The sequence below is a fragment of the Kitasatospora sp. MAP12-44 genome (genome assembly GCF_029892095.1).
In the GTDB taxonomy this organism is placed as follows: Bacteria; Actinomycetota; Actinomycetes; order Streptomycetales; family Streptomycetaceae; genus Kitasatospora.
Genome location: NZ_JARZAE010000004.1, coordinates 7479662 through 7537332, shown reverse-complemented (window position 1 = coordinate 7537332; position 57671 = coordinate 7479662). Strand labels below are relative to the sequence as shown.

Here is a 57671-nt window from a genome sequence, read left to right as displayed (position 1 = left end):
TCGGCCAGCTGCTCGGCCATCAGCTCGGCCAGCTGCTCGCCAGGCCGCACCGAGAGCACGATCACGCAGGCCGCTCCCCCACGTAGAGGCCGCGCGGCCGGTGCCGGACCACCGGGGCCTGGTACTCCTCCAGGGCGTGCGCGATCCAGCCCGCGCTGCGGGCCACCGCGACCACGGTCTCGGTCGCGTCCGCCGCCATCCGGCTCTGGTACGCCAGCGCCGCCAGCGCGAAGTCCGAGTTGGGGAAGGTGCCCAGCCGCTCCCGCGCCGCGTCGACCAGCGCCCGGACCACCGTCCACCCGCCTCCCGGGTCGGGCAGCGGCTCGACCAGCCGCAGCAGGGCCTCGGCGCGCGGGTCGGCCGTCCGGTAGAGCGAGTGCCCGAAGCCCGGTACTCCGCCCTCGCCGCGCAGCCGTTCGGCCAGCACGCCCAGCGGGTCGCCGCCGGCCACCGCGTCGGCGATCAGCCGGTGGGCCAGCGCCCCAGCGCCGCCGTGCATCGGCCCGTCCAGCACCGCGAGCCCGGCGGTGACCACGGCGTAGGGGTGCGCGCGAGTCGAGGCGGCGATCCGGGCGGCGTACGTCGAGGGCGCCACGTCGTGGTCGGCCAGCAGGATCAGCGCGCCGTCCAGTGCCCGCAGGCCGTCCGCGCCGGGCGCCTGGCGGGTCAGCCGGGGCCAGAGCAGCTCGGCGATCGGTGCGTCCTGGCGGTCCTCGCCCTCCGCGAGCCGGGGCAGCGCGGCGACCATGGTCGCGATCAGGGTCCGGGTGGTGGCGATGACGCCGGCGGGCTGGATGTCGAAGCGCAGCGGGTCGGTGACGGCCGCCGCGATCACCCCGGCCTGCAGCCGGTCGACCGCCCGCGCCCGGGCGGGCAGCACCTCGGCGGCGGCCCGGGCCGCGGCGAGGGCGGTCGCCGCGGCGGTGAAGCGGGCGGCCGGCACGTGCCGGCCGCTCCACAGCCACTCGGCCACCGTCTCGAAGGAGCCGGCGGCGAGGAAGTCGGTGACATCGCGGCCGCGGTAGCAGAGCCGGTCGCCCTCGATCAGTGTCAGGCCGGTCCGGATCGGCTCCGCGGCGACGCCGGTCCCGCGCCCGCCCGCGCCCCGCCCGCCCCGGGCCGCCAACGCCTCCACGCCGGCGGCGGGATACCGGCTGCCCTTGCCGTCGGGCGCCCGTACCCGGTCCAGCAGGCCGCGGCTGACGTAGGCGTACAGCGTCTCCGGCTTGACGCCCAGCCGTGCGGCGGCCTGCTGGGTCGTCAGCATCGGCTCGCCGTCGTCGCCGTCATCGCTCTCGGATCGCCGTCCTGCTCCTGCCATGCTCGCCGCTCGCTCTCCACATTGATTCAATCAACATTGACAAGGATCGACCATATGGACGAGATTCGCAACTACCGCGACGTACCCGACCCACCCGATCCACCCCGAGGAGCCAGCCATGAGCAACCCCACCCTCACCCCCGGCAGCCGTGAGATCACCACCGTCGACGTCCCGCGCGGACTCAGCGGCGTCGTCGTCACCGAGACCCGGATCGGCGACGTCCGCGGCCGCGAAGGCTTCTACCACTACCGCCAGTACTCGGCGATCGACCTCGCCGAACAGCGCGGCTTCGAGGACGCCTGGCGGCTGCTGCTGGACGGCGCGCTGCCGGTCACCGCCGCCGAGCGTGCGGCCTTCACCGCCGAGACCGTCCCACCGCGCCGGCTGCCGGACGCGCTGCGCCCGCTGCTCGCTCCGGTCGCGCACAGCGTCGCGGCGGACGGGCCGCTGGCCGGCCTGCGGGCGCTGCTGCCGGTCGCGGCCGCGCTACGCGGCAGCCGTCCGCTCTACGACACCGACCCGGCCGGCCGCCGGGCCGACGCGCTGTACGTCAGCGCCCTCGCACCGACCCTGATCACCGCGCTCTACCGGGTCGGCCAGGGTCTGGAGCCGGTCGACCCGCGCGAGGACCTCGGCTTCGCGGCCAACTACCTCTACATGCTGACCGGGCAGGAGCCGCGCCCTGAGCACGCCCGGGCGATCGAGCAGTACCTGACCTCCACCATCGACCACGGCTTCAACGCCTCCACCTTCACCGCCCGGGTGATCGCCTCCACCGGCGCCGACCTGGCCGCCTGCGTGGTCGGCGCGCTGGGGGCGCTCTCCGGCCCGCTGCACGGCGGCGCCCCCAGTCGGGCGCTGGACACCCTGGACGCGATCGGCACCCCGGACCGCGCGGAGCGGTGGGTCCGCGACCGGGTGCTGAGCGGGGAGCGGATCATGGGCTTCGGCCACCCCGTCTACCGCACCGAGGACCCGCGCTCGCGGATGCTGTGCGCGGTGGCGCAGCGGCTCGGCGGCGGCTTCGCCGACCTCGCCGTCCAGGTCGAGCGGCACGTCCTGGACGCGCTGGAGGAGCTCAAGCCCGGCCGCGAGCTGTTCACCAACGTCGAGTACTACGCCGGTGTCGTCATGGACCAGTGCGGCGTCCCGCGCGAGATGTTCACCCCGACCTTCGGGGCCGCCCGGATCGTCGGCTGGTGCGCCAACATCCTGGAGCAGGCCGAGGACAGCAAGATCATCCGCCCCGCCGCCCGCTACACCGGCCCGACCCCGCCGCAGCCCCTCCCGCCCCTGGCATCAGCCTGATATGACGTCAACCGCGGGGCCCGCCACCGCCGCACGGACCGCCGCGGTCCCGGGTACTCACGGGTACTTACGGGTACTCACGGGCACTCACGGGCACTCACGGGAGGAACGTCACCGCCGGGAAGGCCGGGGAAGGCCCGTCGAGCAGGTGCCCCCGACGGTGGCCGCGCAGGTGCTCGTCGAAGAACGCGAGCGGGTATGCCTGCTGGATCTTCACCCCCTCGTCGGGATCGAGGGTGCCGATCGTGCCCTGGAGCTGCTGCCCGCTCCACCCGAGCAGCTTCGCCACCTGTGGGAACAGCGCCTCGTTGTCGCCGTACGACACGTGGACGGCACCCTGGGCCTGGATGTTCAGCCGCCAGCCCCGCAGGAACGACCAGAACTGGGCGGCGGCCGGATCCTGGGCCCGGGTGAACACAGCGGTCATCATCATGAACGGCCGATCTAGCTCCCCGGAGAGCGGCGGATTCATCTCCATCGGGCCGTCCAGGCTCAGTCCGGCCCGGATGCGCTCGTCCTCAAGCGTCGCGCAGGCGGCGGCGGACCCGCCCTTCGACCAGCCGAACGCGCCCATGCGGTGGGGGTCGAGGCCGCCGAGCAGCCCGGCCGGCAGCTCCCGCCGATCGACGTCCGGATTGCACCCGGCGGCGAGCTGCTCGACGCAGTCGAGGAGGAAGCGGAGGTCTGCGGCGAAGTCCCTCGGTGCGGTGGGGGCCTTCGGATCGCCACTCGGAACGGCAATCCGGCCGTCGGGGAACTCCGCGTAGGTGTCGTAGGTGTGAGCCACCGTCACGACCGCGTATCCGTGGCTGGCAAGCTCTTGGACCATGGTCGTGTGGTCGCCCTGGTGGCTGTGCGCGCCGTGCGCATACACCAGGACGGGCAGCCGCCGGCCCGACCGCAGCACCGGGGCACCCACGTGGCCGGAGGTGAACGGCGCCAGGTCGGCCAGGGCGCTGAACCCCACGTCGGCGAGGAACGCCGTCAGCGCGCCGGCCGGCATCCAGGGTGCCACCGGGTACCGCTCGACGTCCCGGGCGGGGTACCAGACGGTGGCCATCAGCTCGCGGAAGTGCCCGGGGCCCGCGATGTCGTCCGGGCGCGACCGGTCGACGAGGTGCAGCTGGACCGTGCCCACCGGGTACGGCCCGGTGGGCACGGGCAGCGTAAGCCGCGCGGGGATGGGGGCGGGGGTGGGCGCGGGGGTGGGGGTGGGCGCGGGGGCGGGCGAGCCCGGAGCGGCCGGGGCGCCCGGGTCCGCCCACGCGGGGCCGGCGACGGTGGCAAGCGGCACGGCAGCCCCGGCGGCCAGCGCGGCTCCCAGCATGTGGCGGCGCGTCATGGCCTTCCGACCGGTGAACGGCATGGTGGTCACGGCCCCTCCTTTATGACGGATCGTCAATCGTGCCGCTACGGCCAGTCCGTGGGCACAGGGCAACGCTGTCACGTATCCCTCCGTCCAACATCAGCCCACAGAACGATCACTCGCGCGGCATCCGCCCACAGGTTTACATCCCGGGGCTGATGCGGTCGGCGCTCCACAGCAAGCGGCGGGTCGCTGACGCACAACAAAAGGCCGCCCCCGCATCTCTGCGGGAACGGCCTACGACCAGCGTAAGCGCCGATCGGAACGCCAGGGTGCGGACCTGCGACCCCTGACCCCGTAGCGAATTTACTTTCTTCCCGCTGAAGGGCCGGGCAAGAATTTCGCGATCACGAGTCGCAGAAGAGCACTCCCACCTTACTGATCTGCATATTTACTCCTCGCAGTAGTCCTGCCGGCCAGTTCTTCCGGCACACTCCAGGATACTCCGCAGAATTCACATTCGGGCCCACTGGGAAAAGTCACCACGGAACGATTAATGATATTCGCGCTGCTAGGCGGTGGTCCCGGTGGCGAAGACAGGCCAGCCGATCTCGGTCCGCCAGGCTCCCTCGTCGACGGTGTCGCCAGGGCCGACCAGGTAGTACTCGCGCAGTGGCCCGTCGACAGCCACTTCGTGCTCGGCGACGTGGGCGGCGAGGGTCCCGTACGCGCGGTCGATCTCGTCGTGCGGACCGCAGTGGACGATGGTGGCCAGCTCGGCGGCGGGCACGGTCGTCGGCGTGACGCGACCCATGGGCCGGACCCGCCCGTGGCATGGAAGGAAGACGGTCGCCCGACCGTGCTCGTCCGCGAACAGCTCGTCCGCGAATATTCCACCCGCGGGACCTTCCGCTCGGACGCCCTGGGCGGCCAGCGTGGCGTGCAGTTCTCCCAGCGCCCCCTGGTACCACAGCAGGGCGTCGGTGACGCCGATGTCCTCGCTGATCGCCGCGGCGGGCGTCGCAGGCACGCTGCGGTGCCCGATCACCGCCGGTGCGGCCCCGTGCTCGAGCAGGTCGCGCAGTGACGCCACGGCCTGCTGCGTTCGGGCCAGGCCGGCCTCCATTCGGGCGAGGTGGGCCGCGATGAGGTGGTCGCGGGTCCGCAGGTCGGGCGCGGACAGCACGGCCTGGATGTCGTCCAGCGGCATGTCCAGAGCCCGGAACCGGCGGATCACCTGAGCTGCCGGGATCTGCTCGGTCGCGTAACGGCGGTAGCCGGTGTCCGGGTCGACGTCGGTCGGCTCCAGCAGGCCGATCTGATGGTAATGCCGCAGCGTTCGAATGCTCAGGTGCGTCGCCTTGGAGAAGTCACCGATCATCAGCGCGTTGCTCATCTCCTCATTCTCAACCCTCCAGTGATGTGAGGGTCAACGCGACCTCGCGGCCTTGACCCTCCCATGGCGGGAGCGGTGAGCCTGGGCCATGGCAGACCGGAGCCGATAGAGAGGATCCCCGCCATGTCCAGCGTGACAACCGACCTCCCCGCCGTCGTGGCCGAGCACATCGCCGCGGTCAACGCCTTCGACACCGAACGTATTGTGGCGACTTTCGCCCCCGACGCCTACGTCAACGACAACCGGCGCGAGATCTGGGGCACCGACTCGATCCGCAGGTTCATCGACAAGGAGTTCGTCGGTGACCACGTCACCATGGAGGTCCGCGAGGTCATCGACCACCACGGCGACATCATCGTGCGCGCCAAGTACGACGGCGACTACGACAAGACCAACCTGCCCGAGGTGCTGGTCATGACCAGCTACTTCGCCATCCGCGACGGCAGGATCACCAGCCTGACCGTCATCTTCAACCAGCCCTCCCCGTACTGAGCGTCCCAGGGAAAGACGACGTGATTCACGTCCCGATTCACGGCGTGGATCGAGCTGACGGACCGGCTCGGCCATCAGCGCTGGGTAGCACAGGGCGGCGACTGGGGGGCGCTTGTCAGTTCGGCGATCGGGCGGAGGTGCGCGCTCTGCTGCCGGGGTCGATTCGGGTATGACGTTTCCGGGCACGGCGTGTCTCAGCAACGATTCGCATTCGCGAGCAGGGCGGCCGCGTCGCCCGTGGTCATCCACGGTTGGCAGCAAGCGCGTTGGTGTCACGCGAGTGGGATCGGCCAGGGCCGTGGGGGCTTCGCCGAGGGGCAGCGTGGCCGCGGATGGCGGCGGTGATGTCAGCGGCCCAGTCCGCGGGGTGGTGGTGTCCGAGGAGGTCGGCGAGGCGTTCCAGGCGGGTCCGGCGTTCTTCGGGGCCGAGGGTCAGGGCTTGGTGCAGGGTGTCGACGAGGTCGGCGGGTGAGTGGGGATCGGTGAGGAGTGCCGCGCTGCCGAGCTGGGAGGCAGCACCGGTGTGGCGGGAGAGCACCAGCACGCCCGAGCGGTCGACAGCGCGCTGGGCGGCGACGAACTCCTTGGCCGTCAGGTTCATCCCGTCCTGCAGGGAGGTCACCCAGAACACGTCGGCCGCCAGGTAGTGGTCGATCACCTCGGTGAACGGCAGACTGCGGGGCAGGTACTCGATGGGTCGCCAACCGGCGCCGCCCCAGGCGCGGTTCACCTCGCTGATGCGGCGCTCCAGCAGCAGCCGGGTCGCGTCGTAGGAGGTGATGCCGGGCTCGGGAGGTGGGCACACCAGGCGGAACCGCAGCCGTCCGCGCAGCTCCGGGCGGCGGGCGAGCAGCGCGGCGATGGCCTCGACCTTCTGCACGGGGGCCTTGGCGTAGTCCAGGCGCTCGACGGAGAGCACCAGTGCCCCGTCCGCCGGGCCGTCCTGGGGCCGGCGGGCACGGGCCAGCGCCGCGATGACGTCGCGGTCGATGCCCAGCGGATGGACGCCCACCCGGGGCGGACCGGGCACGTCGGCAAGGGCTCGGCGGAAGTGCTCGGCGAAGGCCTCGGTGTGGAATCCGGCCCAGTCCAGGCAGGCCAGCGAGGCCAGGATCTCCTGGGCGGTGGGGAGCGCGGCGAAGACGTCCGGCGGCGGAAAGGGGGTGTGGTGGAACAGGCCGACCCGTAGGTCGGGGCGGGCCGGGCGGAGCAGGCCGGGGACGAGCCACAGGTTGTAGTCGTGCAGCCAGACGGTGGCGCCCGGTGCGGCGCGGGCGCTGATGTGCTCGGCGAAGCGGGCGTTCACCTCGCGGTAGCGGGTCCAGGCCTCGGGGTCGAAGCGCAGCTGCTGGGGCTGGGACATCAGCACCGGCCAGAGCGTCTCCTTGCAGGCCCGATGGAAGTACCCGGCCCACTCGGCGGGGCTCAACTGCACGAAGGACAGCGGCAGTCCGGTGTCGTGCCGTTCCAGGGGAGCCGGGTGCGCGTCAGGCTCAAGGACTGCTGCGGTGCTCCAGACGGCCTGCGGGTTCGCGGTGAACAGGCTGCGCAGCGTGGGCAGGATGCCGTTGGGGCTGGCGGGTGGCCGCCAGCCGTCGGGGGTCCAGTGCACCGGTGGCCGGTGGTAGCCGACGACGAGCGGGTACTCGCGTTCCACCCAGCCGAGCTTCTGCAGGGCCGACAGGATGCCGGCGGCGCCCGGCTGGTCGGGCCTGTGGACCCTCTCGTGCTCGGGCACAGCCTTGAGCAGGGCGGGCTCCGCGTTGCCGACGATCACGCCGTGTGCGCCGTGTGCGGCGAGGTCGAACAGCGACAGGTCGTTGAGCGAGTCGCCGGCGACCAGGATCGACGACATCGGCCAGTGCTGCTCCGCGGCCAGCGCCGCCAGCGCAACGCCCTTGCTCGCGCCCGGCGGTAGGACGTCGAAGTAGCGGTCCGCGGAGTACAGCCAGGTGCAGCCCAGGGCTCGCACGGAGTCGGTGAGCTCCTCGGTGAGTCGTTCGGGGCGCAGGTGGAACGAGCAGCGGCCGTCCTGCGCCACACCGTGCTGGTATGCCAGGCCTGGGAGGTGCCCTAACGCGGCGCGGACCCGCCCTGCTCCGGGCCAGCCCCTGCGCAGCCTGCGCTGCAGGGCTTCGGCCGGGGTCAGGTCCGCGCCGTCGATGATGCTCGCCCCCACGTCCGCGATGATCCATCGCGGCCTCGGCACCAGCGGATCCCGCAGCACCTCGCGTACCGAGGGCAACCCGCGGCCGGTCGCGAACACCACGGCCACCTCCGGGTGGCGGGCCAGCGCGGCGTGCAGGCGGCGACGGTCGGCCCGGTCGCCACCCAGCAGTGTGCCGTCCAGATCGGTGACCAGGATCCTCATCCGTTGCCCCCTTCGGCGAGGCGGGGCTGAAGCCCGGGGCTGAAGCCGCACCCGCGCCCCCTCGCGTATCTCCACGTGGAGATACGCCCCGGCGACTGGGCCGGAGCGCATCTCAGGTCAGGATCATCGGACGTTAACACGAACCGATCACCGAGTGAATGGTCAGCGCCACTGTGGGCAACGACAGGGGCGCTACTCGGCCGGTCAGCGGCGAGGGACGCGGGCCAGCCACTGCCGCAGCTCAGCGGAGTAGAGCGCGTGACTGGAGCCCGGGCCGGCGGTGGCCGCCGCGCCGCAGGCGACAGCGGTGGCGAGGCAGTCGGGAAGCTCCTTGCCCGCGAGGAGGGCGTGCACGAAGCCGGCGTTGAAGCAGTCACCGGCCCCGGTGGTGTCCACGACGTCGACCGGGACTGCGGGGACGTCGTACCGCTTCCCGCCCTGCACGGCGCTGGCCCCCTCCCCGCCGCGCTTGACGACCACGGTGCGCACGAGTCCGGCGAGGACGTCCAGAGCGTCGTCCACCGTGGTGGTGCCGGTCAGTCGCAGAGCCTCGTCGGCGTTGGGGGCGAAGACGTCCACCTCCGCGAGGACCTCGCGCACCGTCGGGGTGTCGAGGGTGGCCGGCATGTCCTGGCAGTCCATGAACACCTGAGTGCCGAGCCGACGGGCAACCAGCAGAGAAGCCTGCACGGCTTCTCCGTACTGGAGTTGAGGAAACATCAGCACCTCGGGGCGGTGCTCGCGCAGCAGCTCGGCGAGCGGCGGCGCCGACGCCACGCATGGGTCCTGATAGCTGACCATGGCCCGGTCGCCGGGATACGACAGCGCCACCGTGACACTGCGCAGCGGGACCGGGTGGTGGCGGAAGCCCGCCTCGTCCAGGCCCTGCGCGCGGGCTGCGGACAGGACCAGCGAGCTGAACAGGTCGGTGCCGAAGTCGGTGGCCCACACCACGTCGTGGCCGAGCCGATGCATGGCCATCGCCGGCGTGAAGGCCCCACCGGGCAGCAGGTCGAGCGCCCCGGCGAAGACCTCGGTGCCCGGCCGGACGGGCCGCGCGAGTTCCTGGAAGATCAGATCGGCGAAGTAGGCGCCTACGACCAGCACTTCGCGACCTCGCTGCTCACGTGCGTCGACGTCCGCTGTCATGTGTCCGCTCTCCTGGAGTACTACTACGACAACTACGCTGGGCGGCCGCCCACCGTGGTGACGGCTGTTGCGCCTGCTCGGCAGCCGGCGGTGGTGGCTTCGGTGAGGTCGGCGCCGCCCAGGCGGGCCGCCAGGAAGGCGCCGCTGAAGGCGTCGCCGGCGCCCGTACTGTCGACCGCCGAGGCGGGGACGCCCGGGATCCGGGCCACCACCGCGCCGTCGCGGGCGGCGAGGGCGCCTTGCGGGCCGAGCTTGACCACGGCCTCGCCGTAGGTGGCGCTCAGTTGTTCGGCGGCCGTGGCCGGGTCGGCTGTTCCGGTCAGCAGTCGGGCCTCGGCGAGGTTCGGCAGGAGCAGCTCGGCTCCGGCGATGGCCGCCAGGAAGGCGGCGGGGCCCAGGCGTTGGAGGAAAGCCGTGGAGGCCGGGTCGACGCTGATCGGCAGGCCCCGGGCGTGGGCGGCCGCGAGGGCGAGGGCGGCGAGGCGGCGGCCTGGTTCCGCGAAGAGGAGGTAGCCCGAGAGGTGCAGGCGGCCGGCGTCCTCCAGGAGCGCCGGGTCCCAGTCCTCGGGGCCGAGCCGGGCGGCCGCGCCGCTGTCGGTGACGAAGGTGCGTTCGGCTGCGGCGTCCACCAGGGAGATCACCACGGCCGTCGGCAGCTCCGGATCGAGCACCAGCTGCGGCTGGACGCCCGTGGCGATCAGTTCGGCCCGGTGCCAGGCCGCGGAGTCCGCGCCGACCCGGGACAGCAGGCGCACCTCGGCTCCCGAACGCGCGGCCCACGCGGCCGTGTTGGCGGCCGAGCCGCCAGGCCGTACCGTCGTGCGGGCGGCGTTGTCGGTGTGCGGGGTGAGCGCCGCGCCGTGCAGGGCGACGACATCGGTGACGACGTCACCGATGACCACAAGAGCGCCGCCGGCCGTCACCCCTGCGTCCCGGCCCGGTCCGCGGCGATCTCGGCCCAGTGCGCGGCGATCTCGGCGCCGAGTCGCACATTGCCGCGCACGGCCGCCAGGTTGGCCTCCAGCGAGGCGCCAGCGGTGTGCTCGGTGAGATAGGAGAGCAGGAACGGTGTGGCCGCCTGCCCCGTGGCGCCCGCGCGCTCGGCGGCCGCGAGCGCCTCGGCGAGCACCTGGTCGTGCAGCTGCGGGTCGAGCTGCTCGTCCTGGGGGACGGGGTTGGCGACGATCAACGCCGAGTCCAGGCCGCCGAGTTCGTCCTGTGCACGCATCACGGCCGCCACCTGCCCGGCGCTCTGCACCGTCCAGTCCACCGGCCGGCCCGAGCTCGACAGATAGAAGCCAGGGAAGTCGGCGGTCCGGAAGCCCAGCGTGCTGACGCCCAGCGTCTCCAGGCGCTCCAGCGTGGCCGGGACGTCCAGGATCGACTTCACCCCCGCGCACACCACCGTGATCCGGGTGCGGGAGAGCAGGCCGAGGTCGGCGGACTCGTCCTGGCTGGTCACCCAGTCGCGGTGCACCCCGCCCAGCCCGCCGGTGGCGAAGACCCGGATCCCGGCGCGGGCAGCCAGAAACGCCGTGCCGGACACCGTCGTCGCCCCGCTCGCGCCGGTCGCGACGGCCGGCGCGAGATCACGGAAGCCCAGCTTGCGCAGCGAGGGGTCGTTGGCGACCCGCTCCCGCTCCGCCTTGCCGAGCCCGACGTGCGGGACGCCGTCCAGCACCGCGACGGTCGCCGGGACGGCGCCGGCCGCCCGGACGATCTCCTCCAACTCCGCCGCCACACCCAGGTTGCGGGGCCGGGGCAGGCCGTGCGCGATGATCGTCGACTCAAGGGCGACCACCGGTCGGCGGCTCACCAGGGCGTCGCGCACCTCCTCGGACAGGCGCAGCAGGCGGGACGACGGCGGGGGCGGGACGAGTTCGGTCATCCCCTATTCCTGGCGAGCGGATGGGCATGCCAAACCTCACCCGGTTCGTCCAGCAGACCCCGCGTGGCGCAGGCTCTGACCTCTGCCCCGCAGTCGGGCGGCGATCTCAGAACAGGGGCTCGGGACTGGAGCGATCGAACTGCCGTGCGCTGCTACTGTGTTGCCCCGATCAGTGGACGTGGCCAAGGGGACTCAGTGGCAGAGCAGGCGTGGACCGGTCTGGCCGAGGCGATCAGCGCTATCCGCGCGGAGCTGACGGCGGCGATCGAGCCGGACGCGGGGCTGCGGTTCCGGGCGGGCACGGTGGAGTTGGAGCTCAGCGTCGACGTACGCACCGAGGCGGACGGCAAGGTGAAGGTGCGGGTGTTCCCGGGGCTGGGCGCGGACGGCGGAGTGACGCAATCGGCGGGCACCACGCAGCGTTTGAAGCTGGTGTTGCAGCCGGTCGAAGCGGATGGAACGGACCAGCTGATCGGGGCGTCGGCGAGCAGTCGGCCGCTGTAACCCACCAATGGACTCTTCGCGGCTGGTCGAGGTCTTCTGCGAGGCCGGCGGCACCGTGGGCACGGGGTATCTGACCACCGGCGACACGGTGTTGACCGCCTGGCATGTGGTGCGCGCCGCCGGGCCGTCCGGGGCGGTCGAGGTCAGGGTGCTGGCCAGGCCCGGCGAGCGGGCCGAGTGGCGCCGGGCGATCGTGGCGTGGCCCGCGTCGGCGGCATCGGGCGGAGCGGTGGACGCCGCACTGCTGGTTCTTGAGGACGCCGGCGCAGCCGGGGACCTCGCGCCGGTGCGCTGGGGCCGGATCAGCGGCGACCAGCCAGTGGCGGTCACCGGGCTGGGCTTCGCCGAAGTCGCGAGCGAACAAGTACCGGGGGCCGGCGCACGGCGGCGCGACACGCTGCCACTGCGCGGCCAGCTCGATCCGCTGGCCCACGCCAAGTCGGGAGACCGCCAGGTGCTGCTCGGACTGACCGGCCCGCTGGTGCCGGCCCGCCGAGCGGACGGGGCGTCACCCTGGTCCGGAGCGTCCGGCGCCGCGCTGTTCGCCGACGGCACCGACGTGCTGCTCGCAGTGGTCGCCGCGGATCACGAACTGACGGCCGACGCACGGAGTCTGCTGGCCGTCCCGGTGACGGCACTGGCCGAGGCCGAGGGTTTCAGCGCCGTGGCCGGCTCGCACGGCATCGAGCTCGAACTCCTGCGGGTGGACGCGGCGAGCGTGCGGGCGGCGGGGCTGGCGCACTCGGCCCTCGCGGCGGCCGACGGGCTGGAGGCGGCCGTGGTCTCGGCCGGCGCGCAGCGCCGTTGGGCCGCGCTGGACAAGCTCTGCACCGACCTGGAGCTGATCCACCAGGACTACCTCCTGATGTTCGAGTCCATTCTCGAACAGGCCCCTGACGCCTGGGAGTCGGGCACGCCCGGGTTCGCCGAGCGGGTCCGGGAGACCGCCACCCGGCTGCGCCGGCTGCGGCTGACCTACGAGGCGGTCCGGGTGCGGGTCCGGGTCACGGCGCAGAGCTTCCGGCAGGTGGTGCTGCCGCAGTGCGAGGGGGACTTCGTCGAGGCCGTGGTCGCGTACTTTCCGACCGGCGAGCTGCGCAGTGACGAGCTGACCGGCGAACTGGTGACCTCGGGCACGGCCGTGCTCGACCATCTCTACCGCTCGCTCGACGGCGAGCTCGGCCAGGAGCTCGGCACGCTGCTCCGAGACACGCTGCGGTTCCACCGGCAACGCTGGGCAGAGCTCTGCGCGGCCCACGCGGCCATGCAGATATCCAGGGGAACAGAGGGATTGATATGACTGTCTTCGTCGACCCGTTCGCCGGTGACTACTTCGCGGCAGCGCTCCACACGGCGCGGTCGCTCGGGCGGGCTCGAGCGAGCGAGCGGATCGGCCAGTACGAGATCATCGGGGAGCTCGCCGGGCCGCATGCGACGATCAAGGTGGGGCGTAGGGGTGACGGCAGGCTGACGGCCCTCAAGGGCTTCCGGTCCGAGGCCGCGGTGACCGCACTGCGGCTGGCGACCCGTCAGAACGAGGCCCTGCGAATGATCCAGTACGGCTACGGCGGCCTGCTGCCGATCGAGGAGAGCGTGAGCCGGTTCACCGGCGGTTCGATCACCTATCTCTGCATGCCGTACTGCCAGGGTGGCAGCCTGCGCGACCGCATGGCCGCCGGTGGTGTATCCGGTGGTATATCCGGCGGTATCCCCGTGGCCGAACTGGCCTACCACGCACTGGCGGTCGCCTGCGCGATGGCGCGGCTGCACGGACACGGCATGGTGCACGGCGACATCAAGCCCGAGAACATCCTGTTCGGCCACCATGGCGACGAAATCCTTGGGCGGCCCGCCAGTTGGCAGACCTGGCTCTGCGACCTGGAGACCATGGCGGCGACCGGTCGGCCCACCAGCTCGCGCATGACGCCCGCGTACGCGGCGCCGGAGCAGGGCGCCGGCGCCCTCGCGGCCCCGGCGATGGACGTCTGGGCCTGGGGAGCGAGCATCCGGGACGGCCTCGCGGCCGCCGGGCCGGCCCGGGCCGAGTGGCAGTGGCTGCGCGACCTGGTGGAGCGTGCGCTGGCGGCCGTGCCGGCGGACCGGCCCGGCGCGCAGGAGATCATCGACACCTTCGCCCGCCACCTGGCCTTCGGGGACCAGCGCGGCGCGGCCATCGGGGCCGGCGCCGGTGCCGTGGCACGCTACCCCCTGGACTCGATGCCCGCGCTGCTCGACTCCTTCGCCCGCCGTGCGGACGTCCACCTCGTCACCGCGAGTCTCGGCTGGGCGGCCTGGCTGCCCGAGTGCGGCCGCCTGTACCAACTGCAGACCGTGCCGGCACTGCTGCGCATCGAGGAGCTCTCCGGGCGGGTCCTCGGAGACCCGGCGGATCCCTCCTCGGCCTGGGCCGCGCTGCGCCGGCGACCCAAGTCGGCCACCGTCCCCGCAGGAGCCGGCGCCGGCGTGACCATCGGTCAGCTGTCGTCGGCGATAGGGCACTCCACCGAAACGAGCTCGATGCCCCGCGGCGTCGCCCTGACCTTCGTGCGGCACCTGACCACCGCCCTGGTGGAACTGGTCGAGAAGACCGGCGGGCGGGCCGAGTTGGAGCGGCTCGATGCGGTGACGCGGGCCTGGGAGTCACTCGGGGAGTTCGCCGCCGACGCGGACCAGGCGATCCTCGCCCAGGCCTGGCTGAGCCTGGACGACCTCGAACGCGCGCTGCCCCACATCCGGCGCTCCTACACTGCGGCCCCGACCAACCCCTCGGCCAGGGCCGCGATGCGCCTCTACTACCTGCTGACCGGCGACAGCGCCACGGCAGCGAAGGTCGCCCTGCAGCCCGATCCCAGCCAGGATGGCGCACTGGTCGTGCGCTGGCTGACGCTCGCCCTGCGGGACCTGCTGGAGGCGGGGGATCTCAAGGAGCTCGGAGCACTGCTCGACCTGCTGCCGGACTCCCGGATCGACACCGTCGAACTCATCCGCTGCGTATGGGCCGGACGGCTCGGGAGGCTCAGGTCCGATCCCGAGTGGCCCGGCCTGCGGGAGCACTTCTCGACCGTGGCCGGCACGATCTCGGTCCAGACGCTCCGCTATCTGGTGGAAGCCGCGTACCAACGCGGCGAGCTCGACTACGCCCGCCGCCGAGCCGCCGTCGGGCGGACCCTGCCGGCCATACGGCTGCCGGTCAACCACCAGGACCGGGCCGCGATCGAAGCGGTGGCCCTGGGTCGGGATCCGGCGGAGCGCGGGCTGACGGCGCGACTGGAGAACCGTGCGGAGCTGTGGGCGGCCGACGGCCGGCCCGAGGACGACCCGCTCACCGGGATGAGCCTGGAGGCCGCGCAACGCTGGGTGGACGGCGCGGGACGCACCGCCGTCCGGGCGGAGGCTCGGGAGCTGGTGCGGCGCAGCGGGCTGCTCCTGGCGGACCGTGCCGAGCTGCGGCGCAGCGAGCGGCACTGCGCCGCCTGCCGCACCGGGCGACCGGTCAGCGAGCTGGCGGTCTGCGGGGCCTGCCACCAGGTGTTCTGCTCGCGCTGCGCCAACCCCGCCAAGCCCGGCCGGCGCTGCAGCTGCGGCGGCGACCTCGCGCATCCGTGATCGTCAGTCGGTGGATCGCACCTGGCGGAACGCGGTGCGGATCGTCTCCAGCTGCACATGGGCGGCTCACGGGAACGTCTCGAAGGCGGCCACCGAGCCCCCGATGTTTGCCAGCAGGTCGGACACCTGCTGCGCGTTCCCGGGGGCGGTGGGGGATGCCAGCGCGGCGGCGGGGAAGACCGCCAGCCACGCACTGGCGGCGAGCAGGGCCCCGCCGTCGTACTCCTCGGCGTGCGGGCGGGTGTCGTCCAGCGCCTGCCGGCTCTGGGCGAGACGACGCAGCACCCCTTCGAGGTCCAGATCGGGGAAGAACAGCACCGAGACGCGCAGCGGGTAGGTACGCCCGGGTACGGTCGGGTCGAACGGGGGTGGCTGCGCGTAGACCAGCTTGTACAGCCGAGGCCACTCCGCTTGGAGTTCCTCGTAGTTGGCGACCTTGGCGCGGGCCAGCAGATCACTGAGCTCATCGGGGTCGAGAAAGGCGAAGTTGCTGGCGAAGTCGGTCTGTGAGAGGCCCGAGAGGTCCTTGGCGGAGAAGGATTCGAGGGCGCCCTCATTCAGCGCGACCCTCGCCGTGACCACGGTGTCCAGCACCAGGTCGATCCAGAGCGGCGGCGCGACGGCCGGGATCTCCACGACGGCCCGTGACTGCTCGACGTCCGGCAGCAGCTTCTCCCACGTCCCACGGACCGTCACCGGCGCGCTCACCGGCACCTGGAAGTGGGTCGCGGTGATCTCCACCGAGTCAACGAACCGCACTTCGAGCGGGCTCGGGTCGTAGACCGACGCGAGTAAGGACTGCAACCGCTTCCGGTTCAAATCGTCCGGGGGCTCCAGGAGCTGCTGCACCTGCGTGGTGACCAAGTACCGGATCATCAGCTGGTCGGAAAACCCGTTCATGTCGCTTCCCATGCGCAGAGCACCAACTCCGCGGCGCAGCAACTCCGTAGAGCAGCAACTCCGCAGAGCACGGACTCTCACGAGGGCACGCCGGGCCGGGCCGGTGAATCGGGAGTCGGGTCGGATCAGGTCGGTCGGGCACCAGGCACACGACACACCACTCATGCGGTGTCCGGAGGGCACAGACGGGCGACGCTCCGGACCAGGTTCTGCTCTCACCACACTACGCCGTTTGAGTGAAAAGTAGGTCAGAAAACAGTGGCGACAGTCCAGGCCGCGCCGCATGCTGGAGAGGGAAGGGCCAGCGGTGAGGTGGTCTGGTGATGATCAGTGCAGCGGAGAGCGCGGAGATCCGTAGGCTGGCAGAGCTCATGGCCGATGCCAAGCGCCAGGACCCACCCCGTGCCTTTCCGGTCTTCCTCGGTGGCCAGCAGAGCTCGGACCTCGGGGTCCCGACCTGGGCGGAGATCGGTCGCAGCGTGTTCCAGCGGCTCGCCACCCGCAGCCGTCCGATGCTGAGCAAGCTCCCCGGGGACTGGCCGCAGTCCTCGGACGAGCAGGTGAGTACGACCTTTGCCGCATGGTTACGCGAGCGCGGCCCGATGCAGCGGTACTCGGTGCTGGAGCCGTTCTTCCGATCCGTCCCGGTCCCGCTCTACTACCGCGACCTGGCCGAGCTGGTGGCCGCCTCCTACGTCCGCTGCGTACTGACCGTCAACATCGACACCCTGTTCGAGCAGGCGCTGGACAGCGTGGGGTTGCGTCGGGACACCGACTACGCGGTGATCGTTCCGGGGCACGACGACTGTGCGTCACCCCGGGCCGGGCCCACGCCGCCGATCACCGTCGTCAAACTGCTGGGCGACGTCGGCCACAGCCTGCTGCCGATCGGTGGCACGGAGCTTGGCACAGAGCTTGGCAGGGAGCTTGGCACGGAGCTTGAGGAGACGCTGCGCACGGTGGACACCCTGTGCCTGCCGCAGCCGCCCGGCGACCTGATCGTGGTGGCGCATCAGATCGCCGATCCGCCGCAGCCCATCGACGAATGGCTGACCCGGTGGCCGAAGGGCGACCTGTGGTGGGTGTACCCGTCGCCCGACCTCGAACGGCTCGCACCGCTGATGGACTCCCGGGCGGTCACCCTGCTGGACGGCGAGGAAGCGGGGCGGCCCGGTGGGTTCTTCGGCCGGCTCAATCTGCACCTGATCAGGCTGCCCGCACTCTCCGTCGCGGACGCCCTGCCGGACGACCCCGAGGCGCTCAGCCGGGATCAACTCGAGTACCAGTACTACAAGGGCCAGCTGCTCAAAAGCCGAGCCGTCAGCTTCGCGCTCCAGCAGAAGCGGGTTCCGGGCGTCGTCGAGGAGCCCCTGGAGCACCGGGTGCTGTACCAGCAGCAGGTGGAGGCGGATCTGGAGGACCGTTTCCGCTCTGCCCAGCCGGACGTTCGACCTGGGCTGCTGGACTCGGTGGCCCACCTGCTCGGGGAACTCGTCGCGCAGGTGGCGGAGGAGTCCGGGCCCGGTCGGCAGGCACTCCCCGAGCCCTCGGCCGTCGCGTTCCTCCGGGCCCAGGCCGCGGCCGCCGAGCAGGAGGCCGGGGCGGCCAGTCCCGATCTGGGGGTGGTCCGCGGAGCTCTTGAGGCGGCGCGCACCTGCGCCAGGCAGTCGCTCGGCGACTCGGTGCCGCGCACGGTCATGGAGCGGTTGACCGCCGCGTCCCGGGAGTTCGACCTGGAGAGGTCGTCATGAACGCGGCCGTCCACATCCTGGTGCTGCCGACCGAGACCGGCAGCATCGATCTGGCCCAGTTCTACCTGCTCCGCCACGACACCTGGCACGACGTACCCCTGGCCACCCTGCCGAAAGTCGGACTCGGCAACGTGCGCAGCGGCGTGGAGCAGACCCTGCGGAACGTCGCGCACAGCACGGCGGAGGGCAAGGGGGCCGACGCGAAGAGCGCGCTCGCAGACAAGTGCGTCGAGTACTGGAACATCCTCGTCCCCGACGCCGTCCGATCGGCGGTGGCCAGAGCGCTGGACGAGCAGGACGGCCCACCCGATCTGCTGTTCCACACCCACACGACGCTCGAGTGGATCCCCTGGGAACTGCTGAACGACGGGACCAACTGGCTCGGCGTCAGCTGTCGGGTGGCACGCCTGCCGATCGTCCAGAACGGGCCCGCTGTGGCAACGACCCATCCGGTCCAGAATGCCTGCAACTTTCTCGGCCAGCAGGTGATCGCGGCCGACGCCACCGCGTTGTACGAGCAGTGGGTGAGCACCTTCGAGGCCGTGGCGGCCTCCGGCGGCACCGTCCAGCAGTTCCCGAGCAGCGGCCTCACCGACTACCCGACGCTCGACGATCTCAAGCGGGCGCGCGGCGCCGACATCATCCACCTCACCTGCCACGGGGCACTGGACTACGAAGGCAGGCCGATTCTCCGGCTCGACCCGGAGGATGAGTTCCTCGGCAATATCAACGCGGGCACAACCGAGCATATGAAGTTCGCCTCCCCCGGCCCCCTCGTCTTCGCGAACGCCTGCTCGTCGGCGGCCGGTGCGGCGCAGGGGAACCCGACGGTGAATGTTCAACCGGGGCTCGGGGCGAGCTTCTTCGATCACGGGGCCTCCGCCTTCGTGGGGTGCGTCGCGCCGGTGGACAGGGGCGTGGCGATGCGGTTCGCGGCCGCCTTCTACCAGCACCTGCTCGCGGACCGGCTGCCCGTCGGCGAGGCACTGCGCCGGACCAAGGAGGACTTCGAGCGCGCCGAGGCCGATCCGTCCTGGCTCTTCTACTGCCTCTACGGCTCCCCGGCCGCCTGCTTCGTGCCGCCGCCGGTCCCGAACGGGGACACGGCGTCGTGATCGAGGCCGAGGAACTGCGCCTGCGTGAGTACGACGCGAGACTCCGGGTCGCACGACTGCGGCAGGAGGCGTACGGCCCGGACGCCGAGGGGGACCTCGACGAACTCGCCCGCGCCGAGCACGACCTGTCCGTGCTCGCGGCGCAGAGCGCGGCCGCCCGGACGAAGGACGCCGTCGTTCTCGATACCCGTGACTCCAGCGGCCTGCTCGGTGCGGCCTCCACCGGGCTGGAGGCGACGGCCCGGGTGCGGATGTCCCATGTCCCGACCGCCTTCTGCCACCTGCTCGACGTCCGGGAGAGCCCGCTGGTGACGATGAGCGTGCACCGGACCAACGAGCGCGAGACCAGGCGGCTGCGCGTGAGCTGCACGGTCGAGGGCTACTCGGCGGCCGCGATCGACACGGTCGAGCTCGACTCGGGCAGGACCCGCTCGATCGACCTGCTGCCGACCTTCTACCCCAGTGCGCTGGCGGCGGTCACCGAGCTCACCCGTGCCACCGTCTCGGTCCGCGTCGAGGATCTCGACACCCGGCTCACCGAGGTCGAGCGCACCACGCCGATCTGGCTGCTCGCCCGGGACACCGCCCCGACCCAGACCCTGGACCCCTCGACCGGCGCCGTGGTCGACCTGACCCGCTATCTCGGTGCTTTCGTCACCCCCCACACGCGCGAGGTCATCGCCTTCACCCGCCAGGTCGTCGAGCGGCACCCCGACCGCATGCTGCTCGGCTACCAGGGCTCGGCCGAGGCCGTCGAGGGCCAGGTCCGCGCCGTCTACGAGACGCTGGCAGCGGATCAACGGATGGCCTACGTCAACTCGGTGATCTCCTACAACCCCGAGGAGGGCGCGGCCGGCCAACGCGTCAGGCTCCCCAGGGAGAGCCTGGAGCACGGTCTGATGAACTGCCTGGACGGCACGGTGCTCTTCGCCAGCGTGCTGGAGAACCTTTCCCTGCAGCCCGAGATCGTGCTGGTCCCCGGTCACGCGCTGGTGGGGTGGCTGAGCTGGCCGGACACCGGGAGCTGGGCGCACCTCGACACCACCGTCATGGGCCCCGACCGGTACGAGAGCGCCCGCAAACGGGGCGATCAGGTGGTGGCCAGGTACAGCGCCGGCGACGGTGCCCTCGTGCGGCGGTGGCCGATCCGCCGGCTTCGGGGCATGGGCATCACCCCGATGGAGTGAGCGAAGGCTCAGCCCTCGCCGACCACGGTGAAGATCTCGCTCACCGCGGCCACCTGCGCGGCGCCGCCCACGCTCACCCGGTAGTCGCCGACCGGGAGCGGCGGGACTTCGGCGCTCGTCCACGCCTCGCCCACGCCCGGGATCCGCACCGTGCTCATCAGCTGCCCGGTGGCGGCGTCGACCACCCTGGCCACCAGGTCGGTGCCGTCGAGATCGGCCCGGACCGCGAGCGGCAGCGGGACGCCCACCAGGTGGACGTCATCGATCCGCGCCCCCACCCTGACGAGCCCGGCCAGGTAGTTCGCGGGCACGTCCACACCCCGCAGCAGGCCGTGCACCTGGGTGAGCACGCCGTCGTCGTTCTGCAGGGATCCGTGCTTCTGGGCGGCGAACATGACGTTCTGCTGGCTGCTGTAGGACTCCTGGGGGAAGGACGAAAGCCGGGGAACGGTCCCGTCGCCGTCCTGGTCGACGCCGTTCCAGGTCTCCAGCATGCGCAACCGGGAGTCGACCGGTCGGGCGGACTGCCTGGTCGCCTGGAACTCGCCGACGACCGGCCGGATCGCGTATCCGCCCGTGCCCTCGTAGTCGTCCGCCAGATGGGTCGCGACCGCCCGATCGATCTCGTCGTGGAAGGCCGTCGCCGCGGCGAACCGCACCGGGTCCACCCCGTGGAGCAGCGGGAGGTCGCGCAGCCGCTCCAACTGCGGTCCGCCGGTGTCGAGGCAGCGGAAGGCGGGCAGCAGTTGGTACACCGAGGTGAAGGTGCGCAGCGTCTCGGTGAGGTCGAGCAGCGTGACGGGGCCCAGCTTCTTGCGGTAGCCGTTGACCAGGAAGTCGAGGGAGTTCATCGATCCGGTGAACGGGGTCCCGAACGTGACCAGACTGCGGGTGCTGCGCCACCCCTCGCAGCATTCGAGGAAGTAGCGGGCGACCAGGCCGCCCATGGAGTGCGCGAGCAGGACGAGCCTGGCGTCCCGGTTCCCGGAGTGCTCCCGCCAGTCGGCCAGCCACTTCGCGCTCTCCCTGGCCAACCGGACCGCGTGGGCACGGTTGTCCCGGCGCCAGTCGTAGGCGAAGTGGAAGTAGTTGCGGCCCGGCTCGAGTGCGAAGGTGGCGCGGAGCGTCTTGTCGATCTTCCCGTAGCCGTCGATCCGCCAGTCCAGGCCGGGCAGCAGGTGGAGGTCCGGCAGCAGCCCGCCCTCCCTGACCCCGTCGTCGAGATACTCCTCGCCGGGGTCGTCGTACCCCGGCAGGGCGAGCCTGCGGATGTCCGCTCCGCGCCCGACGATGGCCCTTCCGATCGCACCGGCGGACATCGCCCAGACGTTGTGCCCGCCGACTTTCAGCGCGCTCCCGCCGATACCGGGGAGCACGACCACCACGTCCTTCATCGCCATCACCGTCAGTGTCCTCTCGCGGCGTGCTCATGCTTCAGCAGCAAATCACCGCAGGCGCAGAGGGACCACGCGAAGCAGCCGGTGTGGGGCGGGTACACGAGGGTCAGCCGCGCGCTGTGGCGCTGAGCAGCTCGGTCACCAGCGCGAGCGGCGGCCAGTCGAGGCGGCCGTGCCGGGCCACCGCGTAGGCGCGCAGCTCGACGTCGGGGCCGGCCAGCCGGACGAGCCGCACGCCGGGCTGGGTCGGGAAGCCGATCGGCAGCAGCGCCACGCCCAGGCCGGCCGCGATCATCTCCTGCACCAGGTCGAGGCTGTCGGCCTGGTGGGTGACGCGGGGACGGAAGCCGGCCATCGAGGCGAGCGTGCGGATGACCTCCTCGTCCGCCGTGTTGCGGGAGTTGACGATCCAGTCGTGCTCCCGGAAGCGGGCGAAGGTGTCCAGCGTCGTACCCTCGCCGGGCTCGGCATCGGCCGGCACGCCGAGCCCCCACCTGGCGGTCCACAACGGGGTCGCGCTGATCGTGGGATCCTCGGCGACCGGAGCCAGGTTGTAGTCGTAGGTGAGCGCGAGGTCCACTTCGTCGGCGGCCAGCAGCTCCAGCGACTCGGCGGGCTCGTGCTCACGGATCAGGATGTGGACCCGCGGGCTGGTCGCGGCGAGGTCGACCACGACGGGCAGCAGGTAGCCGCGGATGGCGGTGGCGAAGCCGGCGACCCGCAGGGTGCCGTTGGGCTCGGCTCCCGGGCCGAGGTCGCGGTGTGCCGTCTCGACCGCGGCGAGGATCGTCACCGCATGCTCGGCGAGCCGCCGACCCGCCGGCGTCAGCCGGACCAGCCGCCCGACGGGCTCGATCAGCGCGGTGTCCATCTCACGGGCCAGCGCGGCGATCTGCTGCGAGACCGTCGAGGTGGTGACGCCGAGCACATCCGCGACCGCGCGCATCGAGCCCAGCCGGGACAACTCCGCCAGGATCTGCAGCCGCCGTGTCTCCATCCGTCCATTGTTCAGCTTTCCTGAACGAATTGTCCATGATCGACACGTGGACGCGAGCGGTGGCCGCGCCATCTACTGGTGCCCATGAGCCCGCTGGAAGCCGTCACCTCTCGCCCCGCCGCCCCTCGCCCCGCAGCCCGTCCGCGCCTGACCGGCGCCCAGGGCGGCGCCCTGATGGCCATGGGGGCGATGTCCTCCGTCCAGCTCGGACTGGCCCTTTCGGTACCGCTCTTCGCCCAACTCGGCGCCGTGGGCACGGCCGGACTGCGGCTGGCCTGGGCCGGCGTACTGGTCCTGCTGCTGGTCCGCCCGCGGCCGCGCGACTTCGCCCGCCGCGACCTGCTGGCCTGCGCGCTGCTGGGCCTGGTGACCGCCGGCATGGTGATGCTCTTCATGCTGTCCGCCGCCCGCATCCCGCTGGGCACCGCGAGCGCGCTGGAGTTCCTCGGCCCGCTCTCGATCTCCCTGCTGCGCCCGGGCGGCGGGCGCAAGCACTGGGCAGCGCTGGCCGCCGCCGGCGTCGTGCTGCTGACCGAGCCCTGGCACGGCGGCATCGACCCGGCCGGCCTCGGCTTCGCGCTCGGTGCGGCGGTCTGCTGGGCGGGGTACATCCTGCTGACCCAGCGCGTCGGCGACCAGGTGACCGGGCTGAAGGGGCTGGCGGTCTCGCTGCCGGTGGCGGGCGTGGTCGCCACCCTGGTCGCCGCACCGTCCGAACTCGGCCGTGCGACCTGGCCGCTGGTCTTCGTCATGCTGGGGCTGGCCGCGCTGAGCACCGTGCTGCCGTTCACGCTCGAATTCCTCGCGCTGCGCCGCCTCACCGCCGGCGCCTTCGGCACGCTGATGAGCCTGGAGCCGGCGATCGCGCTGGTGATGGGCGTCCTGGTGCTCGGTCAGGTGCCCGGCCCGGCGCCGGCGGCCGGCGTCGTCCTCGTGGTGATCGCCGGCGCCGGCGCCACCCGCACCGGCGGGCGGGAGGCGGAGACGGAGACGGAGGCTGTCCCAGACAGCGAGGTCCGGGCGCCGGCGCTGTGCGCCTGACCTGATCAGGAAGGCTGCTGCTGCGGGCGGTAGCGCTGGAGGTTGGCGCCGACCTGGTCCAGGTAGGGCTGGATGGCCGCGAGCCTGGCCTGGTTCTGCTGCTGGACCACCCAGGTGGCGGTGCGGTAGGCGGCGGCGAGGTTGAGGGCCGGGTCGCCCGGGACGCCCTGGAGCTCCGGGGCGATGGCGCAGAGCATCCGGCCAACGGCGGGGATCGAGTCCTCGGGGGTGAACGGCGGTACGGGGACGGTGGCCTGACGGTCGGGCGGCAGGTAGTAGCGGAGCACCCTGGGCGTCCAACGGGCGATGCCGTACTCGTCCTTGACCGGGTCGCTCAGGTTCGGGTCGAAGCCGCTCTCGGCCTTGAGCATGGCCGCGACCAGGGCCGGGGTGATCTCCGGTTCGGGGCAGGTGGTGCCGGCCTCGATGATCAGGCCCACGTACTGCGGGGGAATGTCGGTGCCGGGGCGCAGCCAGCGTGCGGTGGCTTGGAGCGACGCCCGGGTGGTGAGGGCGGCCAGGGCGCCGGATGCGGCGGGTGCGGCGGAGTCGCCCGGGACGCAGGCGCTGAAGGTGAGGGCGAAGAGCAGCGCGACCAGCGGGAGAAGGACGCGACGCGGCGACGCCGATCGCGGCCGGCCGTCGGCCTGCGGCCCCACCTCGACAACCTCCTTCTCGACCGCGACCTCCTCCTCGACCGCAGCCGGCTCCGCGACCACAGCCGGCGGCCGGGTGATCAGCTGGTGCGTGCGCACGCGGCGGCGCTCCCACTCCACCGCGTCGCCGCCGCACGCGGTCACGAAGGCGGCCAGCACCGCCTCGCTCGGCAGCCGGCGCCCGCCGGCGGCGTCGGCGAGCGTGGAGGCGGAGTAGTTGATGCGGGTGGCGAGTCGGCGGTAGGGCGGACTGCCGGCCTGGCGTCGCAGCTCGCGCAGCTCCAGTGCGAAGAGCGCCAGGGGGCCTTCCTCGGCGTCGAGCGGCTGTTCCTGACGTCCCACCTGCTGGTCCTCTCTGTCGGTCGAGCTCAGCCCGCCGAGTCGGTCCGTCGAGCCGTCCATGAGCTGTCCGTCGAGCTGTCCGGGCTTTGTCCGGCCTTTGTCCGAGCAGGCCGTCAGCCCGTGACGGTGCGATCCGGCCCGAGTTTGATGGGCCTCGGCACCCCTCGTTTCGCACCATCCATGACAACATCCAAGCGCTTCGGGCGTGCCGCGACGCCGCTTTCCACCGGATCTGCCGTGTGCAGTAGTTCACACACCGTCAGCGACCGGTCGCTCTCACCGCACTCCGCCCTCTGGAGGATCACTCGATGTCCCAGCCTTCCCAGCCGCGCCGGCCGGACGCCGGCGAGCCCACCCGCCGCTCGCTGCTCCGCGCCGGTGCCGGCCTGACCCTGGGCGCGGGCCTGCTCGGCGCCACCGCCGGCTCCGCCTTCGCCGGCCCCGCCGCTCGCCGCGCGGCGCTCGCGCCGATGGCCCAGACCGGTGCCGCGCTGTGCGACACGCCCGGCGACTCGGCGAACGCGCAGGGCCTGGGCTCCGGAGATCTCGGCATCCCCTACTTCCGGGAGCACGACGGCTCCTGGGGCTACGTCTTCGGCGACTCCTGGGCCAACGCCGCCCAGCAGAACCCCTACCTCGGCTCGCCGGTGATGCTCGCCCAGTCGAACTTCGACAGCAGCGGCGGCTCGCCGATCTCGTTCACCTGGGCGATGCCCACCGGCGGCCGCGCCGCCCAGCTGTTCAACTACGCGCACCAGACGGACAACGGATACGGCTGGGAGTTCAGCCGGATCCCCAACGACTGCATCGAGTTCGGCGGTCGCACCTACATCCAGTACACCTCGGTGGCGACCTGGACCCCGCCGGCCGGCTACGACGGCTCGCTGATGTCAGGCGTCGCCTACTCCGACGACTACGGCGTGACCTGGCAGGACTACCCGTACCACTGGGCCGGCGACACCCAGCACAACAACCAGTCCATGTACGGCATGTGGTCCTTCGCCGGCATCGACCCGGACGGCTGGCTCTACATCTTCTCCAAGCGCTGGAACGGCACCCACCGCAACACCGCCGACGGCGGCGCGATCCAGCTCTTCCGGATCCAGCCGAACGACTTCCGGGCCGGCAACTTCGGCGCCCAGCAGAACTGGGCCTATCTCAACGGCTCCTGGCAGTGGACCCAGGCGGCCGCGCCCTCGATCATCCTCTCCGGCAACAACATCGGGGAGTTCTCGGTCAAGCGGATCAACGGCACGTACTGCATGAGCTACTTCGACGTCGTCGACTACTCGATCTGCACCCGCACCGCGCCTCGCCCCGACGCCGTCTGGTCGGCGCCCACGCCGCAGATCGTCGGCAACAACGTCCTGCCGCCGAGCCACTGGGGCCGACCGCAGCTCCCCTACCTCTACGGCGGCTACATCCACCCGGGCAGCGCGAGCGCGAACTCGCTGACGCTGATCGTCTCGCAGTGGAACGGGCAGCAGGGGCAGTCGCCGTACCGGGTGCTCCAGTACGACGGGATCAACCCGTAACCACACCCGCCTCATCCGGACCCGTCACCCGCCTCCGCCGCCTCGGGGGGCGGGTGACGGGTCCAGCTGCACAGGGTGCGTGTGGAGGGTTGCGGGGACTGGCGGTTGCCTCTAACTTAACCAGCCATGTAACTGAAGTTACCTCGCGACTAACTCCCCTGGAGGCTTGGCCATGTCCCTCCGAAGAACACTCACCGCGCTCGGTGCGGCCGCACTCGGACTCTCGCTCCTGCTGCTCGCGCAGGGTGCGGACGCCGCGACATACCGCAATGGCGCATGGTTCAGCTACGTCTCCGGTCAGCAGACCACCGACGCCAACGGCGCCGGCGTCACCATGATGCAGGCCACCCCGTATGTGGCGAGCGCGCAAGGGCACTCGCTGCAGGAGCTGTCCGTGCAGGACGCGAACCAGCAGTCCACCGTCGAGGTGGGCTGGACCGTCGACCCGCAGGTCAACGGCGACTACCTGCCGCACCTGTTCGTCTTCCACTGGGTCGACGGCCAGGTCTCGTGCTACAACGGCTGCGGTTTCGTCCCGGCCACCGGCACCAGCGCCCGGCCCGGCATGGCCGTCACCTCGGGGGCCGCCGCGACCTACCAGATCGACCACGACGCCGGCACCCAGGCCTGGTGGATCTACTACAACGGCCAGGCCGTCGGCGACTTCCCCGACTCGCTCTGGCAGGACCCGACCACCCACGCCGACACCTTCACCCGCGCGCAGCTGGTCAGCGCCTTCGGCGAGGTCGCCGACCCCGACCCGGTCAGCCGCAGCTGGATGGGCAACGGCTCCTGCGGCAGCTGGTCCGACTCCTCCGCGATCTCCGGCTACCAGCTCTACGGGTCCGCCGACCAACCGAACCTCACCGTCCGGGCGACCGATCCCGGCTCCTACAACTCCGGTAGCGCGACGGCTACTTCGTTCCAGCTCGGCGGATCGGGCAGCGGCACCTGCTGACCACCGAGGGGCTGCCTTCCAGCACAGCCCTCCTCCAACGGCCCACAGGGCGCTAGGGTACGTACCAAACACTTGTTACGTACCCTGTCCCGTCGTGTGCCGCTGGAGGCTCTCCATGTACGCCATACCGCTTTCCGACACCCTGGCCGCCGAGCTGTGCCCGCTGGAGCCCTGGCGGGCGGCGGAGTTCCTCGCCAACCTCGACCGGTGCCGCACCCACATCGCGCCCTGGGTCGGCCGCAGCTTCGTCGCCACGGACCTGGAGTCCGCCGAAGCCGTTCTGCGCCGCTACTGGGACGCCCAGGCCTCGACCGGCGCCGGCATCCACGGCATCCGGTTGGACGGGGTGCTGGTCGGCGGCGTCATGTTCGTCTCCATCGACCCCACGGCGGGCGTCGCCGAGGTCGGCTGCTGGCTGGAGCCCGCCGCCGAGGGGCGCGGGCTGGTCACCCGCGCGGCCGGGGTGCTGATCGACTGGGCGTTCCGCGAGCGGGGAGTGGGCCGGATCACCTGGCACACGCTCTCCGCCAACACCCGGAGCCTCAACACGGCCCGCCGGCTCGGCCTGACCTTCCAGGAGGCGGACGACTCCGGCGAGCAGCCCCTGGAGATCTGGTCGGTCACCGCCGAGGACTGGCTGAGCCACCGAACGGACGCCACCAGCGGCACGGTCTCGACCTCGGTCTCGGTCTCGGCCTCGGCCTCGGTCTCCGACGAGCAGCAGATCGACGCGCTGGCCGCCGAGTTCTTCGACGCCTTCACCAACACCGACGGACGGACGGTCGACCTGGGCGCGCTGGAGCCGTCCTTCGTCCCGGGTGCCGTTGTCGTCAGCCATGCGGACCCCATGAAGGCCGAGTCGCTGACCGACTTCCTGTCACCACGCCAGGAGCTGCTCACCAAGGGCGAGTTGACCGACTTCAGGGAGTGGGAGACCAGCGCGACCGACGACCAGGGACCACCCTGGTGCACGGGAACGTCGCGCAGCGCCTCACCCGCTACGCCAAGTCCGGCGTCCTGCGCGGCGCCCCCTTCAGCGGGAGCGGGACGAAGTCCATGCAGCTGGTGCGGACTCCCGCGGGCTGGCGGATCACGGGGATCGCCTGGAGCGACGACAGCGGCGAGTGAGTCAGCGCGCGCCGCTCTCGTCCGGGGCGATGGCGGTGTGGATGGGTCCATGGCCCCGGGCCAGTGGCCGGCCGGTGCCGCCCCAGCGGGCGGCGATGATCTCGGCGGCGATCGAGACCGCCGTCTCCTGCGGGGTGCGGGCGCCGAGGTCGAGGCCGGCCGGGGCGGACAGTCGGGCCAACTCCTGGTCGTCCAGGCCGACTTCGCGCAGGCGGGCGAGCCGGTCGCGCTGGGTGCGGCGCGAGCCCAGCGCGCCGACGTAGGCGAGCTGGGGCAGTCGCAGGGCCACGGTCAGCAGCGGCACGTCGAACTTGGGGTCGTGGGTCAGCACGGTGACCACCGTGCGGTCGTCCAGCCGGCCGGCCGCCGCCTCCTCGGTCAGGTAGTCGTGCGGCCAGCGCACCACGACCTCGTCCGCGTGCGGGAACCGCTCGGCGGTGGCGAACACCGGGCGGGCGTCGCACACCGTGACCCGGTAGCCCAGGAACGCGCCCAGCTCGGCGACGGCCGCCGCGAAGTCGATGGCGCCGAACACCAGTAGCCGCGGCGGGGGCACGAACGATCGGACGAACACGGCCAGGTCGTCGAGATCGGCGAGCTCGGCCCGGTCCGCGCAGCGACCCGCCGGCGAGTAGTGGCGCAGCGTGGTGGTGCCCTGTTCGAGCAGGCCGCGGACGTCGACGGTCACCACGCGGTCGAGCGCGACCGAGCCCAGGGTGCCCGAGGCGCGGTCCGGCCAGACCACCAGCCGGCGCCCGAGCCCGCCTGGCCCGCTGTCCGGTCCGGCCACCACGGTGGCCACGGCCACCGGTTCGCCGTCCTTCAACGCCCCCATCACGTCGGGAAGTTCGGGGAAGCTGCGGCGGGACACCGGCTCGACGAAGATCTGCAGGGTACCGCCGCAGGTCAGTCCGGCCTCGAAGGCGTCGTCGTCGCTCACCCCGTACGTCCGCAGCACCCGGCGCTCCGACATCAGCACCTCGCGCGCCTCCTCGTACACCGCACCCTCGACGCAACCGCCCGAGACGCTGCCCACCACGACGCCGGAGGCCGACACCGCCATCGCGGCGCCGGGCGGCCGCGGCGCGCTGCGGAAGGTGCCTACCACCGTGGCGAGAGCGAATGGCTCGCCCGCCAGGTACCACGGGTGGACCGCGTCGAGGATGTCGAACTCGTTGCTGGACCCCATGCGGACGAGCCTCCTGCCCAGGACCTGCTCCTTCCCGTTCTGAACGGGATTTCGGGTCGAAATAGTCCGATACTGGACATATGGCACAGACATCTCGACCTCGTAAGTCATCGCTGACCGTGAAGGGCCGCGAGGTGCGACTGCGCACCATCGGCCTGGGTGTCCTCATGGTCCTCGCCATCTGGTTCATCGCGGCCAACACCGCGTCGGTCGACGTCAAGCTGTGGGTCTCCACGGTCACCATGCCGCTGTGGCTGGTCCTGACCGTGACACTGCTGGTCGGCATGATCATCGGCGTCGGCCTCGCCCGCCGCCGCGCCAAGCGGCGACCTTAGAGCGCGTCGCCCGCACCTCGCCCGACCCCGCCTGCGGCGGCGCCCGCCCAGCGCCAGCAGTTTCCGAGGAGGTCTCCGCACGGTCTTCCCCCCGTCGCACAGCGGCCTTGACCAGGGAGGAAGCTGGGAGCCATGGCGGCCAAGGGACAGCAGGGGTGCAGAGTTGGACGCCGAACCCGCGCCGAGCGGCCCCTTCGTGAACGTTCAACGGATCGTCAGCAAGGCTTACACAGACGGCCGTCGAGGAGAGCAGCCCGCAAGCGGCGAGACCGCCGGCGCGGATCGGCCCGAAGTGGGCAACAGGTTCCAAAACGGACTAATGGACCCTCAGAAGGCGTGAGTGTGAGGCACGTTACTACCCCCGAGCCGACCCCGTGGGAGTTTGCAGCAGTAAGTGCTTGATCCGCTCAAGCAACGCAAGTAGGTTGATCGTCAGGTCACCAGGACAGCCCTCCGACGGAGCGGCTCAACGGGACCTCGACAGCATCAGGTCCACAACTGCCTCGGGGGGCAACCGGCCTGGAACCACCTGGCCATGCACGTGACCGTCCGGGTCACGCATGGCCGCTCACCCGCGACTTCGCGGTTTCAGCAGACGAGCAGCCTTCTCTACGAAACGAGCACCCGACAAACCGAAACGGGATCACTCCGCTTCGGGTTCCTGGCGTGCCACCGGACCGACCGAATACAACCATTCACAGCCAATCTGGACCGCCTTGTGCCGATGTCCTTGGGTACTGATTTCCTTAGGTGCTGATTTTTCTTAGGTGCTGATGTCCTTAGGTGCTGATGTCCGCTCTTCGGTCCGACACAACAAGTCACGTGAAATCTGGGGAAGCATGAACGGTGAGGCGGGGGACGGTGCGATCGACACGATCGCCCAGCTCGACACGGGTGACGGCGCAGAGCCCGCCGCCACGGAGCAGGCCTATATGCCGCTACGGCAGATCGGCCAGTTCGTGGCAGGCCGGGGACTGGCCGGACTCGGCGACCAGTTCCTGTTGTTCGCCATTCCGCTGCTCGCTTACAAACTGACCGGCAGCGCTTCGAAGACCGGTCTGATCTTCCTTATCGAGTGGCTTCCGCGCGTCCTCTTCCTCCCGGTCGCCGGGGTCCTGGCAGACCGGTTCAGAGGCTATTTCCTCTATCTCGGCGCCGACTCCATCCGCGCGGCTCTGGCGCTCACGGCGTTCGCCATGATGTACCTGGTGCCGGGCGCGCAGTTCGCCACGCTCAGCGTGCTGGTCGCCGGGATGTCGCTGGCCAGTGCGCAGTCATACGTAGCACTGGAGGCCTCGCTCCCCCGGTTCGTCCCGATGGACCAGATGATCCGGGCGCAGTCCATCGTGCAGGGCACCGAGCAGACCAGCGAGGTGCTCGGGCCCGTCCTCGCCGCCCTGCTCTCATCCGTTCTGCCAACTACCGCCCTGCTCGCGGTGATCGGCACGGTCTACGCGCTGACCACCCTCAACACCTTCACGCTCCGGCGCTGGCTGCGCGTCGAGGTGCTCGGCGGAGCGGTCACCGAGCCGACCACCCTGCGCTCGGTGGCCACCGGGGTGGCCGAGGGCGCGGGGACCCTGCGCAGGCTGCCCGCCATCCTCGGCCTGGTCGGACTGACCATGACGGTCAACCTCATGGTGGGCGTCGGCATGTCGACCAGCGCGGCCCTCACCAGCGGCACCTTCCACGAACCGGACCGGTACTTCGGGATCCTGACCACGTCAGCCGGCGTCGTCGGAATCCTGACCTTCTTCGTCGTCCCGAAACTGACGAAGTCACTGAACCCCCTCGTCGCCTTGACACTGTCCTACGGACTGATCTGTCTGGGTGGATTCGGTATAAGCCAGGCGACCACATTCACACAGTTCGCAGTGAGCTACTCGGTACTGATCGGAAGCATCGGATTCTTCAACGTCTTCATTCGCATGGAGCGAGTCAAGAGAATTCCTCGAGAACATTTCGCGAAAACGATCGGCATCATCATCCTGCTCAATCAGGCGTCCCTGCCGCTGGCCGGGCTCCTGGTTACCAGCTTCGCCACGACCCACGATCCGCGCAGCGTTGTCCTGGGTTCCGTGGTCGGCTCCGTGTGCATCGCCGTCCTGCTCATCCCGCTGCTCACCCGACTGAGGTATCTCCATGCGCATCCTGATTCTGCACCGAATCACCAATAAGCTGATCCGCTACGAGGCCGGCATCGACCACAGTGCCCACGACGTGACGTACGTCGGCACCGCGGACCGGCTGGCCACGCTGCCGGAGGACCTGCGCTGCACCCGCATCGAGCGGCCCGGCACCGGCGACCCCGCACAGGAGGTGCTGGCCGCCGTCGCCGGACGGCCCACGCCCGAACTGGTCATCGCGCTCTCCGAGTTCGACCTGATCGCCGGTGCCCAGGTGCGCGCAGCCCTCGGGGTTCCCGGCGAGCTGGAGGCGGACATCCTCCCCTCCCGCGACAAGGTCGTGATGAAGGCCGCGGTCGCCAGGGCCGGTCTGCGCGTGCCGAGCTTCCTGTCGCTGGCCGAGGCGCTCAGCGCTCAGCCCGGTGAGCTGCCGTGGAAGGACGAGACCGTCCTCAAGCCGCTCGACGGCGCCGCCAGCGAGCACGTCGTCGTCTACCCGACGCTGACCGCCGCGCTGGACGCGGTCCGCGACAGCGGCCTGCCCGAGGGCACCGAGCAGAGCGGCTTCGAGGTCGAGGAGTTCGTCACCGGACCGATCATCCACGTGGACGGCCTGCTGATGGACGGCGAGTTGGTGGCCGTCCAGGCCAGCCGCTACGTCGGCACCTGCCTCGGCTTCGCGGAGGGCACGCCGCTCGGATCCGTGCAGATCGAGGTGACCCCGGAGCTCCGCCAGTGGACCGCGGACTGCCTGGCCGCGGTCGGCATCCGCACCAGCCTCTTCCACCTGGAGGGGATCGAAACCCCGGCCGGGCCGGTCTTCCTGGAGGTGGGGGCCCGGTTCGGCGGCGCCGACGTGGTTGATACCTTTGAGCTGGCAACAGGTCTACACCTCCCCTCGCGCTTCCTTCAGATGATCACCGCCGAGGACAACGCCAGGCCCGAGGTGCGGCCCGACGACTCCCAGGCGCGTTACGGCTGGTTCGTCTGGCCCGGCCACCGACTCGGCGGCGAGTACTGCCGGATCGAGGCCGAGGAGAGATTCCGCGAGAGCCCGCTGGCCTGGCGCTGGGTGCAGCGCTCCGAGGACGAGCCGATCAAGACGGCGCTCAGCTACTCGGACACCGACGTCCCGCTGGCCGGCATCGTGGGACCTGCCGACTCCGCTGTACTCGACGACTTCCTTCGCGACCTGTTCGCTTCCGTTCGTGTCGAACTCGTAGCTCCCAAGGAGCCATCCGATGAACACTGAACCAACCGACCACCCGTCTTCCGAGGCGATCGCGCTGCACTCCGCGCCCGCCGCCCCGAAGGTCATCATGGGCGTGGCGGCCAGCGACTCCCATGTCGTGGCCAACCACCTGATCGCCTTTCAGCTCAGACAACTCGGCTACGACGTCGTCAACCTGGGCGCCTGCACGCCAGTGTCCGAGTTCGTCGACTGCGTGAGCGAGCACCCCGACGCGCTGGCGATCGTGATCGGCTCCGTCAACGGGCACGCCGCGGAGGACCTGGCCCCGCTGAAGGCCGTCCGGGAGCAGGGCCTGCTGCCCTGCCCGGTGATCGTCGGCGGCAACCTCTCGGTGGGCAGCACCAAGACCGGCCGCGAGGGTGACGCCCTGCTCTCGCTGGGCGTGGACCACGTGCTCCGCGACATCGACGAACTGGTCGCGCTGCTGGCCCGGTTGAGCACGCTCGCCGACGAGGACGGCTCGCCGTCCACCGGCCGCGCCGCGCTGCGCCGCTCGCAGCTGGAAACCGTGGCCTGAGTGGCCTGAGCCCTCACCAGAACCAACTGAACCAAGGAGTACCGATGTTCAATCTCCAAGGAGCCCGGTCCAACAACGACCGGTACATCTTGTTGCTGGGAGCAGATCCCCTGCTGCGGGAGCGAGCCATCGTGTCTGCGCTGCGGACCTACCCGGGCCCGGTCTTCGGGATGGTCGAGTCGGCCGTGGTCAACGCCAACCGCGTCTTCGACCACGTGCTCGCAGCCAACCCGTACAACGCCAAGGAGGCGCTCGAAGCCGTCGAGGCCTTCGAGCGGGAGACCGGCCTGAAGCCGGACGCCGTCGTCCCGATCCTCGAGCTCAACCTGCACGTCGCGGTGACCATCGCCAAGCACTACGGGCTGCCGACGCTGTCCGAGGAGTCGCTGGCCCTGGTACGCGACAAGCACACCATGAAGGCGGCCTTCGAGCAGGCCGGCGTCCCGTGCGCCAAGCACCGCCTCTTCGCCACCCTCGCGGAGTTGGAGGAGGTCGCGCAGGAGCTGACCTTCCCCGTCGTCCTCAAGCCGCGCGACTTCGCGGGCAGCGTCGGCGTCATCAAGGTGGCCGACGCAGCCGGGCTCGCAGCGGGCTTCGACCACTGCCGCGCCTCGCTCCTCGAGATCGCCCCGACCTACGACTTCGCCGACGGCCGCTACCAGGTGGAGGAGTTCATCACCTCCACCCACGAGGTCTCGGTCGAGGTGGCCAACTACGAGGGCCGGCGCGTCGTGCTCGCGGTCACCGACAAGGCCAAGGGCGCCGCGCCCTACTTCACCGAGACCGGCCAGCTGGTCCCCAGCCGGGAGACCGACAACGCCGCCCTGCGCGAGCTGGCGCTGCGCGCCTGCGAGGCGCTGCTCATCGACCGGGGCATCGCCCACGTCGAGGTGCTGCTGAACGGCTCCGACGAGCTCAACGTGGTCGAGGTGGCGGCCCGCCCCGGCGGCGACGGGATCATGGACCTGATCGACCGGGTCTACGGCTTCAACCCGTACGACGTGCACATCGCCGCCTACCGCCGGACCATCGACGAGCTGCCGGCCATCCCCTCGCAGCCCCGCGGCATCGGCGCGATCGGCTTCCTGAAGGCCCCGACCGGCACGATCACCGAGATCCACCAGGTGCCCACCCAGCCGGGTACCGACCTGGCCCGCTATGTCACCAGCAAGGTCGGCGACCGCTCCCGCGCCGCCACCTCCTACCTCGGACGCAACGGCGTCTTCGAGGTCTTCGAGGCAGGCGCGGCGCCCAGCGAGGCGGTCGCCGTCCAGGAGCGCACCACTGAGCTGGCCAAGGCCCTCAGCACCGAACTGTTCACCGTAGTAGCAGACATAGAACCGTGAGCGATATGACGAACAGCCAGATCCACGACCTCATCGGCGTCGGCTTCGGCCCCGCCAACATCTCGCTGGCGGTGGCTCTCGAGGAGCTGCACCCCGAGATCAGCCCGCTCTTCCTGGAGGCCCGCGACACCGTCGTCTGGCAGCCCGAGATGCTGCTGTCCGGCTCCGACATCCAGAACAACCCGGTCCGCGACCTGGTGACGCCGCGCAACCCGCGCAGCCGCTACACCTTCCTGAACTTCCTGTTCGAGCAGGGCCGGCTCCTGGAGTACCTCAACCTGGGCCTGGAGTTCCCGCTCCGCAAGGAGTACAACCAGTACATCACCTGGGTCGGTTCGCACTTCGCCGACCGGGTGCGCACCTCCTCGCCGGTGGCGGGCGTGGAGTTCGCCGCGCTGCCGGACGGCACCGAGGGCTACCAGGTGCGCGTGGCCACCGGCGAGACCCACCTCGCCCGCGCGGTGGTGGTGGCGCACGGCCGCACGCCGTTCGTCCCGGCGCCGTTCGACCAGCTCGAGTCGGACCGGGTGATCCACCTCACCCGCTACAAGAGCACGGTGGAGCGGCTCGCCCCGCAGCTGCGCACCGGCCGGGTCGCGGTCATCGGCGGCAGCCAGAGCGCGGTGGAGCTGACCCTCGACCTCGCCCACCGGTTCCCCGACGCCGAGGTGGTGAACCTGACCCGCGGCTTCGCCCACCGGCTCAAGGACACCTCGCCGTTCAGCGAGGCCAGCATCATGCCGGAGTTCGTGGACTACTACTTCCACGCCTCCCAGCAGAGCAAGGACGAGCTCGACGCCGACCTGCGGTTCACCAACTACTCCGCGGCCGACATGGACGTGCTGCGCGAGCTGCACCTGATGATGTACGAGCAGAAGCTGGACGGCGCCCAGAAGGTCCACGTGCGCAACAACTCGGTGGTCACCGAGGCCGCGGTGGCCGGCGAGGGTGTCGAACTCACCGTCCAGGAGCGGCACTACGGCCAGGCCGAGAAGGAGCACTTCGACCTCGTGGTGCTCGCCACCGGGTTCCGCAACCTCGGCGCCGGTCCCACCCAGGAGCCGCACCCGCCGGTCCTGGCGGGCATCGCCGAGGAGCTGGCGCACACCGAGCGCGGCGCCGTGGCGGTCGGCTACGACTACCTGGTCTCGGCCTCCGACGGCCGGGCACTGCCCCCGCTGTTCCTCTACAACCTCAACGAGTCCTCGCACGGCATCGCCGACGCCGGCTCGTTCAGCCTGCTCTCGCTGCGCGCGGAGGCCGTCGCCCGCACCGCCGCCAAGCTGCTCACCCGCAGCGACGCGACGGACGGCGACTCGAGCGACCTGGACGGCAGCCTGTGACCTCCCTGCACCAGCGCGCCGCCGTGCTCACCGAGCTGCCCGGCCCGCTCTCCCGTCGCTTCCTCGAGGAGCAGGCGGCCCACGAGTCGTCGGCCCGCACCTACCCGCGCAACGTCCCGATCGCGGTGGCCGGCGGCCAGGGCTCCTACCTCCAGGACCTCGACGGCAACCGGTTCCTGGACTTCCTGGCCGGCGCGGGCGTGCTCGCGCTCGGCCACAGCCACCCCGAGCTGCTCGCCGCCGCCCACCGGCAGCTCGACGTCTCCACCCACTTCCTCGACTTCCCCACCGAGGCCAAGGCGGAGTTCACCCGCCGGCTGCTCGACCTGCTGCCGGGCGATATGGGTGAGCGCTCCAAGCTGCACTTCTGCGGACCGACCGGTGCCGACGCGATCGACGCCGCGATCAAGCTGTGCAAGACGTACACCGGCCGCGGCGACGTCATCGCGTTCAGCGGTGGGTTCCACGGCAGCACCCAGAGCACCATCGCGATCACCGGGCTGCGCTCCTCCAAGGAGCACCTCACCAACCTGCTGCCGGGCGTCTCGTTCTTCCCGTACTCCTCCTGCTTCCGCTGCCCGCTGGCGCTGAAGCCGGAGAGCTGCGAGATCAACTGCGCCCAGTACCTGGCCAACACCCTGGACGACCCGAACGGCGGCGTCCGGCGGCCGGCCGCGGTGATCCTCGAACTGGTGCAGGGCGAGGGCGGCGTGGTGCCGGCCCGGCTCGAATTCGTCCAGCAGCTCCGGGAGATCACCCGGCGCCTGGACATCCCGCTGATCGTCGACGAGGTGCAGTCCGGCTGCGGCCGCACCGGCACCTGGTACGCCTTCGAGCAGTACGGGATCGAGCCGGACGTCGTCGTCTCGTCCAAGGCGCTGGGCGGTGGCCACCCCGCGTCGGTGATCATCTACAACGAGCGGCTGGACGGCTGGAAGCCCGGTGCCCACACCGGGACCTTCCGCGGCAACCAGCTCGCCTTCGCCGCCGGGGCCGCGCTGATGCGCGTGGTCAAGGAGGACGGCCTGCTGGACAACGTCCGCGAGGTCGGCGGCTTCCTGCGCAAGGGACTTGAGGAGCTGCAGTCCCGCTTCCCCTTCCTCGGCGATGTCCGGGGTCTGGGCCTGATGCTGGGCGTCGAGGTGGTACCGCTCGCGGGCTGGTCCGCCTCCGAGGTGGCCGACCGGCTCCGCAAGGCCGCGCTGCACCGCGGCCTGCTCTTCGAACTCGCCGGACGGGACGACTGCGTCGTCCGTCTCCTGCCCCCGCTGAACCTCAGCATCGCCGAGGCGGCGGAGGCGCTCGAAATCCTCGGAGAGGTTGTTGCCGAGGTGGCCAAGGAGGCCGAGGCGACCGACTGGTCGTCCGAAGCCGACTCCCTGGTGTCGACGACAAGGTGATGAGGATATGACAGCCACGACTGAGCAGACTCTCCCCTCCCGCACCACCACTTCCTCCAACACGGTGACCTCGGTGGAGGAGTCCACCGCGATCCGGGCGTCGTTCGAGCGCTTCCCCGGCTGGACCCAGCACCTGTGGACCTGGATCACCGGCAAGGCCCTGCCCGGCCAGCAGCCCCTGGTGAAGCTGAACACGACCACGTACCTGATCGCCGACATGGTGGCGCTCGCCGCCGGCATCGGCTCGGCCTGGTGGATCGTCGACCAGGGGGTGACCCTCGCCCTGCTGCTGCTCCCGCTCAGCTGGGTGCTGACGGTCTCGGCCGCCCGGGTCTGCTCCACGGTGATCGCCCACCACTGCATGCACACCCGCTTCTCCGGGACCATCAAGTACGACCGGGAGATGGCCCAGGTCCTGTCGACCATCGTGTGCACGGAGGACGCGGACCAGTACTACGAGGACCACATCAACCTGCACCACCGCAAGGAGACCTTCGCGACCATCGCGGACCCGACCATCCAGCACCTGCTCAAGCTGGGGTTCCGCCCCGGCATGTCGGTGCCGACGCTGTGGCGCAAGCTCGCCATCACGGTGGTCTCCCCGATGTTCCACGCGGAGTTCCTGGCCACCCGGCTCGCCCAGAACCTGTGGCGCTCGGCGACCTACCGCCGGGCCATGTCGGCGGTCTACCTCGGCACGGTGCTGGGCCTGGTGGCCTGGCAGGGCGCCTGGGTGCCGTTCGTGCTCGCCGTGCTCGTCCCGCTGATCCCGCTGTACCAGATCGTCGCGCTGCTCGAATTCCTCAGCGAGCACGCCTGGTTCAAGTCCAAGGACGAGAGCCTCGGCGGCCGGGCCTTCCATGTCTCGCACTCCTGGGGCCGGTTCAACGGCGACGCGCTGCCGGCCAAGGGCCTCGGCCTGCTCGGCTCGCTCGGCGCCTGGAGCCGCTGGACCCTGCGGCTGGCCTTCTACCACCTGCCCTCGCGCATCCTGGTCGTCCCGGGAGACCTCTCCCAGCACGACTTCCACCACCGCAAGCCCTCCACCTTCGAGTGGGTCCGGGCCGGCTACGCCCGTCAGCAGGACATCGACGCCGGACACCCCAACTGGCCCGCGTACACCGATGTCTGGGGCCTGGGCGTGGCGATCAACCGGGTCTTCACGATCCTCAGCGAAGAGGAGCTCTCCTCCTGGGAGCTGGTCAGGGCCGAGGGAGAGCTGGTGGCAGCCGAGTGAACACCACGACGACGCCTGGTCGCCGCCCCGCTGTGACGACGCGTCCGCTGCTGGTTGTGAAGTTCGGCGGCTCCTCGTTCATCGAGCTGAGCGACTACCGGGAGGTGGCCGGCTACCTCGGCCGGCTGACCGAGTCGCACCGGGTGGTCGCGGTGGTCAGCGGCATGTCCGGGACCACCGGGCGCCTCCTGGAGGCCGCCCTGGCGATCGACCCGGAACTCGACCCCGAGGTCCAGGACCAACTGCTGGCGACGGCCGAGATGGTCGGCGCCGGGTTCCTGCGGGCCGCCCTGCACGCCGAGGGCTACTCGGCCCTCGACCTGTGGGCACCGCAGCTCGGCATCACCAGTGACGACAACGCCACCCGGGCCAAGATCCGCTCGATCGACCCGCAGCCGCTGCTCGACGCACTGGCGACGCATCAGGTCGTGGTGGTGGCCGGCGGGCAGGCCGTCCGGGCGGACGGGCGGATCACCATGCTGGGCCGCAACAGCTCGGACCTGACCGCCGTCGCGCTGGCGGCGGCACTGGGCGCGGAGCAGTGCGAGATCTACTCCGACGTCCCCGGCGTGTACACCGCCGATCCGTACGTGGTGCCCTCGGCCCTGCTGGTGCCGCAGCTCAGCTACGAGCAGTGCGCCGAGATGTCGGCCAGCGGCGCCAAGGTGCTGCACGGCGGCTCGGTGGCGGTGGGCCGCGAACACGGCGTGCGCATCGTCTGCCGGGCGCTGCAGGGCCGCGGCACCGGTGCGCCGGTGACCGCGTCCACCGGATCGGTGGTCGGCGGCGGGGCGGACAAGACCGCCGTGGTCGGCGACCGCAAGGCGCAGCTGCACCGCTACGAGGGGCTGCTCGGGTCGGCCGACCCGGGTCGCTCCGACCTCGACACCACGCTGCTCGCCCTGCAGGCCAGGGGCTTCGACGTGGTGACCGTGGACTTCGAGGGGCACCCCGTGCTGGCCTTCACCGGCACCCAGCGCGGGGTGGCCGAGGCCCTGGAGCAGATCGGCGCCAAGACCGAGCCGCTGTCCGGGCTCGGGCTGCTGTCGGTGGTCAGGCCGGACGGCCGGACCGAGCGCCGGCTGCTGGCGGCGGCCGAGCTGGACGCGGCCGTCCGGGAGCTGCACACCGAGGTGCACGGGGCCGGGGCCGCCGAGGGCGAGCGGTTCCGGGGCTCCAAGCGGCGCTCCGCGCACAGCTCGCTGCTGCTCGAAGCGCCAGTGATGACGGCTGAGGCATGCTGAACCTGGAGGTACTGCCCGACCTGGACGAGTCGATCGGCTACACCAGGTCGCTCGGCAAGCCGACCGTCGCGCAGCTGCTCGGCCAGGCCCAGGGCACCGGACGGCCGCTTGTGCAGCCCCGCTGCGGCGTGGGTGACCACGCCGCCATGCGGGAACTGCTGATCGGCCTTGAGCGGCAGGCCGCTCCGGACGTCCTCACCACCACCATCGACTCGCACACCCGGCTGCTCCAGTTCGCCAGTGTCCGGCGGGCGTTGAACGCCGACCCGGGCAAGCTGAACGGGTACCCGCTGGTCACCCACGGCTGGGAGCGGGGGCGGGAGCTGAACGAGGCGACCTCGGCCCCGCTCCAGGTCCGGCACGGCTCACCGGACGGGCGGCTGCTCTTCGACACCGCCGTGGCGGCCGGTTTCACCTCCTACGAGGGCGGCGGCATCGGCTACAACGTGCCGTACTGCAAGGAGGTGCCGATCACCGAGTCGCTGCGGACCTGGCAGGAGGTGGACCGCAAGGCCGGGGAGGTGACGGCCGCCGGCCTGACGATCGACCGGGAGCTCTTCGGCACGCTCACCGCGGTGCTGATGCCGCCGTCGATCTGCATCGCCACCACGCTCCTCGAGGCGGTGCTGGCGGTGGCCGAGGGCGTGCGGTGCGTCTCGGTCTCCTACCCGCAGGGTGGCCATCTCTGGCAGGACCTGGCCGCGCTGCGGGCCATCCCCCGGCTGGCGAGCCGTTACTTCGACACCTCCGACGGCCCGTCGGGCGTCCGGGTCCACACGGTGCTGCACCAGTTCATGGGCGTGTTCCCGCAGGAACGCGAGCAGGCCGCGGAGCTGATCACGTACGGCGGTCTGACCGCCGCGCTCGGCGGGGTCGCCAAGGTGGTGACCAAGTCGCCGGCCGAGGCCCGGGGTATCCCCAGCCAGGCGGAGAACAGCGAGGGGATGCGGCTCACCAGGCTCGGCTTCGACGCGGCCGCCGGCTTCCGGATCGACGAGGAGCGGGTGGCGGCCGAGGTGGAGCTGATCGAGCGCGAGGTACGGGAGTTGATCGATCCGGTGCTGGAGCGCACCGATCTGGTGCGGGCGATCGGCGAGGCCTTCGAGGAGGGCCGGCTCGACGTGCCGTTCGCGGCCAGCCGGTTCGTCCGGTCCGAGGTTGTGCCCTGCCGTGACCCGGAGGGAGCCATCCGCTTCGCGGGGTTCGGCAGCCTCCCGTTCGGGGCAGGTACCCGGCGTCGCAACGACGAGTGCCTGCGGTCGTTGGCCAGCGCCGCCAGCACGCTCGACTCTCTCGTCAGAGACGTCAACTTCATGGCCGAGGAGCAGACGCACGGCCCGCGGCACTGGCTGGCAGCCGGTTCGTCCTGATCCTCATGCCCGTCGAGTCACACATCACAGTCAACAGTCACACGTCACAGTCCTATGAGCGAGATGGAGTTCCTGGTGTCCGTTGCCAGTCAGACGACCGAACCCGACGGTCTGCGGATCGGCGTCGTCGGCGCCACCGGGTTGGTCGGCACCGTCATCCGCACCCTGCTGGAGGAGCGGAAGTTCCCGGTGGCCGGGATCCGGTACTTCGCCTCGGCCCGTTCGGCCGGCAGCGTGCTCCCCTGGAAGGGCACGGAGGTGGTCGTCGAGGACGCCTCGACCGCCGATCCGAGCGGTCTTGACATCGTCATCTTCTCGGCCGGTGGCGCCACTTCCAGGGCGCTCGCACCGCGGTTCACCGCCGCGGGCGCCACGGTGATCGACAACTCCTCGACCTTCCGGCTGGACGAGGACGTGCCGCTGGTGGTCAGCGAGGTGAACCCGCAGGCCGTCGCCCAGGCCGCCCGGGGGATCATCGCCAACCCCAACTGCACCACCATGGCGGCGATGCCCGTCCTGAAGCCGCTGCACGAGGCGGCCGGGCTGGTGCGGCTGCGGGTGAGCAGCTACCAGGCCGTGTCCGGCGGCGGCGTGGCCGGCCTCGCGGAGCTCGACGGGCAGAGCGGCCAGGCGGCCGGTCGGGGCGCCGAACTCGCCATGGACGGGACGGCGGTGGACTTCTCCGAGCCGGTGAAGTTCCCCCGCACGATCGCGTTCAACGTCGTGCCGTTCGCGGGCTCGCTGGTCGAGGACGGCTCGTTGGAGACGGACGAGGAGCAGAAGCTCCGCAACGAGAGCCGCAAGATCCTCGACATTCCCGACCTGAAGGTGTCCTGCACCTGCGTGCGGGTGCCGGTCTTCACCGGCCATTCGCTCTCGGTGCACGCCGAGTTCGCCGAGCCGATCTCGGTCGAGCAGGCCACCGAACTCCTGCGCGGGGCGCCCGGGGTGGAGCTCAGCGAGATCCCCACGCCGCTGCAGGCGGCCGGCCGGGACCCGAGCTACGTCGGTCGGATCCGGCAGGACCAGAGTGTCGACGACGGGCGCGGCCTGGTGCTCTTCATCAGCAATGACAATCTGCGCAAGGGCGCCGCACTGAACACGGTGCAGATCGCGGAAGTGATCGCCGCCGCGCGCTAAACCGGTTCGTTCGCCGGTGAACAAACCGGTGTAAACCTCCGTCACATCCGGCATGCTTCTTGCCCGGAGGGCCCAGGCAGGGGCCGCTTGATCAGCCGCTCTAGTACGGTAACCTGCTCGGTGTTGACTACCTTCACATACGGCGACCACATGTAACCGCCGTTGCCGTACACGGCTGCGGGACAGCGTCGATGCCCTACCGCGGCCACCCACGTGCTTGACCATAAAAGGGGATCCCGTGAGCACTACTCTTACCGCAGACAGCGCCGGATCGGTGCATGACTTCAAGGTCGCGGATCTCTCGCTCGCAGCGTTCGGCCGCAAGGAGATCCAGCTCGCCGAACACGAGATGCCCGGCCTGATGGCACTGCGCCGTGAGTACGCCGAGCAGCAGCCGCTCGCCGGCAAGAAGATCGCCGGCTCGCTGCACATGACCATTCAGACCGCCGTGCTCATCGAGACGCTGGTGGCACTGGGCGCGGATGTCCGCTGGGTCTCCTGCAACATCTTCTCCACCCAGGACCACGCCGCCGCGGCCGTCGTGGTGGGCCCCGAGGGCACCGTCGAGAACCCGCAGGGCTGCTCGGTCTACGCCTGGAAGGGCGAGACGCTCGAGGACTACTGGTGGTGCACCGAGCAGCTGCTCACCTGGCCGGACGGTTCGGGCCCCGACTCGATCGTCGACGACGGCGGCGACGTCACGCTGCTCGTGCACCTCGGTGTCGAGTTCGAGGCCGCCGGCCAGGTCCCGGCCGTGGGCCCGGAGGACTCCGAGGAGTACCAGATCATGCTCGCCGTGCTGCGCCGCTCGGTCAGCGAGCAGCCCGCGAAGTACACCGAGATGGCCAAGTCCATCATCGGTGTCACCGAGGAGACCACCAACGGTGTCCGCCGGCTCTACAAGCTGGCCAAGGACGAGGTGCTGCTCTTCCCCGGCATCAACGTCAACGACTCGGTCACCAAGAGCAAGTTCGACAACAAGTACGGCATCCGCCACTCGCTGATCGACGGCATCAACCGCGGCACCGACGTGATGATCGCCGGCAAGCTGGCCGTCATCCTCGGCTACGGCGACGTCGGCAAGGGTGCGGCCGAGTCACTGCGCGGCCAGGGCGCCCGCGTCGTGGTGACCGAGATCGACCCGATCTGCGCACTGCAGGCGGCGATGGACGGTCTGAAGGTCGTCACCCTGGAGCAGGTTGTCAGCGAGGGTGACATCTTCATCACCACGACCGGCAACAAGGACATCATCATGGTCGACGACATGGCCAAGATGAAGCACCACGCCATCGTGGGCAACGTCGGCCACTTCGACAACGAGATCGACATGGCCGGCCTGGCCAAGGTCCCGGGCATCGAGAAGACCGAGATCAAGCCGCAGGTCCACAGCTGGAAGTTCCCGGACGGCAAGGCGCTGATCGTCCTCAGCGAGGGCCGGCTGCTGAACCTGGGCAACGCCACCGGGCACCCCAGCTTCGTGATGTCCTCCTCGTTCTCGAACCAGACGATCGCCCAGATCGAGCTGCACACCAAGCCGGGCGCGTACGAGCGCCAGGTCTACATCCTGCCCAAGCACCTGGACGAGAAGGTCGCGCGGCTGCACCTGGACGCGGTCGGCGCGACGCTGACCGTGCTCTCCAAGGAGCAGGCCGACTACATCGACGTGGACGTGAACGGCCCGTACAAGACGGACCACTACCGCTACTGATCCGCGATCCGCAACCGGTAGCCGGGTGTGCGAGTCGCTGATCCGACTCGCACACCCGGCTGAGGATTTCCTGCTGTACTCCAGGCTTGGCGCGGTGATGACCTACCCACGCCGCCTTTTCCCTGACGCCTGACCCGCGCCGCCTTTTCCCTTAAGCCTGACCACTTACGCCTGACCTCTGCCGCACCGGAGCCCGCCGTCGAGCCAGCGCTCCGAGGCCCGTGCCCATGCGTCGGCGTTCCCCACGCTCCTCGATCTTCCACCGCCCGGTCGTCCACTGCCCGGTCGCCGCGTGCCCCCGTCTTCGAAAGGAAACCCCACGTGTCACTCGACACCACTGGATTCACTCTGATCGACCTGCCCGAGGCCTCGGCCGAGCTGCTGGCCAGTTACGACGAACTGCCGGTCGACGAGTTCATGGGCCACGGCACCCGGTTCAAGAAGTTCGCCCAGTACCGCCTCTCGGCAACCGACGGCGGCGGCTGGAACTTCGACCGGCTGCCGCACCGGGACTACACCGCGTTCAAGGCGTTCAACCCGGTCGGCGGTGGCATGCGCCGCAGCTACGAGCCCGTCGAGGCGGACTTCACCCCGCTGATCGCGGTCGGACTGGCCGAGTTGGAGCTCGACCGGAGCGAGGACTGGCAGATCAACCTGCACCAGAACCGCACCAGGGCGCAGGCCGGCCGGCCCGGGCCGCTGACCCCGGAGGGCGTCCACCACGACGGCCACGAGTTCGTGATGATCGGCGTGCTGCGGCGCGAGAACGTCGGCGGCGGGGAGACCCGGCTCTGGCACCCCGGTGCCGAACAGCCTTTCTGGAACGGCACGTTGGAGCCCGGCACCGCCGTGCTGCTGGACGACCGAGCACTCGCCCACGACGTCACCGACGTGCTGTCGGCAGACGGGAACCCCGGTCACCGGGACATCTTCATCGTCGCCTTCTCGCGCTGGAGCGAGAAGTGGTACGGCGACGAGCACGACGCGGCCGCCCTCGCCGACGACGCGAAGTAACCGAGGAACGGGGAAGCACCACCGCATGTCCGAGATTCTGCACGACAACTGGCACGCCCTGCTCACCGACGGCCCGTCGGCGGTGCTCCGGCAGCTGGCCGGCTGCTCGGCCGAGGCCCTCGCCACGGCCACCGAGGACTACCACTTCCGCGGCGAACTGGCAGCCGTGTTCCGCGAGTTGGCCAAGCAGGCCTACCAGGACGGAAACAATCCCGCGGCGCTCGCCGAGCTGCACCGATGTCTGGAGTTGGTCTACGACCGGGACTTCTCCGGTGTCGCCATCACCGAGGTCGACCACGAACTCCAGCCCATCCTGCGGGACATGGCGGCCGTCCTGGAGAACGCCATGCTCGCCTACGAGCGGGGGCGCATAGCGGAGGAGAGCATCTCCGGCTACCCGGTGACCGGGCCGGAGTACGTGCGCTGGCTCAAGGCCGCGGTGAGCGACCACCCGGCGGGCCGGCATCCGCTCTACCACGAGCACCTCGCCGAGCACGGCAGCCAAGAGGATCTGCGGCTGCTGCTCGCCCAGGAGACCAACCTCGACCCGCGCTTCGACGACATCCTCGCCGCCATGCAGACCGGCCGCAGCGGCCGGGAGAAGATGGAGATCGCCGCCAACTACTGGGACGAGATGGGCAACGGCGACCTGACGCAGGTGCACACCGTGCTCTTCTCGCAGGCCCTGAGCGCGATCGGTGCCGACGCCGAGTTCATCCGCGAGAGCTTCCTGCTGGAGGCCGGCGTCTCCGGCAACCTGTCCGCCTGCCTCGCCCTGTCGCGCCGTCACTACTACAAGGCGGTCGGCTACTTCGGGGTGACGGAGTACCTGGCGCCGCGCCGGTTCCGCTGCGTGGTCGACGCCTGGCGGCGCCACGACCTCGACGAGGTCGGGATCGTCTACCACGACCTGCACATCGGCGTGGACGCGGGCCACGCCGCGGGCTGGTTCAAGAACGTGGTGGGCCCGCTGGTGGAGAGCGACCCGCGGATCGGCCGCGACATCGCGCTGGGCGCGATGATCCGGCTGAACACCTCCAAGGACTACCTGGACGCGCTCCTGACGCGTATGCAGGCCAGCCGCCCGACGGCGGAACCCGCCACCGCCTGAAGGAGCCACCGTGCCCCAACTCGCCACACCAGCAGTCGACTTCGCCTTTGATTTCGCCAAATATCAGGCACTCGGCAACGACTACGTCGTGATCGACCCCGAGCGCACCGCCTTCGAGCCCACCCCTGAGCGCGTCCGACTGGTCTGCGACCGGCACTTCGGCCTCGGCGCCGACGGCGTGCTGTTCGGCCCGCTGCCCGCGGAGGACGGCTCCGACTCCGGCTTTCGGCTGGAGATCTACAACTCCGACGGCACTCCGTGCGAGAAGAGCGGCAATGGGCTGCGGATCTTCGCGCAGTACCTGCGCGACCAAGGCCGCACCCAGGACGAGGAGTTCGTGCTGCACTCCGCGGGCGGACCCTCCACGGTGCGGATCGTCGACGCGGCGGCCGGCACCGTCCGGGTCGACCTCGGTCGGGCCGACCTGGACAGCGCCGCCGTGGGCGCCGGCGGCCCCCGCCGGGAGCTGCTGCGCGAGCCGCTGGAGGCGCTCGGCAGCAGCTGGACCGCGACCTGCCTGCACCTCGGAAACCCGCACTGCGTCATCCCGCTGACGAAGGATCAGGTCACGGAGGAGCTGGCCCGGCGACTGGGCCCGGCGCTGCGCGACCACCGGCTCTTCCCGCAGCGGATCAACGTCCAGCTGATGGAGGTGCTGGACCGCTCCACCATCCGGATCGAGATCTTCGAGCGCGGCGCCGGCTACACCCTGGCCTCGGGCAGCAGCGGCTGCGCGGCGGCGGTCGCCGCGCACGCCCTGGGGCTCACCGGCCCCGAGGTCACCGTCCGGATGCCCGGCGGCACGGTCCGGGTCGAGATCGCACCGGACGGCCGGGTCGCCCTCACCGGGGAGATCCGCCCTGTCCTGCACGGGAGTTGGGCCGAGCCGCTGCGGCGGAGGCTGACCGGATGAAGGAGACCGAGTTGGACAGCACCTTGGACAGCGCCGTGTACCCGATGCGCCGTTGGGTCTTCGAGGACGCCGCCGGACGCTACGACATCGACCTCGGCGACAGCCATGTCGACTGCGGCTCGGTGGGCGACTTCACCCTGCCCACCGAGCTGGTCCTCGACTACGGCCACGACCGGGGCGGCGCCGAACTTCGCTCCCTGGTCGCCGACTTGTACGGCACGGCGGAGCCCAGGGTCGGCATCACGCACGGCGCGCAGGAGGCCCTCTACCTGCTGTACCGCACGCTGCTGCGCCCCGGCGACCACGTGGTGGTGTTCGCCCCCGGGTGGCAGCAGGCCTGGAACGTCCCCACCGAGATCGGCTGCCGGGTGGACATCGTCGGGATGCTGCCCTCGGGCCGCCCGGACGTCGCCGAGGCGCTGCGCAGGATCGGCCCGGACACCAGGGCCGTCGTGCTCAACTCCCCCTGCAACCCGACCGGTCGGCGGATCGCCGACGCAGACGCCGACGCGCTGGTGAGCGCGCTGCGCGAGCACGGCGGCTACCTGCTGCTCGACGAGGAGTACGTCGCCGACCTGCGCGCGCACTCGCTGGTCGGCCGCTACCAGCGGGCCGTCTCGGTCTCCAGCCTCTCCAAGGTCTACGGCCTGCCCGGCCTGCGGCTCGGCTGGATGAGCGGCCCGCCCGAGGTGATCGACGCGGCGATGGAGTACAAGCACCTCACCAGCATCGCCAACTCCGTGCTGCTGGAGCAGTTGGCCGCCCAGGCACTGCGGCGGCGCACGCACTACTTGCACCGCTACACCGAACTGACCACCGCCGGGCTTGAGTTGCTGGCCGACTGGGCGGCTCGGCACGCCGGCCAGGTGCGGCTGCTCACCCCGGAGGGCACCCCGTACGCCTGGCTGGAGCTCACCGGCGGCCGGTCGGCGCTCGACCTGTGCCGGGAAGTGCTGCGGCGCGAGCGCGTGCTGCTGATGCCCGCCGAGGTCTTCGGGGCCGAGGGCGGCGTGAGGATCACCTTCGCCCGCGAGGAGTCCGTCCTGCGCGAGGGGCTGCGCCGGATCAGCGCGGTACTCGACAGTGGCGGCGCCGAGTGATCGACCTGCGTCCCCTGCCGCTGATCGACCTGCGTCCACTGCCGCCGCAGGACCGCGCCCTCCCGCCGCAGGAGGCGCGGGCGGCGGCCCGGCTGCTCGACGGCGTCCGCGGCGCCGACGGTCCGTGGCGGCCCACCCGCCCCCTGCACCTGCGCGCCGACGCCTACCACCGGATCGGCGAACTCTCGGTGCGGGCGGCCCGCCTGGTGCTGGCGGCCTGCCGGCGCCGGGCCCGGACCGCCGGGGAGCTGCTGGCCGCACTCGGCTCGCGTCCCGAGCTCTTCCCGCTCCTCGACCACCGGGAGCTCCTCGGTGAGCACCTGCTGGCAGCGGTGCGCCCGGACATCCTGTTGGAGGACGGCGTCCCGAGGTTCGTGGAGCTGAACATCGACGGCGCGCTCGGCGGCGTCCGCCAGGCCGATCTGCTCGCCGCCCGCTTCCTCGACCACCATCGCCGCAGCGCCTCGGGGTCAGGGTCGGGGTCGGGGGATGCCGTGGCGTGCACGCTCAGCGCGCCGCCGTCCGCCGTGGACGCCAGGGCCCGGACCATCCGCGGTTTCCTCGGCCTGCCCGACGGCGCCACCGTCCTCCTCCCGCACTACCTCGGGGGAACGCTGGCCGGACTGGAGAGCCTGGAGCGGTTCGCCGAGTGGCTCGCGCCCGTCTTCGAGAACGCGCACGGCCACGGCATGGAGATGTTCACCTTCCCGCTGGATCGGCTGACCGCCGACCCGCACGGCCGACTGCTGGCCGGCGAGCGGGCGGTGGACGCGGTGTTCCGGCCCTTCGTCAGCCACGGGCAGCCGGACAGCCCCGGCCTGCGGGCGCTCGGCCACTGCCTGGCGGCGGGCACCACCAGGATGTTCACGCCGGAGGCCACCATGCTGCTCACCAACAAGCAGACGCTGGCCTGGCTTTGGGAGGACATCGGGCAACTCCCGGAGTCCGAGCAGGAGTTCGTCACCGCGCACATCCCGTGGACGGCCCGTCTCGACCAAGTCGACCAACTCGACCAGCTCGACGCCGACCGCGCCGGCCTGGTCCTCAAGCCGGCGGACGGCTTCGGCGGATCAGGCGTCGTCGTCGGCGCCGCGGTCGACGCCGAGCAGTGGCGGGCCGCGCTGAGCAGCGCCCGGGAGCAGGGCGGCCACCTGCTGCAGCGCCGGGTGCGGCCCGACCAGCTGCCGATGGGCTTTGTGCACGCCCCCACCGGTGAGCTCGCCGACGCCGAAGTCCCGTACGTGCTCGGCCCGTTCCTCTACGGGGAGCGGCTGGCCGGGATGCTGGTGCGGCACGGCGTGCCGGGCGGTGGCCCGGTGCTCAACGCCGGGCACGGCGCGGTCATGAACACCGTGCTGCTGGCGGGGAAGGCGGACCACCGGTGTCCCTCACGCTGAAGCCCGAGCCGACCGCCCCCGCCCCCGCCCCCGCGAGGGTGCTGGGCGGCAGGTTCAGGATCTTCCAGGTCTCCGTCCTCGGCTCGGGCCTGGCGGACGGGATCTACCTGATCTCGATCCCGCTGCTGGCGCTCTCGCTGACCGGCTCCGCGGCCGTGGTGAGCGCGGTGGGCATCGCGCTGCGCGCGCCCTGGCTGCTGGTGACCCTGCCGGCCGGCGTGCTGGCCGACCGCTACCCGCCACTGACGCTGATCCGCTGCGCCTCCTGGGCCCGGCTGCCGCTGGTGGCGGCGCTCTGCCTGCTCGCCTGGGCGAGGCTGCTGCCGGTCTGGGGGCTGGTGGCCGGTGCGTTCCTGATCGCGGTCTGCGGCACCTTCGTGGACGTCGGCGCCCAGTCGCTGGTGCCGCGCCTGGTGGACAAGCCGCTGCTCCCCCGTGCCAACGCCAACCTGCAGACCGGCCAGACCATGGTGGCCCAGTTCGCCGGACCGGCGCTCGGCGGCTACCTGGCCGCCATCGCCGGCGGCGGCATCGGCGCCTCGGCCGTCCTGTACGTCGCCACCCTGCTGGGCCTTGGACTGCTGCAGCGGCAGCTGACCCGGGGCCGGACCGAGCCCGAACTCCCGGCGCCGCTCGAGCAGTCCACCACCGCGCGGCGCTCCTTCCGGTCCATGGGCCGGGAAATGCGCGAGGGCGCCGGCTACTTCAGGCGGCGGCTCGACCTGATGGGCCTCGCGGCGGTGGCCGCCGCCGGCAACATCGCCTTCGCCGCCACCTCCACCATGCTGCCGCTCTGGGTGGTGGCCCCCGGCCGGCTCGGACTCTCCCGGACGGCCATGGGCTTCATCGCCGGCGCGCCCGCGATCGGCGGCCTGCTGGCGGGCCTGATCGCCGCGCGCACGCTGCGGCGCTTCGGCGGGCGCGCCGTACTGGGCGTCTGCGCACCCGCCGCCGGGCTCTGCTTCGCCGCCATCGCGATCCCGCGTCCGGCGGCGGCCTTCGGTGCGATGGCCTGCTACGGCGCGCTCAGCGTGCTGCTGAACGTGATGAGCATGTCGCATCGCCAATCGACCATCCCCGCCGAGCTGTTCGGGCGGGTCAACGCCGTCTACCGCTGGATCATCCTGGGCGTCTCGCCGCTCGGCGCGCTGCTCGGCGGCGTGGTCGCCGAGTGCTACGGCCCGGCGGCGGTGTTCATCTGCGCGGGCGCGCTCTCGCTGCTGGCCGGCACGCTGCTGCCCGTCCTGCTCTTCCGTCCCGTTCCGCCCTCCGTTCCGCCCTCCCCCGCCCCCGACCGGGCGTCTGACAAGGAGTTCGCATGACCGACCGCACCGACCGCAGGACCGACCAGCTCACCGAGATGCCGACCGACTGGACACGCGCCCTGGCGATCGTCGCGCACCCCGACGACATCGAGTACGCCGCCGCGGCCGCCGTCGCCACCTGGGTCGACCAGGGCAAGGAGATCGTCTACCTGATGGCCAGCCGCGGCGAGGCCGGCATCGACGGGATGGACCCCGAGCAGGCCAAGCCGATCCGCGAGCGCGAGCAGCGCGCCAGCGCGGCCGTGGTCGGCGTGACCGAGGTGGAGTTCCTCGACCACCAGGACGGGCTCATCGACTACGGGCCCGAGCTGCGCCGGGAGCTCGCGCACGCCGTCCGGCGCCACCGCCCGGACCTCATCCTGACGCTCAACCACCACGACCACTGGCGCGGCGTCTCCTGGAACACCCCGGACCACCGCAACGTCGGCCGGGCCGCGCTGGACGCCGCCGCCGACGCGGCCAACCGCTACCTCTTCCCCGAGGAGGGCCTGGAGCCGTGGGAGGGCGTGCGCTGGCAGGCCGTGGCCAACTCCCCCTATCCCACGCACGCGGTGGACGTGACGTGGGCCGTGGAGCGGGGCGTGCAGGCCGTGCTCGCACACGCCACCTACCTGGAGGCGCTCACCGACGAGGACCCGGCGGAGTACGTCCGGGGCTTCCTCGGACGCAACCTGGCGGCGGCCGGCGAGCGCTTCGGCGGTCGCCCGGCGGTCGCCTTCGAGGTCTTCCACCGGGACCCGTACCGCAAGCGCAACGGCGAGCTGCACTACCGCTGAGCCCACCATCCCCTGACGTACTGGAGAATCCCGTGCACCTCGCGGTCGTCGACTGCAACCCTGCCGCGCTGCAGGCGATCCGGCTCGCCAAGGAGGCCGGGCACCGGGTCACCTTCCTGCAGCCCGCGCTCACCCTGTACACCCTCACCGGCGAGAACCTGCGGATCGTGCAGTCCGTCGACCGGCTGATCGACCAGGTCGCCACCACGGATCCGCAGGCGGTGCTCGCGGCGCTCACCGCCTGCCACGCCGAGGAGCCGATCGACGCGGCCGTGACGTACCAGGAGATGGCGGCCGAGTCGGTGGCCGAGGCCTGCCGGGCGCTGGGGCTGCGCGGGACGGCGGCCGAAGCGGTGTTCACCGCGCGACGCAAGGACCTCTGCCGGGCGGCGCTGGAGCGGGCCGGGCTGGCCTCGGCCCGCTACGCCCTCGCGGCCGACGCGGAGGAGGCGCTGGCCGCCGCCGAGCGCATCGGCTACCCGGTGGTGCTCAAGCCGCCGTCCGGCAGCGCCAGTCTGCTCTCCCACGTGGCACACGACGCGACGCAGGCCGCGACCGCCATCGCGGACGTACTGGCCGGGGTGGCGGCCCTACCCGGCCACTGGCAGGGCCAGTTCAGCCGGGGTGTGCTCGTTGAGGAACTGCTGGTCGGCCGGCTGGTGTCGGTCGAAATCGGCGCGCGGGACGGGGAGTTCTTCCCGTTCTGCGTCTCCGGCCGGTTCCGCTGGCACGCCAACGAGGTGGTCGAACTGGGTTCCTGCATCCCGGCCGACCTCTCCCCCGCGGACACCGAAGCCTGCGTGGCGTACGCGCAGGAGGTCTGCCGGGCGATCGGCGCCGACCTCGGGGTGTTCCACCTGGAGGTCATGGTCACCGAACGGGGGCCGGTCCTGGTGGAGTTCAACCCGCGCGTGATGGGCGGCGGCCTACCGAGCGCCTACCGCCATGCCACCGGCCAGGACATCTACACCTCGCTGCTGCAACTGCTCAGCGGCGCACCGGTGGACGTGCCGCAGGGCTTCGCCGACTGCACCGCCGTCTTCGCCGTCATCGCCCAGGACGGCGGCCGCCTCTCCCCCACCGCCGACCTGGCCGCCCTGACCGGACACCCCGACGTCCTGGAGGTCATCGGCTTCGACGCCTACCGCACAGGCCCCGGCCAACCGATCGCCCCCGCCCAGGCAGTGGCCCGCTTCATCCTGCGCGCCCCCGACCGCCCCACAGCAGCCCACCGCGCCGAGGAACTCCTCCACCACCTGGAACACTCCCTCGGCCTCCCACTGATGACCGGCGACCTGACCCGCGACTGAGACGGTGGCCGACCACGCTGCTTCGCCAAGGACTTCCAGGCCGCATCGGAGTGGAGTTCGTCGTGCGGGTCGGTCATCCGGCGCACTCGTTTCTGGCGTCCACGTTGGCCTTGGCCACGCGGCCGCGCAGGGCTTCGCTGCGGTCGGCGGGGCGGACCTGTTCCGGCTTGCGAGTGACCTCGATGCCGCCACCGGGCGGACGAAGGTAGAGTTCGCCGGCACGGTGGTCCATGACCACCAGGATGCGCAGTGTCCGCTGATCGACAACGTACGAGCCGACGGCTGGGATGGTACTCATGTCGGTTCCCTCCGGATGACGATCGCACCGTCGCCGGGCAGGGCCGGGGTCCCGCCCACTTGCGCCAGCAGCTCACGCAGCAGGGACGATGACTCGCCATCGACCAACTTCCCCACACAACGGGCGTACACCATAAGGGCGTCGGCCAGCTCGGTCGCCACCCGCGCCGAGCAACCGCCCAGATAGACGTGCGCACCCTGCTGGATGCCCGTTGCATTGAACACCGGTCGCAGGGACGGGAGTTCGCTGATATCGGCAAGCTCGAACGCCGTTGCCAGCCTCCCCGCCGCATCCTCCGCCTCACGCCTATGCCGTCTCAGCACCTCGTCTGTGCGCTCTACTTCAGTCATCGTTGCTCCCTGCAGTAATCCCGCCACAAGCGGATGGCACCCCGGCGTTTCGGTCAGCCCAGGTCAGACAGGCTGCTGTTCGCGCCGCACAATACGATGGCGATCCGGCTGCCGGATTCGGGCATGTAGGCGCCGTCGAGGAGGGCTGCGAGGGCGGTCGCGCCGCCGTGCTCGACGGCGAGGCGACGGTGGTCCCACAGGGTGTGTCGGGCGGCGATGATCGCCGTGTCGGGGACCAGTAGCGAGGTCGCGTCGGTGCGCCGGGCCCAGTGCAGGGCGGTTTCCGAGGTGCGGCGTGCCCCCAAGGAGTCGGCCGCCACGGAGTCCACATCCACATCCACGACTTCACCCGCTTGGAGCGCGGCGTTGAGGGCTCGGCAGTTCTCCGGCTCGACGGCGACGACCTTCACGCCGTGGTGCTCGGCGGAGATGGCCGTTCCGGCGAACAGCCCGCCTCCGCCCACGGCGACCAGCACGGTATCCAGACCAGGGACCTGGCGGGTGATCTCGTCCAGCAGGGTTCCGGCGCCCGCCACGATGTGCGGGTCATCGTAGGCATGGGATGCCAGTGCGCCTTCGGCACAGCTGAACTCCACTGCTGCAGCGGCAGCGTGGGCGTATTCATTGCCGACCTGGCGGACGTCAGCGCCCAGTGCGAGCAGCTTCTTGACCTTGACCTGTGGTGCGGTCTCGGGCACGAAGACGGTCGCCTTGACCTGGTGGCGTCCGGCTGCCCAGGCGCAAGCCAGGCCCGCGTTGCCACCGGAGGCGATGACGACCCCGGCGTCCGGCATGGTGCCGTTCTCGATGTGGGCGGCGACGAAGTTCGCGGCACCGCGGTCCTTGAAACTGCCGGTGCGCTGGGTGAAGTCGAGGGCCAGGTAGACCTCGGCGGTGCCGAAGCTACCCGGGTCGACGGGGATGACCGGCACGGGCCGGGTGACACCGGCGATCCGCTCGGCGGCGGCCTTGACGTCGTCAAAGCTGAGGTTGTGCACGGGAGAAACTCCTGAACGTTCAGGACCAGGCGACGAGTTCGCCCCTGGTCGTCAGTCCGAGGAAGAAGGCCAGGGCGACCCGGCGGCCGACGGCCTCCTTCACGCTGTGGTAGTTGGCCGGGTTGAACAGCAATGCCTCGCCGGTCTTGGGGACCAGCTCGACCTGCTGGCTGTCCGCCGTGACAACGTCGCTGTAGCCGTAGGAGAACCGGTGCTCGTCGTCAGCAGGCTGCCAGCGGCGACGGGATATGCGAGTCTCGCCACCGCTGTCGGGGCCGATGACCCAGGCGTTGAAGGCGAGTTGACCTACCACGTGCTGATCGAAGAGCCCCGGCAGCTCTCGCACCACCTCGTCGTAGTGGGTGAGCGCACCGCGGTTGAGCTCGCGGACGGTTCCACCGAACACGGGCCGCCCGCCAATGGTGGCCGGTGTGACCGCCGACCCCCATGCAGTGCCGAGGCGGCCCAGCGCGAGGGCGATCGGGTCGTGGCGCGGACGGGCCATGGCCCAGGCCGCGCGGGCCCGATCAGCCTCTGGCCAGTACCGATGGCCGTCCAGCCGGCCCGAGTAGATGCGAAAGTCGTTGAGTGCCGGACCGAAGCGCAGGATCGGCTCGGCGACTCGTGAGCGGTCGTACTCGTGGACGGGCAGCTGGTCCAGTACGTCCACCATGCGCTGGCATGCGGCTGGATCGAGGAAGCTGGGGATCCTGACCGCCGCGCAGGTGCCTGCCAGCAGCGCCGCGAGGTGCTGCTCGGTGAACTCCGCCGCGGTGACGTACTGGAACATCGGATCGAGCATGGTTCTGGGCATGTCGACTCCCCTGGAAGGAATATGACGCATCATCAACCTGTCAATCCATTACGTCGTAAGTTACGCTGTCACGCATGGCGAAGCAATCCGTTACCTCAGATCGACTCACCGCAACCGCGATCGCCGAGGCGGCGATCCGGCTCCTTGACCACGGCGGCCCCGATGCCTTGTCGTTCCGCGCGGTCGGTGACGCGCTCGGCGTCTCCCAGACCACCATTCACCGGCGCTGCGGGGAGAGCACCGCCGGGCTCCTCGACCTCTGCATGGATCACCTGGCCACCCAGCTGCCCACAGCAGATCCGGGCACGCCATGGCCCGAGGGTGCGCGCCGGGCCTTCACCGCGCTGTACGAGGTGCTGATCGCACACCCGAGCCTGGTCGCACTTCGCGGCAACCGCCCCTGGATGGGCGAGGTTCTTCTTGAGCGCCTCACCGAACCGCTGCTCCAGTCGGCAGTCACCGCCGGGATGACGCCGACCGCCGCGGTAGAGGCGTACCGGCGCCTCTACCTCTTCACGCTGGGCTGCGCCGCCTTCGTCGACCACTCCGATCACGCGCAGACCCAGCAGCGAACCCGCGTCGGCATCGCCGTCCTGCCGCCCGCACGCTTCCCGTTCCTCACGGGCAACACCGAGGACGTCCTGAGGGCTGTGGTCGACCACAACGTCTTTCATGCAGGACTTCAGCAGATGATCGACATCGCGGCCATCGACCTGTACCCGCTCCGCTAGCCGAACCCGGAGCGCCAACCAACCAAGCACTCATTCACGACGGCCTGGTTCCACACCAGCTCGACGGTGCAGACGTAGACCGCCTGGTCGTCGGCCACCCCGAACCGGTACGGCCCGAGATCGCCTCTGCGGGTGGTATTCGACGAGTAACCCAAGATCTGACACAGCCGCCTCCATCGTCTGGGCACAGCGGTAGCCAAGCGCGAGATCACCGACTGTCCGTCAGATATTGCTCGCTGTCGCGACTTTGAGTGTGACGGCCATCACTAGCAAACCGCAAGCAAACACGGAACAAATTTATCTTGATCTTGGAAGTTGAGCTTGACCCAGCTTCCGAGCAGACTGGTCCCCTACTCGCGAGGGAGGGGACCAGCATGAGCGCGCAGCCGGACTACCGGTCGATTCGCCTCGGCGCGGAGCTACGCACTTGGCGCACCGAGCACGACAGGACGCTCACTGAGGCGACTGAGGGACTGCGCGGCTGGAACGCGGGCCGACTGAGCAAGGTCGAGCGGGGCCTCATGCCCGTCAACGCGAACGACCTGACCGCGTTCCTCGACCACAACGGTGTCGCCGGCCAAGACAGGGAGGACCTGCTCGATCTGGTCCGCGAGGGGCCATCACGCCAGTGGTGGCTGGACCACGACTTCGCGGACACGATCAGCCCGGCGTTCGCCGAGTACTTGGCGATGGAAGCCGATGCCTCCCACATGGTGGAGTACTTCCCCTCGGCGTTCCCGGGCTTGCTTCAAACCCCCGACTACGCCCGGGAGATGATCGAAGCGGGCATCGGCAGCCTCAGCGAGGAGCAGTTGGAGGCCGCCGCCGAAGTGCGCGTACTCCGCCAACGGCGGCTTACCGAGCCCCCCGTCCTTGAGGTCGAGGGCTACTTCGGCGAGGTCGCCCTCCTGATCGCCGCGGACCAGAAGGTCCTGGCCGATCAGATCCGCCATGCCATCAAGGTGGCCCAGTACCCCA

At 71.0% G+C, this 57671-nt stretch carries 50 protein-coding genes and 1 pseudogene (1 of these 51 cut by a window edge); 35 read left to right on the top strand and 16 right to left on the bottom strand.

The window, feature by feature from the left end:
* Positions 1-61 precede the first annotated feature (61 nt).
* Positions 62-1321 carry a citrate synthase gene (locus tag P3T34_RS34365; RefSeq protein ID WP_280669958.1) on the bottom strand — a complete coding sequence of 420 codons (1260 nt, stop codon included), beginning with the start codon at positions 1319-1321 and terminating at the stop codon, positions 62-64.
* A gap of 118 nt (positions 1322-1439) precedes the next feature.
* Here P3T34_RS34365 and P3T34_RS34360 point away from each other — a divergent pair, with 118 nt between their 5' ends.
* Positions 1440-2630, top strand: coding sequence for a citrate synthase (locus P3T34_RS34360; protein ID WP_280669957.1), 1191 nt, complete (start codon positions 1440-1442; stop codon positions 2628-2630).
* A 97-nt stretch (positions 2631-2727) separates the two neighbouring features.
* Here P3T34_RS34360 and P3T34_RS34355 read toward each other — a convergent pair whose 3' ends face one another.
* Both P3T34_RS34355 and P3T34_RS34350 read right to left on the bottom strand, forming a co-directional pair.
* Positions 2728-3996, bottom strand: coding sequence for an acetylhydrolase (locus P3T34_RS34355; RefSeq protein ID WP_280672562.1), 1269 nt, complete (start codon positions 3994-3996; stop codon positions 2728-2730).
* 511 nt (positions 3997-4507) lie between these two features.
* Positions 4508-5332: a MerR family transcriptional regulator gene (locus tag P3T34_RS34350; RefSeq protein WP_280669956.1), complete on the bottom strand. Its 825-nt coding sequence runs from the start codon at positions 5330-5332 to the stop codon at positions 4508-4510.
* Positions 5333-5455: 123 nt separating this feature from the next.
* Here P3T34_RS34350 and P3T34_RS34345 point away from each other — a divergent pair, with 123 nt between their 5' ends.
* Positions 5456-5824: a nuclear transport factor 2 family protein gene (locus P3T34_RS34345; RefSeq protein WP_280669955.1), complete on the top strand. Its 369-nt coding sequence runs from the start codon at positions 5456-5458 to the stop codon at positions 5822-5824.
* A gap of 241 nt (positions 5825-6065) precedes the next feature.
* Here the strand turns inward: P3T34_RS34345 and P3T34_RS34340 are convergent, their stop codons facing one another.
* From P3T34_RS34340 to P3T34_RS34325, 4 genes are all read right to left on the bottom strand, one after another.
* Complete coding sequence (locus P3T34_RS34340; protein ID WP_280669954.1) at positions 6066-8195, bottom strand: HAD-IIB family hydrolase; 2130 nt, start codon at positions 8193-8195, stop codon at positions 6066-6068.
* 204 nt (positions 8196-8399) lie between these two features.
* Positions 8400-9344: a carbohydrate kinase family protein gene (locus tag P3T34_RS34335; protein WP_280669953.1), complete on the bottom strand. Its 945-nt coding sequence runs from the start codon at positions 9342-9344 to the stop codon at positions 8400-8402.
* 32 nt (positions 9345-9376) lie between these two features.
* Positions 9377-10267, bottom strand: coding sequence for a PfkB family carbohydrate kinase (locus P3T34_RS34330; protein WP_280669952.1), 891 nt, complete (start codon positions 10265-10267; stop codon positions 9377-9379).
* Entirely contained in the window at positions 10264-11232 is a 969-nt protein-coding gene (locus P3T34_RS34325; protein WP_280669951.1) for a pseudouridine-5'-phosphate glycosidase, read from the bottom strand. Before P3T34_RS34325 ends, P3T34_RS34330 begins: the two co-directional genes overlap by 4 nt.
* Positions 11233-11427: 195 nt before the next feature.
* On the opposite strand from P3T34_RS34325, the gene P3T34_RS34320 reads away from it, so the two are divergent.
* From P3T34_RS34320 to P3T34_RS34310, 3 genes are read left to right on the top strand one after another with little or no spacing between them, the layout of a single operon-like run.
* Positions 11428-11736, top strand: coding sequence for a trypco2 family protein (locus tag P3T34_RS34320; RefSeq protein ID WP_280669950.1), 309 nt, complete (start codon positions 11428-11430; stop codon positions 11734-11736).
* A gap of 7 nt (positions 11737-11743) precedes the next feature.
* The gene (locus P3T34_RS34315; RefSeq protein ID WP_280669949.1) at positions 11744-13036 is read left to right on the top strand and encodes a hypothetical protein; all 1293 of its coding nucleotides are present in this window, start codon (positions 11744-11746) and stop codon (positions 13034-13036) included.
* Positions 13033-15342 (top strand): protein kinase, encoded by a 2310-nt coding sequence (locus P3T34_RS34310; protein WP_280669948.1) that lies wholly within the window; start codon positions 13033-13035, stop codon positions 15340-15342. The genes P3T34_RS34315 and P3T34_RS34310 overlap by 4 nt, the downstream gene beginning before the upstream one ends.
* 66 nt (positions 15343-15408) lie before the next feature.
* On the opposite strand, the gene P3T34_RS34305 is transcribed toward P3T34_RS34310, so the two are convergent.
* The gene (locus tag P3T34_RS34305; RefSeq protein WP_280669947.1) at positions 15409-16242 is read right to left on the bottom strand and encodes a hypothetical protein; all 834 of its coding nucleotides are present in this window, start codon (positions 16240-16242) and stop codon (positions 15409-15411) included.
* 371 nt (positions 16243-16613) lie between these two features.
* Here P3T34_RS34305 and P3T34_RS34300 point away from each other — a divergent pair, with 371 nt between their 5' ends.
* The 3 genes from P3T34_RS34300 to P3T34_RS34290 are packed head-to-tail and all read left to right on the top strand — an operon-like array spanning position 16614 to position 20295.
* Entirely contained in the window at positions 16614-17993 is a 1380-nt protein-coding gene (locus tag P3T34_RS34300) for a hypothetical protein (protein ID WP_280669946.1), read from the top strand.
* Positions 17990-19108 (top strand): CHAT domain-containing protein, encoded by a 1119-nt coding sequence (locus P3T34_RS34295; protein ID WP_280669945.1) that lies wholly within the window; start codon positions 17990-17992, stop codon positions 19106-19108. Before P3T34_RS34300 ends, P3T34_RS34295 begins: the two co-directional genes overlap by 4 nt.
* On the top strand, positions 19105-20295 hold the full coding sequence (locus tag P3T34_RS34290) for a hypothetical protein (protein WP_280669944.1): 1191 nt from the start codon (positions 19105-19107) through the stop codon (positions 20293-20295). The genes P3T34_RS34295 and P3T34_RS34290 overlap by 4 nt, the downstream gene beginning before the upstream one ends.
* Positions 20296-20303: 8 nt before the next feature.
* Here P3T34_RS34290 and P3T34_RS34285 read toward each other — a convergent pair whose 3' ends face one another.
* A complete protein-coding gene (locus P3T34_RS34285) occupies positions 20304-21695 on the bottom strand; it encodes a hypothetical protein (protein ID WP_280669943.1) in 1392 nt (463 codons plus the stop codon).
* A 103-nt stretch (positions 21696-21798) separates the two neighbouring features.
* Entirely contained in the window at positions 21799-22689 is an 891-nt protein-coding gene (locus P3T34_RS34280) for a LysR family transcriptional regulator (protein ID WP_280669942.1), read from the bottom strand.
* A gap of 84 nt (positions 22690-22773) precedes the next feature.
* On the opposite strand from P3T34_RS34280, the gene P3T34_RS34275 reads away from it, so the two are divergent.
* Positions 22774-23730: an EamA family transporter gene (locus P3T34_RS34275; RefSeq protein ID WP_280669941.1), complete on the top strand. Its 957-nt coding sequence runs from the start codon at positions 22774-22776 to the stop codon at positions 23728-23730.
* Between the two features lie 5 nt (positions 23731-23735).
* On the opposite strand, the gene P3T34_RS34270 is transcribed toward P3T34_RS34275, so the two are convergent.
* On the bottom strand, positions 23736-24788 hold the full coding sequence (locus P3T34_RS34270; protein ID WP_280669940.1) for a helix-turn-helix domain-containing protein: 1053 nt from the start codon (positions 24786-24788) through the stop codon (positions 23736-23738).
* Positions 24789-25036: 248 nt separating this feature from the next.
* Here P3T34_RS34270 and P3T34_RS34265 point away from each other — a divergent pair, with 248 nt between their 5' ends.
* From P3T34_RS34265 to P3T34_RS34250, 4 genes and pseudogenes are all read left to right on the top strand, one after another.
* A complete protein-coding gene (locus P3T34_RS34265) occupies positions 25037-26263 on the top strand; it encodes a DUF4185 domain-containing protein (protein ID WP_280669939.1) in 1227 nt (408 codons plus the stop codon).
* A gap of 172 nt (positions 26264-26435) precedes the next feature.
* Complete coding sequence (locus P3T34_RS34260; RefSeq protein WP_280669938.1) at positions 26436-27221, top strand: neprosin family prolyl endopeptidase; 786 nt, start codon at positions 26436-26438, stop codon at positions 27219-27221.
* Positions 27222-27336: 115 nt separating this feature from the next.
* A pseudogene (locus tag P3T34_RS34255) lies at positions 27337-27729 on the top strand (GNAT family protein); the annotation flags it as partial.
* Between the two features lie 458 nt (positions 27730-28187).
* Positions 28188-28349 carry a hypothetical protein gene (locus P3T34_RS34250; RefSeq protein WP_280669937.1) on the top strand — a complete coding sequence of 54 codons (162 nt, stop codon included), beginning with the start codon at positions 28188-28190 and terminating at the stop codon, positions 28347-28349.
* A 1-nt stretch (position 28350) separates the two neighbouring features.
* Here P3T34_RS34250 and P3T34_RS34245 read toward each other — a convergent pair whose 3' ends face one another.
* Complete coding sequence (locus P3T34_RS34245) at positions 28351-29538, bottom strand: XdhC family protein (RefSeq protein ID WP_280669936.1); 1188 nt, start codon at positions 29536-29538, stop codon at positions 28351-28353.
* A gap of 80 nt (positions 29539-29618) precedes the next feature.
* On the opposite strand from P3T34_RS34245, the gene P3T34_RS34240 reads away from it, so the two are divergent.
* The 20 genes from P3T34_RS34240 to P3T34_RS34145 all read left to right on the top strand — a co-directional run bounded on the left by P3T34_RS34240 (position 29619) and on the right by P3T34_RS34145 (position 53502).
* The gene (locus tag P3T34_RS34240; protein WP_280669935.1) at positions 29619-29873 is read left to right on the top strand and encodes a lipopolysaccharide assembly protein LapA domain-containing protein; all 255 of its coding nucleotides are present in this window, start codon (positions 29619-29621) and stop codon (positions 29871-29873) included.
* Between the two features lie 839 nt (positions 29874-30712).
* Positions 30713-32050, top strand: coding sequence for an MFS transporter (locus P3T34_RS34235; protein ID WP_280669934.1), 1338 nt, complete (start codon positions 30713-30715; stop codon positions 32048-32050).
* On the top strand, positions 32016-33251 hold the full coding sequence (locus tag P3T34_RS34230; protein WP_280669933.1) for an ATP-grasp domain-containing protein: 1236 nt from the start codon (positions 32016-32018) through the stop codon (positions 33249-33251). Before P3T34_RS34235 ends, P3T34_RS34230 begins: the two co-directional genes overlap by 35 nt.
* Complete coding sequence (locus tag P3T34_RS34225; protein ID WP_280669932.1) at positions 33241-33768, top strand: cobalamin-dependent protein; 528 nt, start codon at positions 33241-33243, stop codon at positions 33766-33768. Before P3T34_RS34230 ends, P3T34_RS34225 begins: the two co-directional genes overlap by 11 nt.
* A 44-nt stretch (positions 33769-33812) precedes the next feature.
* Positions 33813-35114 (top strand): ATP-grasp domain-containing protein, encoded by a 1302-nt coding sequence (locus P3T34_RS34220; RefSeq protein ID WP_280669931.1) that lies wholly within the window; start codon positions 33813-33815, stop codon positions 35112-35114.
* 5 nt (positions 35115-35119) lie between these two features.
* Positions 35120-36457: a SidA/IucD/PvdA family monooxygenase gene (locus P3T34_RS34215; protein ID WP_280669930.1), complete on the top strand. Its 1338-nt coding sequence runs from the start codon at positions 35120-35122 to the stop codon at positions 36455-36457.
* On the top strand, positions 36454-37857 hold the full coding sequence (locus P3T34_RS34210) for a diaminobutyrate--2-oxoglutarate transaminase family protein (RefSeq protein ID WP_280669929.1): 1404 nt from the start codon (positions 36454-36456) through the stop codon (positions 37855-37857). Before P3T34_RS34215 ends, P3T34_RS34210 begins: the two co-directional genes overlap by 4 nt.
* A 7-nt stretch (positions 37858-37864) precedes the next feature.
* The gene (locus tag P3T34_RS34205) at positions 37865-39094 is read left to right on the top strand and encodes a fatty acid desaturase (protein ID WP_280669928.1); all 1230 of its coding nucleotides are present in this window, start codon (positions 37865-37867) and stop codon (positions 39092-39094) included.
* Complete coding sequence (locus P3T34_RS34200; RefSeq protein ID WP_280669927.1) at positions 39091-40338, top strand: hypothetical protein; 1248 nt, start codon at positions 39091-39093, stop codon at positions 40336-40338. Before P3T34_RS34205 ends, P3T34_RS34200 begins: the two co-directional genes overlap by 4 nt.
* Complete coding sequence (locus tag P3T34_RS34195) at positions 40332-41708, top strand: methylaspartate mutase (protein ID WP_280669926.1); 1377 nt, start codon at positions 40332-40334, stop codon at positions 41706-41708. Before P3T34_RS34200 ends, P3T34_RS34195 begins: the two co-directional genes overlap by 7 nt.
* A 111-nt stretch (positions 41709-41819) precedes the next feature.
* Positions 41820-42848: an aspartate-semialdehyde dehydrogenase gene (locus P3T34_RS34190; RefSeq protein WP_280672561.1), complete on the top strand. Its 1029-nt coding sequence runs from the start codon at positions 41820-41822 to the stop codon at positions 42846-42848.
* Between the two features lie 274 nt (positions 42849-43122).
* Positions 43123-44556: an adenosylhomocysteinase gene (ahcY, locus tag P3T34_RS34185; protein ID WP_280672560.1), complete on the top strand. Its 1434-nt coding sequence runs from the start codon at positions 43123-43125 to the stop codon at positions 44554-44556.
* 321 nt (positions 44557-44877) lie between these two features.
* Positions 44878-45570, top strand: a complete 693-nt coding sequence (locus P3T34_RS34180; protein ID WP_280669925.1) for a 2OG-Fe dioxygenase family protein — start codon at positions 44878-44880, stop codon at positions 45568-45570.
* Positions 45571-45595: 25 nt separating this feature from the next.
* Entirely contained in the window at positions 45596-46681 is a 1086-nt protein-coding gene (locus tag P3T34_RS34175) for an iron-containing redox enzyme family protein (protein ID WP_280669924.1), read from the top strand.
* A 10-nt stretch (positions 46682-46691) separates the two neighbouring features.
* The gene (dapF, locus tag P3T34_RS34170; RefSeq protein ID WP_280669923.1) at positions 46692-47594 is read left to right on the top strand and encodes a diaminopimelate epimerase; all 903 of its coding nucleotides are present in this window, start codon (positions 46692-46694) and stop codon (positions 47592-47594) included.
* Positions 47591-48694 (top strand): aminotransferase class I/II-fold pyridoxal phosphate-dependent enzyme, encoded by a 1104-nt coding sequence (locus P3T34_RS34165; protein WP_280669922.1) that lies wholly within the window; start codon positions 47591-47593, stop codon positions 48692-48694. The genes dapF and P3T34_RS34165 overlap by 4 nt, the downstream gene beginning before the upstream one ends.
* Complete coding sequence (locus P3T34_RS34160; RefSeq protein ID WP_280669921.1) at positions 48691-50091, top strand: hypothetical protein; 1401 nt, start codon at positions 48691-48693, stop codon at positions 50089-50091. The genes P3T34_RS34165 and P3T34_RS34160 overlap by 4 nt, the downstream gene beginning before the upstream one ends.
* Positions 50076-51413, top strand: a complete 1338-nt coding sequence (locus tag P3T34_RS34155; protein WP_280669920.1) for an MFS transporter — start codon at positions 50076-50078, stop codon at positions 51411-51413. Before P3T34_RS34160 ends, P3T34_RS34155 begins: the two co-directional genes overlap by 16 nt.
* Positions 51410-52192 (top strand): PIG-L family deacetylase, encoded by a 783-nt coding sequence (locus tag P3T34_RS34150; RefSeq protein ID WP_280669919.1) that lies wholly within the window; start codon positions 51410-51412, stop codon positions 52190-52192. The genes P3T34_RS34155 and P3T34_RS34150 overlap by 4 nt, the downstream gene beginning before the upstream one ends.
* Before the next feature lie 32 nt (positions 52193-52224).
* The gene (locus P3T34_RS34145; RefSeq protein WP_280669918.1) at positions 52225-53502 is read left to right on the top strand and encodes an ATP-grasp domain-containing protein; all 1278 of its coding nucleotides are present in this window, start codon (positions 52225-52227) and stop codon (positions 53500-53502) included.
* Positions 53503-53575: 73 nt separating this feature from the next.
* On the opposite strand, the gene P3T34_RS34140 is transcribed toward P3T34_RS34145, so the two are convergent.
* Genes P3T34_RS34140 through P3T34_RS34125 form a run of 4 tightly spaced genes read right to left on the bottom strand, consistent with a single transcriptional unit; the run spans position 53576 to position 55962 of the window.
* Entirely contained in the window at positions 53576-53800 is a 225-nt protein-coding gene (locus P3T34_RS34140; protein ID WP_280669917.1) for a hypothetical protein, read from the bottom strand.
* Positions 53797-54150 carry a hypothetical protein gene (locus P3T34_RS34135; RefSeq protein WP_280669916.1) on the bottom strand — a complete coding sequence of 118 codons (354 nt, stop codon included), beginning with the start codon at positions 54148-54150 and terminating at the stop codon, positions 53797-53799. Before P3T34_RS34135 ends, P3T34_RS34140 begins: the two co-directional genes overlap by 4 nt.
* Before the next feature lie 53 nt (positions 54151-54203).
* Positions 54204-55148 carry a threonine/serine dehydratase gene (locus tag P3T34_RS34130; RefSeq protein ID WP_280669915.1) on the bottom strand — a complete coding sequence of 315 codons (945 nt, stop codon included), beginning with the start codon at positions 55146-55148 and terminating at the stop codon, positions 54204-54206.
* A gap of 19 nt (positions 55149-55167) precedes the next feature.
* Positions 55168-55962, bottom strand: a complete 795-nt coding sequence (locus P3T34_RS34125) for a proline hydroxylase (RefSeq protein WP_280669914.1) — start codon at positions 55960-55962, stop codon at positions 55168-55170.
* 74 nt (positions 55963-56036) lie between these two features.
* Here P3T34_RS34125 and P3T34_RS34120 point away from each other — a divergent pair, with 74 nt between their 5' ends.
* Both P3T34_RS34120 and P3T34_RS34115 read left to right on the top strand, forming a co-directional pair.
* Entirely contained in the window at positions 56037-56693 is a 657-nt protein-coding gene (locus P3T34_RS34120) for a TetR/AcrR family transcriptional regulator C-terminal domain-containing protein (RefSeq protein ID WP_280669913.1), read from the top strand.
* Between the two features lie 374 nt (positions 56694-57067).
* Positions 57068-57671, top strand: partial view of a Scr1 family TA system antitoxin-like transcriptional regulator gene (locus P3T34_RS34115; protein WP_280669912.1) — the 5' portion only. The gene runs 260 nt beyond the window's last position; only the first 604 of its 864 coding nucleotides appear in the window; its start codon is at positions 57068-57070; the stop codon falls past the right edge of the window.

Excerpts from the sequence above, each read along its gene's own strand:
- P3T34_RS34365 (WP_280669958.1), bottom strand. The coding sequence starts at position 1,321 with ATGGCAGGAGCAGGACGGCGATCCGAGAGCGATGACGGCGACGACGGC.
- P3T34_RS34360 (WP_280669957.1), top strand. The coding sequence starts at position 1,440 with ATGAGCAACCCCACCCTCACCCCCGGCAGCCGTGAGATCACCACCGTC.
- P3T34_RS34355 (WP_280672562.1), bottom strand. The coding sequence starts at position 3,996 with ATGCCGTTCACCGGTCGGAAGGCCATGACGCGCCGCCACATGCTGGGA.
- P3T34_RS34350 (WP_280669956.1), bottom strand. The coding sequence starts at position 5,332 with ATGAGCAACGCGCTGATGATCGGTGACTTCTCCAAGGCGACGCACCTG.
- P3T34_RS34345 (WP_280669955.1), top strand. The coding sequence starts at position 5,456 with ATGTCCAGCGTGACAACCGACCTCCCCGCCGTCGTGGCCGAGCACATC.
- P3T34_RS34340 (WP_280669954.1), bottom strand. The coding sequence starts at position 8,195 with ATGAGGATCCTGGTCACCGATCTGGACGGCACACTGCTGGGTGGCGAC.
- P3T34_RS34335 (WP_280669953.1), bottom strand. The coding sequence starts at position 9,344 with ATGACAGCGGACGTCGACGCACGTGAGCAGCGAGGTCGCGAAGTGCTG.
- P3T34_RS34325 (WP_280669951.1), bottom strand. The coding sequence starts at position 11,232 with ATGACCGAACTCGTCCCGCCCCCGCCGTCGTCCCGCCTGCTGCGCCTG.
- P3T34_RS34315 (WP_280669949.1), top strand. The coding sequence starts at position 11,744 with ATGGACTCTTCGCGGCTGGTCGAGGTCTTCTGCGAGGCCGGCGGCACC.
- P3T34_RS34310 (WP_280669948.1), top strand. The coding sequence starts at position 13,033 with ATGACTGTCTTCGTCGACCCGTTCGCCGGTGACTACTTCGCGGCAGCG.
- P3T34_RS34305 (WP_280669947.1), bottom strand. The coding sequence starts at position 16,242 with ATGAACGGGTTTTCCGACCAGCTGATGATCCGGTACTTGGTCACCACG.
- P3T34_RS34300 (WP_280669946.1), top strand. The coding sequence starts at position 16,614 with ATGGCCGATGCCAAGCGCCAGGACCCACCCCGTGCCTTTCCGGTCTTC.
- P3T34_RS34295 (WP_280669945.1), top strand. The coding sequence starts at position 17,990 with ATGAACGCGGCCGTCCACATCCTGGTGCTGCCGACCGAGACCGGCAGC.
- P3T34_RS34285 (WP_280669943.1), bottom strand. The coding sequence starts at position 21,695 with ATGGCGATGAAGGACGTGGTGGTCGTGCTCCCCGGTATCGGCGGGAGC.
- P3T34_RS34280 (WP_280669942.1), bottom strand. The coding sequence starts at position 22,689 with ATGGAGACACGGCGGCTGCAGATCCTGGCGGAGTTGTCCCGGCTGGGC.
- P3T34_RS34275 (WP_280669941.1), top strand. The coding sequence starts at position 22,774 with ATGAGCCCGCTGGAAGCCGTCACCTCTCGCCCCGCCGCCCCTCGCCCC.
- P3T34_RS34270 (WP_280669940.1), bottom strand. The coding sequence starts at position 24,788 with ATGGACGGCTCGACGGACCGACTCGGCGGGCTGAGCTCGACCGACAGA.
- P3T34_RS34265 (WP_280669939.1), top strand. The coding sequence starts at position 25,037 with ATGTCCCAGCCTTCCCAGCCGCGCCGGCCGGACGCCGGCGAGCCCACC.
- P3T34_RS34260 (WP_280669938.1), top strand. The coding sequence starts at position 26,436 with ATGTCCCTCCGAAGAACACTCACCGCGCTCGGTGCGGCCGCACTCGGA.
- P3T34_RS34245 (WP_280669936.1), bottom strand. The coding sequence starts at position 29,538 with ATGGGGTCCAGCAACGAGTTCGACATCCTCGACGCGGTCCACCCGTGG.
- P3T34_RS34240 (WP_280669935.1), top strand. The coding sequence starts at position 29,619 with ATGGCACAGACATCTCGACCTCGTAAGTCATCGCTGACCGTGAAGGGC.
- P3T34_RS34235 (WP_280669934.1), top strand. The coding sequence starts at position 30,713 with ATGAACGGTGAGGCGGGGGACGGTGCGATCGACACGATCGCCCAGCTC.
- P3T34_RS34230 (WP_280669933.1), top strand. The coding sequence starts at position 32,016 with ATGCGCATCCTGATTCTGCACCGAATCACCAATAAGCTGATCCGCTAC.
- P3T34_RS34225 (WP_280669932.1), top strand. The coding sequence starts at position 33,241 with ATGAACACTGAACCAACCGACCACCCGTCTTCCGAGGCGATCGCGCTG.
- P3T34_RS34220 (WP_280669931.1), top strand. The coding sequence starts at position 33,813 with ATGTTCAATCTCCAAGGAGCCCGGTCCAACAACGACCGGTACATCTTG.
- P3T34_RS34215 (WP_280669930.1), top strand. The coding sequence starts at position 35,120 with ATGACGAACAGCCAGATCCACGACCTCATCGGCGTCGGCTTCGGCCCC.
- P3T34_RS34205 (WP_280669928.1), top strand. The coding sequence starts at position 37,865 with ATGACAGCCACGACTGAGCAGACTCTCCCCTCCCGCACCACCACTTCC.
- P3T34_RS34195 (WP_280669926.1), top strand. The coding sequence starts at position 40,332 with ATGCTGAACCTGGAGGTACTGCCCGACCTGGACGAGTCGATCGGCTAC.
- P3T34_RS34175 (WP_280669924.1), top strand. The coding sequence starts at position 45,596 with ATGTCCGAGATTCTGCACGACAACTGGCACGCCCTGCTCACCGACGGC.
- P3T34_RS34165 (WP_280669922.1), top strand. The coding sequence starts at position 47,591 with ATGAAGGAGACCGAGTTGGACAGCACCTTGGACAGCGCCGTGTACCCG.
- P3T34_RS34150 (WP_280669919.1), top strand. The coding sequence starts at position 51,410 with ATGACCGACCGCACCGACCGCAGGACCGACCAGCTCACCGAGATGCCG.
- P3T34_RS34140 (WP_280669917.1), bottom strand. The coding sequence starts at position 53,800 with ATGAGTACCATCCCAGCCGTCGGCTCGTACGTTGTCGATCAGCGGACA.
- P3T34_RS34135 (WP_280669916.1), bottom strand. The coding sequence starts at position 54,150 with ATGACTGAAGTAGAGCGCACAGACGAGGTGCTGAGACGGCATAGGCGT.
- P3T34_RS34125 (WP_280669914.1), bottom strand. The coding sequence starts at position 55,962 with ATGCCCAGAACCATGCTCGATCCGATGTTCCAGTACGTCACCGCGGCG.
- P3T34_RS34120 (WP_280669913.1), top strand. The coding sequence starts at position 56,037 with ATGGCGAAGCAATCCGTTACCTCAGATCGACTCACCGCAACCGCGATC.